General features: G+C 73.7%; 48 protein-coding genes. 17 read left to right on the forward strand and 31 right to left on the reverse strand.

Going from position 1 to position 52,461, the window contains the following annotated elements; genetic code table 11:
* From ACFV4F_RS26070 to ACFV4F_RS26110, 9 genes are all read right to left on the reverse strand, one after another.
* A partial coding sequence (locus tag ACFV4F_RS26070; RefSeq protein WP_380446811.1) for an MFS transporter occupies window positions 1-1,118 on the reverse strand: 1,118 nt, incomplete at its 3' end.
* A 34-nt stretch (window positions 1,119-1,152) separates the two neighbouring features.
* Window positions 1,153-2,202 (reverse strand): polysaccharide deacetylase family protein, encoded by a 1,050-nt coding sequence (locus ACFV4F_RS26075; protein WP_380505851.1) that lies wholly within the window; start codon window positions 2,200-2,202, stop codon window positions 1,153-1,155.
* Window positions 2,199-3,575, reverse strand: a complete 1,377-nt coding sequence (locus tag ACFV4F_RS26080) for a condensation domain-containing protein (protein ID WP_380505854.1) — start codon at window positions 3,573-3,575, stop codon at window positions 2,199-2,201. The genes ACFV4F_RS26075 and ACFV4F_RS26080 overlap by 4 nt, the downstream gene beginning before the upstream one ends.
* Window positions 3,576-3,671: 96 nt before the next feature.
* Window positions 3,672-4,811 (reverse strand): acyl-CoA dehydrogenase family protein, encoded by a 1,140-nt coding sequence (locus ACFV4F_RS26085; RefSeq protein ID WP_380505857.1) that lies wholly within the window; start codon window positions 4,809-4,811, stop codon window positions 3,672-3,674.
* A gap of 56 nt (window positions 4,812-4,867) precedes the next feature.
* Window positions 4,868-5,617, reverse strand: a complete 750-nt coding sequence (locus ACFV4F_RS26090) for a class II aldolase/adducin family protein (RefSeq protein ID WP_380446819.1) — start codon at window positions 5,615-5,617, stop codon at window positions 4,868-4,870.
* Complete coding sequence (locus ACFV4F_RS26095) at window positions 5,614-6,465, reverse strand: dihydrodipicolinate reductase C-terminal domain-containing protein (protein ID WP_380505860.1); 852 nt, start codon at window positions 6,463-6,465, stop codon at window positions 5,614-5,616. The genes ACFV4F_RS26090 and ACFV4F_RS26095 overlap by 4 nt, the downstream gene beginning before the upstream one ends.
* Window positions 6,458-6,721 carry a phosphopantetheine-binding protein gene (locus ACFV4F_RS26100; RefSeq protein ID WP_380446824.1) on the reverse strand — a complete coding sequence of 88 codons (264 nt, stop codon included), beginning with the start codon at window positions 6,719-6,721 and terminating at the stop codon, window positions 6,458-6,460. The genes ACFV4F_RS26095 and ACFV4F_RS26100 overlap by 8 nt, the downstream gene beginning before the upstream one ends.
* A 62-nt stretch (window positions 6,722-6,783) precedes the next feature.
* Window positions 6,784-8,226, reverse strand: a complete 1,443-nt coding sequence (locus tag ACFV4F_RS26105) for a class I adenylate-forming enzyme family protein (RefSeq protein WP_380505863.1) — start codon at window positions 8,224-8,226, stop codon at window positions 6,784-6,786.
* A 5-nt stretch (window positions 8,227-8,231) separates the two neighbouring features.
* On the reverse strand, window positions 8,232-9,710 hold the full coding sequence (locus ACFV4F_RS26110) for a nitroreductase family protein (RefSeq protein ID WP_380505866.1): 1,479 nt from the start codon (window positions 9,708-9,710) through the stop codon (window positions 8,232-8,234).
* A gap of 642 nt (window positions 9,711-10,352) precedes the next feature.
* Here ACFV4F_RS26110 and ACFV4F_RS26115 point away from each other — a divergent pair.
* Both ACFV4F_RS26115 and ACFV4F_RS26120 read left to right on the forward strand, forming a co-directional pair.
* Window positions 10,353-11,054: an alpha/beta fold hydrolase gene (locus ACFV4F_RS26115; protein ID WP_380495970.1), complete on the forward strand. Its 702-nt coding sequence runs from the start codon at window positions 10,353-10,355 to the stop codon at window positions 11,052-11,054.
* A gap of 120 nt (window positions 11,055-11,174) precedes the next feature.
* Complete coding sequence (locus ACFV4F_RS26120) at window positions 11,175-11,486, forward strand: tetratricopeptide repeat protein (RefSeq protein ID WP_380505869.1); 312 nt, start codon at window positions 11,175-11,177, stop codon at window positions 11,484-11,486.
* Between the two features lie 266 nt (window positions 11,487-11,752).
* Here the strand turns inward: ACFV4F_RS26120 and ACFV4F_RS26125 are convergent, their stop codons facing one another.
* Window positions 11,753-13,030 carry a ricin-type beta-trefoil lectin domain protein gene (locus tag ACFV4F_RS26125; RefSeq protein ID WP_380505872.1) on the reverse strand — a complete coding sequence of 426 codons (1,278 nt, stop codon included), beginning with the start codon at window positions 13,028-13,030 and terminating at the stop codon, window positions 11,753-11,755.
* Between the two features lie 465 nt (window positions 13,031-13,495).
* On the opposite strand from ACFV4F_RS26125, the gene ACFV4F_RS26130 reads away from it, so the two are divergent.
* On the forward strand, window positions 13,496-14,284 hold the full coding sequence (locus ACFV4F_RS26130; protein WP_380505874.1) for a G1 family glutamic endopeptidase: 789 nt from the start codon (window positions 13,496-13,498) through the stop codon (window positions 14,282-14,284).
* 29 nt (window positions 14,285-14,313) lie between these two features.
* On the opposite strand, the gene ACFV4F_RS26135 is transcribed toward ACFV4F_RS26130, so the two are convergent.
* On the reverse strand, window positions 14,314-16,767 hold the full coding sequence (locus ACFV4F_RS26135) for a PKD domain-containing protein (protein ID WP_380505876.1): 2,454 nt from the start codon (window positions 16,765-16,767) through the stop codon (window positions 14,314-14,316).
* 154 nt (window positions 16,768-16,921) lie between these two features.
* The gene (locus ACFV4F_RS26140) at window positions 16,922-18,373 is read right to left on the reverse strand and encodes an amidase (protein ID WP_380505879.1); all 1,452 of its coding nucleotides are present in this window, start codon (window positions 18,371-18,373) and stop codon (window positions 16,922-16,924) included.
* Between the two features lie 146 nt (window positions 18,374-18,519).
* Between ACFV4F_RS26140 and ACFV4F_RS26145 the strand changes: the two genes are divergently transcribed.
* Window positions 18,520-19,122: a TetR/AcrR family transcriptional regulator gene (locus ACFV4F_RS26145; RefSeq protein WP_380505882.1), complete on the forward strand. Its 603-nt coding sequence runs from the start codon at window positions 18,520-18,522 to the stop codon at window positions 19,120-19,122.
* Between the two features lie 55 nt (window positions 19,123-19,177).
* On the opposite strand, the gene ACFV4F_RS26150 is transcribed toward ACFV4F_RS26145, so the two are convergent.
* On the reverse strand, window positions 19,178-19,483 hold the full coding sequence (locus tag ACFV4F_RS26150; protein ID WP_380446844.1) for a hypothetical protein: 306 nt from the start codon (window positions 19,481-19,483) through the stop codon (window positions 19,178-19,180).
* 290 nt (window positions 19,484-19,773) lie between these two features.
* Between ACFV4F_RS26150 and ACFV4F_RS26155 the strand changes: the two genes are divergently transcribed.
* The 5 genes from ACFV4F_RS26155 to ACFV4F_RS26175 all read left to right on the forward strand — a co-directional run bounded on the left by ACFV4F_RS26155 (window position 19,774) and on the right by ACFV4F_RS26175 (window position 23,520).
* A complete protein-coding gene (locus ACFV4F_RS26155; protein ID WP_380446846.1) occupies window positions 19,774-20,409 on the forward strand; it encodes a dihydrofolate reductase family protein in 636 nt (211 codons plus the stop codon).
* A 445-nt stretch (window positions 20,410-20,854) separates the two neighbouring features.
* Window positions 20,855-21,040: a YegP family protein gene (locus ACFV4F_RS26160; RefSeq protein WP_380446848.1), complete on the forward strand. Its 186-nt coding sequence runs from the start codon at window positions 20,855-20,857 to the stop codon at window positions 21,038-21,040.
* A 257-nt stretch (window positions 21,041-21,297) separates the two neighbouring features.
* Entirely contained in the window at window positions 21,298-21,681 is a 384-nt protein-coding gene (locus ACFV4F_RS26165; RefSeq protein ID WP_380505884.1) for a nuclear transport factor 2 family protein, read from the forward strand.
* Window positions 21,682-21,756: 75 nt separating this feature from the next.
* Window positions 21,757-22,770 (forward strand): GlxA family transcriptional regulator, encoded by a 1,014-nt coding sequence (locus ACFV4F_RS26170; RefSeq protein WP_380505887.1) that lies wholly within the window; start codon window positions 21,757-21,759, stop codon window positions 22,768-22,770.
* Between the two features lie 255 nt (window positions 22,771-23,025).
* Window positions 23,026-23,520 (forward strand): ATP-binding protein, encoded by a 495-nt coding sequence (locus ACFV4F_RS26175; protein ID WP_380505889.1) that lies wholly within the window; start codon window positions 23,026-23,028, stop codon window positions 23,518-23,520.
* Between the two features lie 76 nt (window positions 23,521-23,596).
* Here ACFV4F_RS26175 and ACFV4F_RS26180 read toward each other — a convergent pair whose 3' ends face one another.
* The gene (locus ACFV4F_RS26180) at window positions 23,597-24,400 is read right to left on the reverse strand and encodes a CPBP family intramembrane glutamic endopeptidase (RefSeq protein WP_380505892.1); all 804 of its coding nucleotides are present in this window, start codon (window positions 24,398-24,400) and stop codon (window positions 23,597-23,599) included.
* Window positions 24,401-24,717: 317 nt separating this feature from the next.
* Here ACFV4F_RS26180 and ACFV4F_RS26185 point away from each other — a divergent pair, with 317 nt between their 5' ends.
* Complete coding sequence (locus tag ACFV4F_RS26185; RefSeq protein WP_380505895.1) at window positions 24,718-25,974, forward strand: esterase/lipase family protein; 1,257 nt, start codon at window positions 24,718-24,720, stop codon at window positions 25,972-25,974.
* A gap of 75 nt (window positions 25,975-26,049) precedes the next feature.
* A complete protein-coding gene (locus tag ACFV4F_RS26190) occupies window positions 26,050-28,155 on the forward strand; it encodes a glycoside hydrolase (protein ID WP_380505898.1) in 2,106 nt (701 codons plus the stop codon).
* Window positions 28,156-28,197: 42 nt separating this feature from the next.
* On the opposite strand, the gene ACFV4F_RS26195 is transcribed toward ACFV4F_RS26190, so the two are convergent.
* Together ACFV4F_RS26195 and ACFV4F_RS26200 are read right to left on the reverse strand one after the other, a co-directional pair.
* Window positions 28,198-29,232, reverse strand: a complete 1,035-nt coding sequence (locus ACFV4F_RS26195; RefSeq protein ID WP_380505901.1) for a sensor histidine kinase — start codon at window positions 29,230-29,232, stop codon at window positions 28,198-28,200.
* Window positions 29,225-29,941: a response regulator gene (locus ACFV4F_RS26200; RefSeq protein WP_380505904.1), complete on the reverse strand. Its 717-nt coding sequence runs from the start codon at window positions 29,939-29,941 to the stop codon at window positions 29,225-29,227. Before ACFV4F_RS26200 ends, ACFV4F_RS26195 begins: the two co-directional genes overlap by 8 nt.
* Before the next feature lie 284 nt (window positions 29,942-30,225).
* Here ACFV4F_RS26200 and ACFV4F_RS26205 point away from each other — a divergent pair, with 284 nt between their 5' ends.
* Window positions 30,226-31,311: a sphingomyelin phosphodiesterase gene (locus ACFV4F_RS26205; RefSeq protein WP_380505907.1), complete on the forward strand. Its 1,086-nt coding sequence runs from the start codon at window positions 30,226-30,228 to the stop codon at window positions 31,309-31,311.
* A gap of 128 nt (window positions 31,312-31,439) precedes the next feature.
* On the opposite strand, the gene ACFV4F_RS26210 is transcribed toward ACFV4F_RS26205, so the two are convergent.
* Together ACFV4F_RS26210 and ACFV4F_RS26215 are read right to left on the reverse strand one after the other, a co-directional pair.
* Complete coding sequence (locus ACFV4F_RS26210) at window positions 31,440-32,150, reverse strand: hypothetical protein (protein ID WP_380505910.1); 711 nt, start codon at window positions 32,148-32,150, stop codon at window positions 31,440-31,442.
* A 183-nt stretch (window positions 32,151-32,333) separates the two neighbouring features.
* Window positions 32,334-34,712, reverse strand: coding sequence for an ATP-binding protein (locus ACFV4F_RS26215; RefSeq protein ID WP_380505913.1), 2,379 nt, complete (start codon window positions 34,710-34,712; stop codon window positions 32,334-32,336).
* A gap of 324 nt (window positions 34,713-35,036) precedes the next feature.
* Here ACFV4F_RS26215 and ACFV4F_RS26220 point away from each other — a divergent pair, with 324 nt between their 5' ends.
* Window positions 35,037-35,762 (forward strand): hypothetical protein, encoded by a 726-nt coding sequence (locus tag ACFV4F_RS26220; protein WP_380505915.1) that lies wholly within the window; start codon window positions 35,037-35,039, stop codon window positions 35,760-35,762.
* On the opposite strand, the gene ACFV4F_RS26225 is transcribed toward ACFV4F_RS26220, so the two are convergent.
* Window positions 35,732-36,238, reverse strand: coding sequence for an ACT domain-containing protein (locus ACFV4F_RS26225; protein WP_380505917.1), 507 nt, complete (start codon window positions 36,236-36,238; stop codon window positions 35,732-35,734). The two genes, ACFV4F_RS26220 and ACFV4F_RS26225, sit on opposite strands and share 31 nt — an antisense overlap.
* A 125-nt stretch (window positions 36,239-36,363) precedes the next feature.
* Between ACFV4F_RS26225 and ACFV4F_RS26230 the strand changes: the two genes are divergently transcribed.
* Window positions 36,364-37,569 carry an MFS transporter gene (locus ACFV4F_RS26230; RefSeq protein WP_380505920.1) on the forward strand — a complete coding sequence of 402 codons (1,206 nt, stop codon included), beginning with the start codon at window positions 36,364-36,366 and terminating at the stop codon, window positions 37,567-37,569.
* 7 nt (window positions 37,570-37,576) lie between these two features.
* Here the strand turns inward: ACFV4F_RS26230 and ACFV4F_RS26235 are convergent, their stop codons facing one another.
* On the reverse strand, window positions 37,577-38,038 hold the full coding sequence (locus ACFV4F_RS26235) for a hypothetical protein (protein WP_380505923.1): 462 nt from the start codon (window positions 38,036-38,038) through the stop codon (window positions 37,577-37,579).
* Between the two features lie 23 nt (window positions 38,039-38,061).
* Window positions 38,062-39,042 carry an alpha/beta hydrolase gene (locus ACFV4F_RS26240; protein WP_380505926.1) on the reverse strand — a complete coding sequence of 327 codons (981 nt, stop codon included), beginning with the start codon at window positions 39,040-39,042 and terminating at the stop codon, window positions 38,062-38,064.
* Between the two features lie 537 nt (window positions 39,043-39,579).
* Here ACFV4F_RS26240 and ACFV4F_RS26245 point away from each other — a divergent pair.
* Window positions 39,580-39,903 (forward strand): hypothetical protein, encoded by a 324-nt coding sequence (locus ACFV4F_RS26245; protein WP_380440437.1) that lies wholly within the window; start codon window positions 39,580-39,582, stop codon window positions 39,901-39,903.
* Window positions 39,904-39,970: 67 nt separating this feature from the next.
* On the opposite strand, the gene ACFV4F_RS26250 is transcribed toward ACFV4F_RS26245, so the two are convergent.
* The 6 genes from ACFV4F_RS26250 to ACFV4F_RS26275 all read right to left on the reverse strand — a co-directional run bounded on the left by ACFV4F_RS26250 (window position 39,971) and on the right by ACFV4F_RS26275 (window position 44,975).
* Complete coding sequence (locus tag ACFV4F_RS26250; protein ID WP_380506017.1) at window positions 39,971-40,738, reverse strand: ATP-grasp domain-containing protein; 768 nt, start codon at window positions 40,736-40,738, stop codon at window positions 39,971-39,973.
* Between the two features lie 151 nt (window positions 40,739-40,889).
* Complete coding sequence (locus ACFV4F_RS26255) at window positions 40,890-41,750, reverse strand: DUF3592 domain-containing protein (RefSeq protein ID WP_380505929.1); 861 nt, start codon at window positions 41,748-41,750, stop codon at window positions 40,890-40,892.
* Between the two features lie 139 nt (window positions 41,751-41,889).
* Entirely contained in the window at window positions 41,890-42,267 is a 378-nt protein-coding gene (locus ACFV4F_RS26260) for a peptidoglycan-binding protein (protein ID WP_380505932.1), read from the reverse strand.
* Between the two features lie 68 nt (window positions 42,268-42,335).
* Complete coding sequence (locus ACFV4F_RS26265; RefSeq protein WP_380505935.1) at window positions 42,336-43,535, reverse strand: NAD(P)/FAD-dependent oxidoreductase; 1,200 nt, start codon at window positions 43,533-43,535, stop codon at window positions 42,336-42,338.
* Entirely contained in the window at window positions 43,532-43,729 is a 198-nt protein-coding gene (locus ACFV4F_RS26270; protein WP_380440429.1) for a ferredoxin, read from the reverse strand. Before ACFV4F_RS26270 ends, ACFV4F_RS26265 begins: the two co-directional genes overlap by 4 nt.
* Window positions 43,730-43,775: 46 nt before the next feature.
* Window positions 43,776-44,975: a cytochrome P450 gene (locus ACFV4F_RS26275; protein WP_380505938.1), complete on the reverse strand. Its 1,200-nt coding sequence runs from the start codon at window positions 44,973-44,975 to the stop codon at window positions 43,776-43,778.
* 264 nt (window positions 44,976-45,239) lie between these two features.
* Here ACFV4F_RS26275 and ACFV4F_RS26280 point away from each other — a divergent pair, with 264 nt between their 5' ends.
* Window positions 45,240-45,812 (forward strand): MarR family winged helix-turn-helix transcriptional regulator, encoded by a 573-nt coding sequence (locus ACFV4F_RS26280; RefSeq protein ID WP_380505940.1) that lies wholly within the window; start codon window positions 45,240-45,242, stop codon window positions 45,810-45,812.
* Here ACFV4F_RS26280 and ACFV4F_RS26285 read toward each other — a convergent pair.
* On the reverse strand, window positions 45,788-46,168 hold the full coding sequence (locus ACFV4F_RS26285) for a hypothetical protein (protein WP_380505943.1): 381 nt from the start codon (window positions 46,166-46,168) through the stop codon (window positions 45,788-45,790). The two genes, ACFV4F_RS26280 and ACFV4F_RS26285, sit on opposite strands and share 25 nt — an antisense overlap.
* An 82-nt stretch (window positions 46,169-46,250) precedes the next feature.
* Window positions 46,251-47,282 carry an NAD-dependent epimerase/dehydratase family protein gene (locus ACFV4F_RS26290; RefSeq protein ID WP_380505946.1) on the reverse strand — a complete coding sequence of 344 codons (1,032 nt, stop codon included), beginning with the start codon at window positions 47,280-47,282 and terminating at the stop codon, window positions 46,251-46,253.
* 184 nt (window positions 47,283-47,466) lie between these two features.
* Between ACFV4F_RS26290 and ACFV4F_RS26295 the strand changes: the two genes are divergently transcribed.
* On the forward strand, window positions 47,467-48,570 hold the full coding sequence (locus ACFV4F_RS26295) for a BTAD domain-containing putative transcriptional regulator (protein ID WP_380505949.1): 1,104 nt from the start codon (window positions 47,467-47,469) through the stop codon (window positions 48,568-48,570).
* Between the two features lie 32 nt (window positions 48,571-48,602).
* Here ACFV4F_RS26295 and ACFV4F_RS26300 read toward each other — a convergent pair whose 3' ends face one another.
* Window positions 48,603-49,655 (reverse strand): alpha/beta hydrolase, encoded by a 1,053-nt coding sequence (locus ACFV4F_RS26300; RefSeq protein WP_380506020.1) that lies wholly within the window; start codon window positions 49,653-49,655, stop codon window positions 48,603-48,605.
* 87 nt (window positions 49,656-49,742) lie between these two features.
* Window positions 49,743-52,277, reverse strand: a complete 2,535-nt coding sequence (locus ACFV4F_RS26305) for a penicillin acylase family protein (protein ID WP_380505952.1) — start codon at window positions 52,275-52,277, stop codon at window positions 49,743-49,745.
* Window positions 52,278-52,461: the final 184 nt, after the last annotated feature.

Here is a 52,461-nt window from a genome sequence, read left to right on the forward strand (position 1 = left end):
ATGCCGACGGAGCCGGCGACTTCGTAGGCGTGGACGCGGTTGAGGACCTCGCCGGGGACCTGGGTCTGGACGCTGGTGGCCCACATGACGCCCCAGATGCCGATGCCGACGCCGACGCCGAGCTGGGCGGCGGCGAGCAGCCAGACGGGCCAGTCCAGGACGATGCCGAGCGGGTAGAGCGGGTAGGCGAGCATGGCGGCGGCGCCGGCGGCCAGGGGGCGTTCGGGCTTGTAGCGGATAGCGATCAGGCCGCCCGCGACGGTGCCCGCGCCGAGGGCGCAGTTGAGGAGGCCGAAGGCGGTGGCGCCGTGCTCGGGGACGATGACGCCGGCGGCGACGGACAGCTGCGGGCCCCAGGACAGGACGGCGAAGACCATCCAGATGACGATGACGCCCCACAGCCAGCTGCGGGAGCGGAATTCGTGCCAGCCGACGGCCAGGTTGTGCCACAGGCTCTCGCCGGCCGGCGGGGCGGGGACGGCGCCCAGGCGCAGGACGAACAGGCAGGTGGCGCTGGTGGCGTAGGCGAGGGCGGAGATGGCCATGACCCAGCCGGTGGCGCCGAGGCCGACGAGGGCGCCGGCCAGGGCCGGGCCGCCGAGGCCGGTGAGGGCCTCGGAGGTGCGCAGGACGCCGTTGGCGCCCTGGACGTCGCGGGAGACGAGGGGGACGGTCGAGGAGGCTCCGGGCTGGAACATGGCGTTGGCGGTGCCGGCGACGACGAGGAGGGTGTACAGCTGCCAGAGGTGGTCGATGCCGTGGATGAACAGGAACGCGAGGAGGGTGTGGGCGAGGAGGTTGGCGAGGTCGGCGGCGATCATCATGCGGCGGGCGGTGAAGCGGTCGGCGAGGACGCCGCCGAACAGCACCAGGCCGGCGAACGGGCCCACCAGGAAGGCCATCGAGTAGCCGGCGGTGTCCAGGCCGTAGCCGCCGCTGAGCAGGCCGGCCGAGACGGCGACCGGGAGCATCGCCCAGCTGAGCAGGCCCGCGCTGCGGGCGGTGAAGTAGTAGCGGAAGTTGCGGGACCAGATCGCCGGCTCCCCGGACACCTGCTCCCCTGCCGACGGGGCCTTCGAGGGCGCCGCCGTGGTGTGGTCTGCCAACTGATCTGTCATGGCGTGTCGTTGCTCCAGCTGTCGGTCGTGGTGTTCAGGGTCGGGTGACGGGCGGCGGGTCGAGCTCCCCGACGGTGACCGGTTCCAGGCCGCGGTCGAGCAGGCCCTCGATGATGGCCGGGAGGGCCTGGACGGTCTGGCCGCGGTCGCCGGCGCCCTCGTGCATCAGCACCACCGATCCGGGGCCGGCGGACTCCAGGACGGTGGCGGCGATGCGCTCCGGCCCGGGTCTGGACCAGTCGCGGGAGTCGACGTCCCACAGCGTGAGGGCGGTCGGGTGCTCGTCGAGGGCGGCGAGGCCTTCGGGGCTCAGCGCGCCGTAGGGCGGGCGGAACCGGGTGGGGGCCGTGCCGGTGACCCGGGCCACCGCCTCCGTGGTGCGGTCGAGCTGCTCGCGCAGCTGGTCCGGTGTCAGGTCCGGCAGGTACGGGTGGGACCAGGAGTGGTTGCCCACCTCGTGGCCGGCCGCGGCGATCCGGCGCACCTCGTCGGGCAGGGCCGTGACGTGGTGGCCGACGCAGAAGAACGTCGCCCGGACGCGATAGCGGTCCAGGATCTCCAGCACCCGCCGGGTGTGCACCGGGTCGGGGCCGTCGTCGAAGGTGAGCGCGACCCGCGCCACGTCCCGGCGGCCGTGCTCGAAGCAGCGTCCGGCGGCCGTCATCGCCGTCCGGATCGGCTCGGTTTGCCGCACGACCTCGTGGTACTCCTCGGCGCGGCCGGTCAGGCTGCCGCCCTCGGCGGTCACCCGCGCCAGCGTGCCGGGGGCGCTCCAGGCCTGCTCCGCCAGGCGCGCGGCCGGGACGGAGCCGAATCCCGGCCGGGGCGGCAGCACCCAGGGGTCCGCGCGGAACACCTCCAGGCCGGCCGCCGTCATCGGGCCGTCGAGCAGGCCGTTGGTGCTGTCGAGCACCACGGCCGGCACGCGGCTGGAGCCGCCCAACTCCCTGAGCCAGGCCATGAGTTCGGCGACCTCGGCGGCGCCCCAGCGGCTCGGCTCGGCCGCCCTGCGCCCGGCGCCGTCGACGACCTCGACCTCGTAGCCCACGCCCGTCCAGGCGATTCCCGCGTAGCGCGCGCTCACTCCTCCCCCAGGGCGAGCGCCGCGGTGACGATCAACTGCTCGACGCCGCGCAGGAATTGCTCCATGCCCGGGCGGGTGATGATCGCCGGGTCGGCGGTCATGGCGAGCTCCAGGACGCCGGGGGCGGTCAGCACGTCCACCGCGATCGAGACGTTCGCACGGGGCAGGAAGTCCGTCGGCCAGCTCAGTTCGGTGCGCGCGGCCAGTTCGCCGAGCGGTGCCTTCGGGCGCTCGACGGTGTCGAACGGGCCGCTGCCCGGGTCCCGGGTGTCGTTCCACCAGTACGAGTGGTCGCCCGCCTCGCCGCGCTCGACCAGCCGTGCCACCTCCCGCTCCAGCGCCCACTTGTCGTAACCCGCGTGCCGGAACGCGCTGAAGGAGACGGACCGGGTGCGGCGCACCGCGTCCGCGAAGTCCTGGTCGGCGTCGGTGAGGAGGAACACCGCCTCCTGCGCCATCGTGCTGACCGACTCGGCGGCGGCCGGCTGGAAGCGGTTGCTCACGACCACCTGGAACAGGACGTCGCCGCTGCCGGACATCCGGGCCAGCTGGTGGGAGGCCGCGCCCAGCAGCACCGCGGCGTCGCTCACCCCGAGGTCCGCCGCCACCTGCTCGACGGCCACGGCCAGCGCGGGCGAGCGCAGCAGCGCGTTGGGGAACAGGCGGCCGGGGTCGGTGACCCTGAGTTCCGGCGCGGCGGGCTGCCGGAAGATCTGCCGGGGGCCGGCGGCCAGCCGTTCGCACCAGTAGCGGCGGGCGCCCTCGTCGCGGCGGCGCCCGAGCGGCGAGGCCTGGACGGCGGCGGCCTCCAGCGGCTGGAGGGCGGGGCGCGAGCGCAGCAGGTCCTCGGCGCGCTCCCCCGCCTCGATCAGGGCGAGGTCGCGCAGCATCCGCCCCTCGCCCCACAGGTCCATCGCGGTGTGCGAGGCCGCCAGCACCAGGCGGTGGACCAGGCCCTCGCACTCCACGAGGCCGACCCGGAAGGGCCACTCGCGTGCGTGGTCGAAGGGGCGGCCCGCCAGTTCCTCCATCAGGGCCGCGCCGACGGCCGGGGCCTGCTGCGCGGAGCACGTCCGCACCGCCACCGCAAGCTCGCCGCTGCCGTCCACGACCTGCTCCAGCCCGTCCTCGCCGGCCGGCAGCAGCCGGGTGTGCAGGCTGTCGTGCATCCGCAGCAGCTCCGCCAGGTCCGCGAGGACGCGGGCGGCGGGGCGCGGCGGGGTCAGGGGCAGGTCGAGCCGCAGGTTGTACCGGGGGGCGTCGTCGCCCAACCGGGTGACGACCCCCCAGATCGCCCGCTGCCCCCAGGTGGCCGGGCCGGTTCCGGACCTCGCGGAGTCCAGTGTGATGGTCCGTTCCTCGACCGTGGTCATCGTGTTCCGAACTTCCCTTCGGTTGCCTCGTGCGAGGCGGTGCGTGGTGGCGGGGGGTGTGGGGGCGGGGGTGTGGGAACGGCTTCAGGACAAGCCCTAGTCCAGGCCCTGGGCGATGACCATGCGCTGGATCTGGTTGGTGCCCTCGACGATCTGCAGCAGCTTGGCCTCGCGCATCCAGCGCTCCACCGGGTGGTCGGCGACGTAGCCGGCGCCGCCGAGCACCTGCACCGCGTCGGTGGTCACCTTCATCGCCACGTCGGTGGCGAACAGCTTCGCCTTCGCCGCCTCCAGCGAGTACGGCCGGCCGGCGTCCTTCAGCCGGGCGGCGGCCAGGGTGAGCGCCCGGGCCGCGGCGATCTGGGTGGCCATGTCGGCGAGCATGAAGCCGACGCCCTGGAAGGAGATGATCCGCTGCCCGAACTGGCGGCGCTCCTTGGCGTAGCGCACCGCGTAGTCGGCGGCGGCCTGGGCGATGCCGACCGCGCAGGCCGCGATGCCCAGCCGGCCGCAGTCCAGGGCGCCCATCGCGATCAGGAAGCCCTTGCCCTCCCGGCCGATCAGCCGCTCGGCCGGCACCCGGACGTCCTCGAAGCCGACCTGGGCGGTGGGGTTGGCCCACACGCCGAGCTTGCGCTCCGGCTCGTGCACCACCATGCCCGGCGTGCCGCCGGGGACCACCAGGCAGGACAGGCCCCGGGCTCCCGGGCCGCCGGTGCGGGCGAACACGTTGTAGAAGTCGGCGTGCCCGGCGTGGGTGACCCACGCCTTCGTCCCCGTGACGCGGTAGCCGTCGTCCTGGCGCACCGCGCGGGTGGTCAGCGAGGCCGCGTCGGAACCGGCCTCCGCCTCGGACAGGCAGTAGGCGCCCAGGAGTTCACCGCTGAGCATGCCGGGCAGCAGGTCCTCGCGCTGCGCCTGCGTGCCGTAGGCGGCGGTGCCGAAGCAGGCGAGGTTGTGCACGTTGACCGCCTCGGCCACCGCGAACCAGTGGTAGGCAATCTCCTCCAGCGCCTGGAGGTAGACCTCGTAGGGCTGGCCTGCGCCGCCGTACTCCTCGGGGTACGGCAGGCTCAGCAGCCCGGCCTTGCCCAGGGTGCGCACGATCTCCCGGGGGAACTCGTGGGCCGCTTCGAACTCGGCGATGCGGGGCGCGAGTTCACCGGCCGCGAGCTCCCGGACCAGGCCGAGCAGATCGGCCGCCTCCTCGGTGGGCAGGATGCGCTGGACCTTCAACGGACGACCTCCGTGGGTGTTCGGGTGGGGTGGGCGGGGTTGGGGCGCGCCCTGGGTCAGGCCAGGCCCCAGGCGGCGGTCTCCGGCCAGTGCCGGGCGACCTTGCGGACGGCGTAGTCCCAGTAGGAGCGCACGGAGAGGTCGGCGTAGATGAAGTCCTGCTTGGCGGCCACGTCCCGCTCGGTGGACCAGGTGTACGGGACGCCGGTGCCCTCGGCCGTCAGCTGGAGCCGGCAGGCCCGTTCCAGCACCTGGGCGAAGACGGACGCGTGCCGCACGCTCTTGCCGACGATCACGCCGCCGTGGTTGCGCAGCAGGACGGCCGGGTGCTCGCCGAGGTCCCTGGCGATGTGGTCGCCGGTCTCGATGTCGAGGACGGTGTTGCTGGTCTCGGTGAACAGGCCGATGCGGTCGCGGAAGTAGGCGCCGTCGTGGGAGATCGGGCGCATCGGCAGGTCGGTGGCGCCGAACAGCAGGGTGTGGGGCGCGTGGCTGTGGACGATGCCGTTGACGTCCGGGCGGGCCCGGTAGATGGCCTGGTGCAGCGGCAGTTCCGGCGGGGCCAGGGGCGGCGCGGGCAGGGTGTGGTCCACCGGGCAGCGCACGACGTTCTCCGGGGTGGCCTCGTCGAAGCCCACCAGCGCGTTCTTGATGAAGAACTCGTCGCGGCCGGGGATCCGGGCGGAGATCTGGCCCTGGTTGAAGTCGTCGTGGCCGTCGAGGGAGAGCATCCGGGCGCCGGTCGCCACCTGGAGGACGAGCCGGCGTTCGGCCGGGGTCGGCGGCACCGGTTCGGCGGTGGTCATGTCGCGCTCCTCGCGGTCGGGGTCGTCGGGTGTGTCGGGGTCGTCGGGTGTGTGGGGGCGGTCGGGTGTGTGGGGGCGGTCGGGTGTGTGGGGGCGGTCGGGTGTGTGGGGGCGGTCAGTTCGTCGAAGACCGTGCGCATGGTGACCAGGCCGGGGGGCGCGGTGCGGGCCCAGGCGGCGGCGGCCAGTGCGCCCCGGGCGGGCACCGTCCAGCTGCCGACGTGGTGGCGCACGTGCAGCGCCTCGCCGTCCCAGGTGTGGGTCAGCTCGTGCTCGCTGACGGGCAGTCCGGCCCGCTCGTCGGAGATGTCGGCCACCGCCGGGCCGCCGGCCCGCGCCCAGGTGTCCGCCAGTGCCAGCGCGGTGGCGCTCGGCCGGTGCGCCTTGCCGAGCGGGTGGCGCTCCCGGACGGTGGTGGTCGCCTCGAAGCGGCCCGTGGTGAGGGCGGCGGTGAGCTCGGCGATGCGCACCTGGAGGTAGTGGCCGAAGGCGAGGTTGGTGGCCCGGACCACCGGCACCTCCTGGGCCAGTTCCGCCAGCGCCTTCCACTGGGTGTCCGTCAGGTTGGACACGCAGGCGACGAGCGGGACCCGGCGGGAGGCGCAGTAGTCGAGGACCTCGGGGTGCGCGTCGGGCGCGCTGGTGTCGACGAGGACGTCCGGGACGGCCTCGGCGGCCCAGCCGCCGCGGCGGGTGGCGGTGAGGGTGACCCTCGTCCCGTCCGCCTCGCAGAGCGACCTCAGCGCCGAGCCGAGCCGGCCGAGGCCGACGATCCCGATGGTGGAGCGGGGCTGCCCGGCCGTCGGCGCCTCGGGCGTCGGGGTCCCGGGCGTCGGGGCCTCAGGCATCGGCGCCGATGCCGCTGGCGACGACGAGGGCTGTGACGGAGTCGATGGACTCGTAGTGCTCGATGGGCGCTTCCGGGTCCAGGTAGACGCCGACCTCGTTCTCGATGCTGTCGATCAGGCGCATGTAGGAGAGCGAGGAGTACCCGACGTCGCGGAGCGAGTAGTCGGCGCCGGCGAGTTCGTCGGCGGAGACGCTGCCGTCCCCGGCCGCGATGGCGAGTTCGAGGATCTTGGCGCGCAGGGCGGTGTTGTCCATGGGGAATTCCTGTGTCTCGTAAAGGGTCTTGGGGGTCGTGGGGTTCTTTGGGGTCTTGGAGGTCAGTTGCCGGGGGACGGCTCGGTGAGCAGCCGCCGCAGGCGCTCGATGGACGGCTTGCCGATCGAGTTCGCCGGGATGCTGTCCACCGGGCGGAGGATTCCGGGCACCTTGAACGCGGGGAGCGTGGCCGCGCAGTGGGCGCGCAGGGACTGTGCGGTGACGCCGGGTTCGACGGCGACGACGGCGGCCAGGGTCGGTTCGCCGTGCTGGTTCTCGGCCTCGAAGGCGACCGCGTCCAGCACTCCGGGGGCCCCGCGCAGCACCTCGGCGATCTCGATCGGGTCGATCTTGCGCCCGCCCACGTTGACCAGCCGGCTCGTGCGTCCGGTCAGGTGGAGCGCGCCGTCGACCAGGTGGCCCTGGTCGCCGGTGCGGTAGTAGCCCTCGGCGTCGACGCGCTCCTCGAAGACGCCGGGGGCGTTGAGGTAGCGCGAGCCCATCGACTCGCTCCGGACCCGGATGCCCTCCTCCGGGGCGAGCAGCCGCACACCGGGCAGGGGTGCCCCGAGCCCGCTGCCGGCGCCGTCGGCGGCGAACGTCAGCGGACCGGTCTCGGCGACGCCGTAGTAGTTGTGGACGGGCACGCCGGTGAGCCGGGTGAACTCCTCGCGGACGCTCTCGCGCAGCGGGGCGCCGGAGGAGATCGCGGTGCGCACGCCGGCGAAGCCCTCCTTCGGCGCGCGCCGCACGATCGACTCGTACAGCGCGGGGAAGGCCACCAGCCGGGTGGCGGCGGTGTTCTCCAGGAGCCGTACGACGCGGGTGGCGGTGGGCAGGCCGTGCGACAGGTGCAGCGAGGCGCCCGGCAGGAAGGCCGCCAGCAGCGAGGTGTTGAAGGCCAGGCCGTTGGAGAGCGCGGCGAAGCAGGCGATCCGGTCCTCGGCCGAGAGGCCGGTTCCCTCGACCCAGTTGGCGGCCGCCGCGGACACCGCCGCGCCGGAGAACTCGATGCAGTTGGGCCGTCCGGTGGAGCCGGAGGTGAAGCGGCAGACCTCGGTGTCGTCCAGCAGCTGCGGTCGGGGGGTCTCGGAGCGGCGCACCCGGCTGACCGTGAGGGCGCCGAACTCGCCGTCTCCCTGAGGGGTTTCGTCCACGATGGCGTCGACGTCCGCGCCCGGGGCGTGGATCAGCAGGTCCAGCCCGCAGTCCTCGGCGATCCGGGAGAGTTCGAACGGCCCGAAGGCCGAGTCGGCCAGGAACGGGACGCCGCCGGCGAACAGCACCGCGAGGTAACCGACCACGTAGTCCACGGAGTTGGTGGCGTAGAGGCCGACCCTGGCGCGCTCGTCCGGTACGTCGAAGCGGGCGATGCGCTCCGCGGCGGCGCGGGCCCGGTCGGCGAGTTCGGCGTAGCGCAGCGATCCGCCCGCGTCGGTGACGGCGACGCGGTCGCCGTGGCGGGCGAGGACTTCGGTGAGGACACCGGGAAGGACGGGGTTCATCGGGTTCACCGCTCGTTCTGGGCGTGCGCGGTGGCAAGCCGGTCGAACTTGACGCCCGAGTCGTCCGGGCGGCCGAGCAGCAGGGCGTAGAGGATCTCGTCGTCCTCCGGCAGCCCCGCCAGCGTGCGCCACAGCGGCGAGTCGAAGCCGCCGATGGCGGTCACCCCGACCTCCGCGCGGTTCGCGCCGAGGTAGAGCAACTGGCCCAACGCGCCGCAGCGGAAGGCGAGTTCGCGCAGGCTCTCGGCGCCTGCGGCCGAGCCGGCGCCGGCGAGCGAGGTGCGCGGCACGTGCAGCAGCAGGACGGCGCCGGCCCCGGCGAGGGCGCGCTGCTGCATGCAGGCCCGGGCCACCTCGTCGGTGGACGGCAGCCGGCCCGGCTGCCGCTCACCGGTGTCCAGCCGGTACACCGCGTCCCGCCCGGGCTCGGTCGTCGAGCGCAGGACGAGGGTCGCGGACAGCGGGGAGATGCCGGGCAGGTCGGTCTCCAGCGGTGTCGACAGGGCCGAGACCGCCCGCCAGACGGCGTCGGCGGAGACGGGTTCGCCGGTGAACGCCTTGCTGGAGACGCGCGTCCCGATCAGCTCCGGCCATCCGTTCCGGTCCCCCAGGCCGCCTTCGCCGGGCGGTGTCCGACGGTCGGTCCGGATGTGTGCCAGTGGAGCGGGCGCGGTGCGGGGTGCCGGAGAGCCGGGGTGCTCGGGCCACACGGCGAGGGAGTCCCAGCACGCGCTCTCCAGCCACGACCGCCAGGTGGGCCCGCGCAGGTCCCGGTCGGTGCTGTCGTGCACCGTCCAGCGGGTCCACGGGCCGTCGGCCGCGCCCGCCGTGTCCGTGGCGGCCGGCACCAGGACCGCGGAGTGGATCTCCCGGTGGTTCTCGCCCGCCTCCAGCAGCTCCGAGAGGGGTTCCCTCGGGAAGCGCAGCCGCAGCGTCCCCCGCGCCCCGCGGCCGGCCGCGGCCAGGACGAGGTTGGCGGCCGCGTGGCCCGCGTCGAGCTGGGTGTACAGGTATCCGCGGTCGCCGTACTTGCGCATCGACAGCCAGGGCCGGGTGAGGGTGACCACCAGGGCTCCGCCGTCGTCCGGGACGGCCAGCGCGGACGCCGCCAGCGCGGCGGCGACCCGCTCCCCCGCGGCCAGCCGGGCGCAGATGCGGCGGTCGGCGTCCAGCCGGTAGGCCGTCGGCACCCCGTCCTCCACGGCGAGGACGGCGAACTCGTACGGGTACACGGCCCCGGCCGACGGCACCGCCCGCGCCACGTACGAGCCGCAGGCCCGGTTGGCGCGGCTGGTGAACACGCCCTCGTCCACCATCGCCAGGGCACGGCGCAGGCCCGGGGCGGCGACGGGCTCGGCGGGCGGCTCGGGCGACGCCGGCGGCAGGGCCACCCGGGCCCACAGCTCGTCGGCGCGGCCCGCGGACGCGCCCCGGGGCGCGTCGGCGACCGCCACGGACTCCTGGGTGATCAGATTTCCTTGCACGTCTGACGCAGACCTCCAATTCTCTGGCAATCCACCAAATACGCATGCGGGAGGCGGCCGGAAAAGCGGGCAGGCGAAATCGGCCCACCGCGCTTTTCGGCAGCCCGGTGCACCACGGAGGAAAATGTGGGGGGATACCGCAAAAGCTTGCAACGGTGCCCTCGGCGGGGCATTTCCACTGCCCTCGACCAGCACCGACGGGTTCTCGGATCGCGAGACGGACTATTCGACGGTCATTCGACCGCGCGGCACCGGCCGTGCCGCGCCGCCCCCGGCGACCACTCGCCCATTCGTCCCCCGTCTCACAATGTGGCACATAACCGATCCACGGCCCGAACCACGTGAACCACGTGAACCCATGATCGGTTACGGCCGTTGCCAGCATGCCAAGCACGCCGGGCAATGGTCAAGACCAATCCCGATAACGCCGCAGGATGAATCCAGCCAACCGGGTGAATGCTGTGAATCGGACATCGATGCGGATCGGACATCAATACGGATTGCCCGCCCCTCACCGACACCCCGGACAACCTCGGCAATTCGTCCCGGTCGCCGCCGGCCGGGCCGGTGTCGGTGGCGCCCGATAGCGTCGAAGGGCACGCAGGAGGCGTGCGGGTGCGACCCGCAAGGAGGAGGACCGCGATGGCGACCTTCACACTCGTTCCCGGGGCCGACGGCCGGGCCTGGTTCTGGCACCGGCTGGTGCCCGAGCTGCGGGACCGGGGGCACGACGTGGTCACGATGGACCTGCCGGGCGACGACTCGGCGGGCCTGGAGGAGTTCGCGCAGGCGATCGTCTCGGCGGTGGAACGGCACGCCGGCCTCGCCACTCCCCTGGTCCTGGTGGCGCAGTCCCTCGCGGGTTTCTCGGCTCCGCTGGTGTGCGGGCGGCTGCCGGTGCCCGTCGCCGAGCTGGTGCTGCTCAACGCCATGGTCCCGGCCCCCGGGGAAACGGCCGGGCAGTGGTGGGAGGACACCGGCCAGGCCGAGGCCCGCTCCGACTACGCGGCGGCCACCGGGCGCGGCCCCGATCCCGGGTTCGACCTGCGGACCGACTTCTTCCACGACGTCCCGGCCGAGGTGACCGAGGAGGCGCTGTCCGCCGGCGGCTCGCCGCCGCCCTCCGCGCTGTTCGCCCAGCCGTGGCCGCTGACGCGCTGGCCGCAGGTGCCGACCCGCTTCCTCCAGGGGCGGGAGGACCGCTTCTTCCCCCTGGAGTTCCAGCGCGGGATCGTCCGGGAGCGGCTGGGCCTGGAGATCGAGGAGATCCCCGGCGGCCACCTGGCCGCGCTCAGCCGCCCCCGGGAACTGGCGGACGCGCTGCTGCGCACGGTGCCCGCGTAGCCGCGGGTGCCGTGCGGGCGGGCGGGGTCCTTCGGCGCGCTCAGGCGCCCCAGCCGGTGTCCGGGGTGACGGCGGTCGGGGCAGTCGGGAGAGAGTCGGGGCGGAGGGCGGTACGCGGAGGTGTTCCGCCGCGAACTGCCCTCCGTGGTGCCCACGACGCTGACCGGCCTGGGCGCGTCCCTGGCCGCGCTCGGCCGGGGGCAGGAGGCCCTGGAGGCCCTGGCCGAGGCGCTGTCCACCGCCGAGGCGCTCGGGGACCGCAGCGCCGCCGCCGTGGCCCTGCACACGACCGCCACCGTGCACGCCTGCTCCGGACGGACCGGCGCCGCCCGGGACTGCTGGACCCGGGCCCTGGCCCTCGCCCGTCGCACGGGCCTCGCGAAGGTGACCGACGACAGCCTCGACGGACTGGAGTCCCTGGCCGCGTCCTGAGCCGGCCCGTGTCCGGCGGGGCCCCTTCGGCTTCGGCGGCGGCTTCCCGCGGACACGGTGGTGGGGGGGGGGGGGGGGGGCGCGCCCCCCCCCGCCCCCCCGGGGGGGGGGCGGGCCCGGTCGCGGTGACAGAGAGCGCCCGGGGGCGNNNGGGGGGTGGCCGGGGGGGGGGGGGGGGGGGGCCCGGGGGGGGGGGGGGGGGGGGGGCGGCGCGGGGGGGGGGGGGGGCGGGGCCCCGGCCCCCCCCCCCCCCCCCCGTCCGTGCCTTACGCGGCGAACGCGAACTTCTCGTTGCCCGCGCCGGGGAGGCAGTCCCACAGGATGACCGGCGTGCCGTTGTCCCAGACCGGGCCGGCACCCGACACGTTGAGGCAGCGCCCGCTGGCCGGGTTGAGGAACTGGCCGTCGGCCGTCATCCGGAACGTCTCGTTGCCCTGGCCGGGCACGCAGTCCCACAGGATGATCGGGGTCCTGTTGTCCCAGGTCGGGCCGCCGCCCGCCACGTTGAGGCAGCGCCCGCTCGCCGGGTTGAGCAGCTGGCCCGAGGCGGTCAGCTGGAACTGCTCGTTGGCCGCGCCCGGCACGCAGTCGGACAGGACGACCGGGGTGAAGTTGCCCCACGTCGCGCTGGTGCCCGAGAGGCCGACACAGCGTCCGCTCACCGGGTTGAGCAGCGCGGCGGCCGGACCGGCGGCCTGCTTGTCGGCGGAGGCGAGGACGAACGTCTCGTTGGCCTGGCCGGTGACGCAGTCCCACAGGATCATCGGCGTGCTGTTGGGCCACGGGCCCGCGCCGGACACGTTGAGACAGCGGCCGCTGGCCGGATTGACGACCTGGTAGGCGCGGTTGACCAGACCGCCGATCCAGGAGGCGAGGTCGTCGGTGCGGGTGCCGATCGCGCCGGTGCGGGTCTCGGCGGGGTCGGTGCCGAGGCAGCCGCCCTGCCAGGAGCGGGCGGCGACGGCGACGAGCTCGGCCTTGCCGCCGGTCTCGCGCACGACGGGGGCGCCGGTGTCGCCCTTGCAGATCGCGGCGCCGCCCTGACCGGTGACGGTGACGCCGGTGGGCTGGACGGCGTCGACGCCGAACAGGCCGGTGTGCGGCTTGGCGGGCACCCACTCGTCCGCGGTGCGCCCGTACCCGGGCACCCGCAGGCTCTCGCCCGGAGCGGGCGCGGTGGTGGCGACGGCGAGCGGCGCGATGCCGTTCAGCGGGAGGGCCAGGCGGGCCATGACGAGGTCGCGCTCCTGACGCGGCGCCAGTTCGACGACGTCGGCGCTCTTGTCGCCGACGGTCACGGTCACCTTGCGCTTGGGCACGCCCGCGGCGAGGCCCTGCGGCCGGCCGGGGTCGTCCGCGAGGCACGACGCGGCGGTGACGACCCAGTACCGGTCGACGAGGGCGCCGGTGCAGGCGCGCGCGTTGTCGCCGATGGTGAGTTTGGCGGTGTAGGCGTAAGAACCGTCGGCGGCCGCGGGGCCGGTGACGGCACCGGCCACCGGGGCGGAGAAGGCGGCGACGGCACAGGCGGCCGCGGCCGCCATACCGAATATCCGCTGCAAGGATAATGTCCTGCGAGTCATCTTCTGTTTCCCCCAAGCGAATTGAGAATTTTCTGGAAAGATTCCGGCCGGCGGCCGGCCCGGGATGCACGACGGAACACCGGCGACGGGCCACACCACCCCCGGACCACGGATGGACGCAGGCCGGGGTCAAGGAGTGGCAACGCCCACATCCTGTCGTCGCAAAAAATACTGTGTACGAGTGATGGTCCGTCAAGTCCTTTGCCGATTGCTCGCGGTCGGCCGAAACGGCTTCCACGGATGAATGATGGTTCGCGCCAATACCAGTGACAATGCGGCAAGGACCCCGGTTTGGCCGTCCGGCCTTACGGGTGAAGCCACGAGGATTCCGAGACCCGTCACCCCGCCTGACGCACCGGCAGAACTACCGTGAGTGACTGACCGTCAGCCCGGATTCCCCCGCCCGTCCCCAGGGAGCACCGCACCATGCCCGCAGCCCGCCACCGCATGCTCGCCACCGCCGCCCTCGCCGCGGCGGCCACCCTCCTGGCCACCACCCCCGCACTCGCCCGGCCCGCCGGCCCGGCCGCACCGGCCCTCCTGCGGGCACCGCTGCTGCGCCCGGACGGGGACGCGCACCAGGGCGGGCCGCACGACGGCCGTGCCGACGGCACCAGCGCCAACTGGGCCGGCTACGCGGCCACCGGCGCCAAGTTCACCAGCGTCAGCGCGAGCTGGGTCCAGCCGGAGGCGCACTGCACCACCGAGGACACCTACTCCAGCTTCTGGGTGGGCCTGGACGGCGACGGCAGCCGCTCGGTCGAGCAGAACGGCAGCTCGGCGGACTGCGTGGGCGGCAAGCCGCAGTACTACGCCTGGTTCGAGATGTACCCGGCGTACCCGGTGTTCTACAAGGACAAGGTCGAGCCCGGCGACCACTTCGCGGCGAGCGTCACCGCGACCACCACCGGGAGGTTCACCCTGACGATCACCGACGAGACCCGGCACTGGAGCCACGTCCAGCACAAGACCCTGGCCAGCGCGAAGCTCGCCTCGGCCGAGGTGATCGCCGAGGCGCCGTCCACCCTGTCCGGGCCGCTGCCGCTGACCGACTTCGGCACCGTCGCCTTCACCGGCGCCAAGGCCAACGGCAAGCCGATCGGCGACTTCGGCCCCGAGAACATCACCATGGCCGACCACGACCACACCGTCCTGGCCACGACCTCGCCCCTCGGCGCCGGCAGCGCCTTCGAGGTGACCTGGAACCACAGCTGACCCGCCCCCGGCCGCCGTATCCCCGGACGTCAGACGTAGAGCGTGAACACCGTGTCGCCCCGGCCGACGTAGGCGTTGCTCAGGGCGAACACGTGGCTGCCCGGACGGAAGATCCCGAACGTCGTGCGCCCGGCGGCCTGCCAGTCCCCGACCACCGGCAGGTCGCCGGCGACGCCGTAGGAGGCGGTGGAGACGCTGCCGTCGTCGTGGCGCAGGAGGAAGGTGTTCGGCTCGCCGGCGCTGCGGCCCGGACGGAAGAGGCCGAACTGGGCGTGGTGCACGCCGTCCCAGTCGCCGGCCACCGGGAGGTCGCCCGGCCCGCCGAACTGCAGGGTCGTCACGCTGGTGTCGTCGTGGCGCACGGCCAGGGTGCCGGTGGCCGGGCGGTAGACGGCGAGCTGGTCGTGGCCGTTGTGGTCCCAGGCGCCGGCCACCGGGACGTCGCCGGGCTCGCCGAACCGGACGGCGGTGACGGACCCGTCCCGCAGCTGCAGGCCGAACGTGGCGGTGCTCGGGCGGTAGATGCCCAGCTGGCACTGGCAGGTGTTCTCCCAGGCGCCGACCACCGGGACGTCGCCGGGCTCGCCGAAGGCCCGGCGCTCGTTCACGTGGCCGGTCGTCTTGCCGTAGTCGATGTTCCAGCGGCCGTTGTCGAAGAGGCCGACCTGCGTGGCCGGGCCGCCGAGGTAGCCGGTGAAGGGCGTCCCGGCCTGCGGGCCCGGGACGGAGGCCTGCACGGACGCCGTGGCCTGGCGGCCGTGGTCATCGGTGACGGTCTCGGTGACGGTGTAGTAGCCGCCGACGCCGTAGTCGTGCGTCAGGCCGTCCGGGGAGGTCCGGCCGTCGGTGACGACGGGGGCGGTGCCGTCGCCGAAGTCCACGGCGTAGCGGGCGACCGGCCACGGGCTGGAGGTGGCGTCGTGGAAGGCGACCCGGGCGGTGGCCTGGTCGGCGACGCTCACCTGGGGGTTGAGCCGGAGGGCGCCCACCGGGGCGAACGTGAACCTGGCGATGCCGGTGAAGACCAGGCCGGTCCGGCTGGTCGCGGTGAGCGTCGCCGTGTAGGTGCCGGGCGCCGGGTAGTCGTGGTCGAGCTCCAGGCCGCTGCCCGGGTTCACGTCCACCGGGGTGCTGCCGTCGCCGAAGTCGAGCTTGGCACCGGCCGGCGCCCAGCCGGTCCGGTAGAAGGTCTGGATCCGGGCGTTCAGCGGGTGGCCCGCCGTGGCGTAGGGGATCGCCGACAGCTGCACGGAGGTGTCGTCCTGGAGCTCGACCGCGCCGCGGTCGTAGTAGCCGGGCCCGGTACCGGTGTTGGCGATCGCCGGGTGGTCCGCGCGCGGGTGGTCGTAGAAGTCGGTGTCCAGCATCCCCGGCGCGGTGGCGTCGGCCGCGTCCGTCAGGCCCTCGACGGCCCGGGGCGCGTAGTCGCTGCTGTAGAACCCGAACTTCGGGTCGGCCTCGTTGTCGTGGGCGCCCTGACCGGTGGCCCTGAAGTCGGAGGCGGCGGTGTACGGGGTGCCGCCCCAGAGGTAGCCGGCGCCGCCGGCCGCGTGCACGACGCTGTTGTAGTCGGCCTTGGTCCCGGGGACGGAACCGGCCGAGACCGACAGGCCGGCGGCGGACTTGAGGGCCTCGTCGGTGCAGGAGCCCGCGGGGAGCTTGGTGATCACGTTGTTCGTCACCGCGGCCCCCGAGGAGCTCCCGGCGAGCAGGACGTCGTTCCCGCAGTTCCCGGCGAAGGTGTTGCTCGCCACGACGGTGCCCGGGGCGTCGGTGGCCACGACGCCGCCCGTGCGGCCCTCCACCACCAGGTCGGTGGTGATGACCGTCCCGGAGACCCCGGCGTCCACGGCGATGCCGACCGTCCCCTGGCCCTGGACCCTCGTGCGGCTCACGGTGGTGGCGGTGGTCTTCCCGGTGATGCGGACGGCGGGCGCCGGGTCCGGGTAGGAGGACGGGACGCCGTTGAACACGGGGTCGCCGGCGAGGACGGTGTTCCGGTTCACCACGATCCGGTCGGCGTCCTGGACGAGCACGCCCTCCTGCGGTGCCTCGAACTGGAAGCCCGACACCGTGACGTCGTGCACGCCGGAGAACACGAGGGCGTGCGCGGCCGGCTTCGAACCCGCGTCCCAGGAACGGATGCCGAGGATCGTCTGGGGCATGCCGTAGGGGATGTCGGCCTTGATGACGATCGGCCTGCCGGGGAGCCCGGAGTGCCTGACGGTGACCGATTCACGGTAGGAGCCGCCCGTCGCGACCTGGACCGTCTGGCCCGGCTGCGCCGCGTCCACGGCGGCCTGGACGGTGCAGAACGGCCGGTCCTGCGCCCCGCTCCCGGCGTCCGAACAGGCCGACCCGTAGGCGTTGTCGACGTGGAGCACACTCTGGTCGGCCGCGTGGGCGACCGAGGGGAGAACCGCCCCGGATATCGCCGAGCCGGCAACCGCGGCGGCCAGGCCGACGCGATGACGAATGGTCACGGATGGTCCCCCTTGAGGCGAAGTGACGCCGGATGTGCAGGATTCGGGGAGCGCCCGTGATGGTTCGTGCCCCCGATCGTCCGGCGAAGAGTATCGCCGATGATCATGCGGTCGTCACGCGGGTATCCCGGTCGTGGCGGGGCGGGCCGGTGGGTCAGGCCCCGTGGTGGTCGCCCGCCCAGACGGCGGGGGTCCGGCCGGCCCAGGGGGCGGCCTGTTCGAGCTGTCCGGCGAGGCGGAAGAGGACGTCCTCGCGCCCGTGGCCCGCGGCGAACTGGATGCCGATGGGCAGGCCGGTGGCGGGGTCGGTCTGCAGGGGCACGGACATGGCGGGGGTGCCGGCGACGTTGAACACGGCGGTGAAGGGCGAGCGGTGGAAGACCTGCCGGAGCCAGCCGGGGCCGTCGGCGCCCTCCGCGCCCTCGGCGTACGTGCCCAGGGGGACGGGCGGTTCGGGCAGGGTCGGGGTGAGCAGCAGGTCGTACTCGGTGAAGTAGCGGCCGATCGCGCGGGCGACGGTGTTGCGCATCGCGAGCGCGTGGACGAACTCGGTGCCGCTGACCTCCCGCCCGTAGGCGTGGCTCGCGAGCATCTCGGGTTCGACGGTGGTGGGGTCGACGGGCCGGCCCGAGGCTGCGGCGAGGCCGTCGATCCAGGTCGCCAGGTTGGCGCTCCACAGGCGGGCGTTGGCCAGGACGAACTCCTCCCAGCCGGTGCCGAGATCGACCCGGACCTCCTCCACCCGGTGGCCCAGGGACTCGGCGAGCCGTGCGGAGCGCAGGGTGGCGTCGATGATGGCGCCATCGACCGTGCGGCCGCCCCAGGGCTGTGTGAGGAGGCCGATCCTGAGGCTGCCCGGGGAGCGGGTGACCTCCTGTGCGTAGGGCCGCTCGGGGCGCGGGGCCGTGTAGGGGTCGCCGGCCTCGGGGCCGTGGACGAGGTCGAGCAGGGCGGCGCTGTCGCGGACCGAGCGGCTGAGGGCGCCGTGGACGGCGAGCCCGTTGAAGACCTCGTCCGCGTCGGGGCCCATGGAGATCCGGCCGCGGGTGGGCTTCAGCCCGAACAGGCCGTTGGCGGCGGCGGGGACGCGGATGGAGCCGGCCGCGTCGGTGGCGTGCGCGAGGGGGACGATGCCCGCGGCTACGGCGGCCGCCGAGCCGCCGCTGGAGCCTCCGGGGCTGCGGTCCGGGTCCCAGGGGTTGCGGGTGGCGCCGTACAGGACGCCTTCCGTGGTGGTGCTGTAGGCGAACTCCGGGGTCGCCGTGCGCCCGAGCGTCACCAGTCCGGCTCGGCGGAAGCGGGCCATGAGCGAGGAGTCGGCCGCGGCGACGTTGCCGGCGGCGAGGCGGCTGCCCAGTTCCACCCGCTTGCCCGCCATCGCGACGGCGAGGTCCTTGACCAGGAAGGGCACCCCCGCCAGCGGCGTGCTGCCCGGCGCCGGCGCGTCCTCGGCGGGCCAGGTCTCGACGACGGCGTTGATCCGCGGATTCACCGCCTCGCACGCCAGTCGGGCGGTCGCGGCGAGTTCGGCGGCGGTCACGTCGCCGCGGGCCACCAGGGCGGCCAGGGCGACGCCGTCGTGGTCCGCGTACTCGGAGAGCTTCATCTTCTTCGTCCGTCCAGATCCGGCCAGGGGAAACGATACCGAAAGGTCTCGCACGATACCGATCGGTATCGCGTGGGACTGATCGGTACCGTAGCATTGCGGCCAGGCGGCTCGACGCCCCATCGGGCGGACCGGCGGAGGGTGACATGGCGGACACGGCGAGAGTCAGCAGGCGGAGCCGGGTGGCCAAGCTGCCGCCCCGGGAACGGATCCTCGACGCGGCGGAGGAGCTCTTCTCGCGCGAGGGGATCAGGGCGGTCGGCGTCCAGGCGATCGCCGACCGGGCCGAGACCACCAAGATGGCGCTGTACCGCCACTTCGCGACCAAGGACGCGCTGGCCGAGGAATGGCTGCGGATCGTCGCGGCCGACTACACCGCCGCGTTCGACCGGCTGGAGACCGCCCACCCCGACGACCCCCGGGCGCAGATCCTCGGGATCGCCCGGTTCATCGCCGACGGGCTCCCCGGGATCTCCCACCGGGGCTGCCCGTTCATCAACTCCATCGCGGAACTGCCCGACCGCACCCACCCCGCGCGCCGGCTGATCGAGGCCCACAAGGCCCGCCAGCTGCGCCGCCTCGCCGACCTGTGCGTCCGGGCCGGGCTGCCCGACCCGGACGGGGCGGCCGCGGAGATCACCTTCGCCCTCGAAGGGGCCCAGGTGAGCGCCCAGAACCGGAGCGTCGAGCACGCGGGCGAACGGCTCGTGCGGATCGTCGGGGCCGTCCTGGACCGCCCGGCGGGCTGAGCGGCGATGGGGCCACCGGGATTCCCGGTGGCCCCATCGGCGTTGCCGTCGGCTCCTACTTGAACTGGGGGTAGTAGTCCAGGAGCGAGGAGTTCACGCTGGTGCAGTAGGCGTAGCTCCACAGGCCGCTGCCGGTCGGCTTCCAGGGGCCGTACACGTTCTCGCCGTTCTGACAGACCGCCATCGCCCGGAAGACGATGTGGCTGTCGGAGCGGGGGCACATGGCGCCGTAGGTGTTGCCGTCCCACCACTCCTGGCAGACGTCGGTCGTGGTCGCCGACGCCGGTGCGGCGGTGGCCGTCCCGAGCGCGAGCGATCCCGCGGCGACCGCCGCCAGTGCCAGTGCGCGTACCTTGAGCATCGAATCCCCTCCAGCCGGACGTTGCGTCAGCCGGCCCGCGCCCTGCCCCGCGGACCGCCGTCGAATCTAGGTCGGCCGCCGGGGGCGTCCGGTGCGCGAGCGCACAGTCGGGGGCTCCGCGCGGTGCCGATCCGCACAGTCGTCCGCCCGCGGCCGGCGCATGATTCCATGGCGTGAGCGATCCGCGACGCGGAGTACCGGTTGCCGTCGGAGCGATGAGTTTCCCGGCGGCCGCGGGTCTGCATCCCGACCGGACCGACCGGCACGACCCACTCATCGGGAGCAAGGCAATGGGCCTCATCCACATCGAGCTGTTCACGACCCTCGACCTCGTCGCGCAGGCGCCCGGCGGGCCCGACGAGGACCCCGAGGGGTTCCCGTTCGGCGGCTGGCAGGCGCCCCTGCTGAACGAGACCACCGGCGCGCAGATCGCCGCCGCGTACGAGGGCACGGACGCCCTCCTGCTCGGGCGGCGCACCTACGACATCTTCGCCGCGTACTGGCCGAAGCAGGAGGGCGGCCCGTTCGCCGGGCTCTTCAACAGCGTGCCGAAGTACGTGGCCTCCCGCGGCGAGCCCGACCTCCCGTGGGCCGGCTCCACGCAGCTCGGCCCGGACCTGGTCGCCGCGGTGCGCGGGATCCGCGAGCGGCACGAGCACGTGAAGGTCGTCGGGAGCCTGGACCTGGTGCAGACCCTCCTGCGGGAGAAGCTGTTCGACCGGCTCGACCTGTGGGTGCACCCGATCGTGCTCGGCGTCGGCAAGAAGGTGTTCGACACCGGTGCGGTGCCCACCAACGTCACGCTCCTCGAACCGCCGGTGGCCGGCCCCACGGGCACGGTGTTCCTGCGCTACGGGATCGCCGACGGGATCCCCCGGACGGGCGACATGAGCGCCCCCGACCGCGGTCTGGGCAACGGCGGCTGACGCCGCCCGGCCCATGCCGGCGGGGGCTGCCGGAAATCCCGAGCGCCTACCGGGCACGGGCACCCCGCCACCTGACCGGGCAGGGCCGGCTCACCCCGGGATTCAGCAGCATCGGCAACTGGCCCCGCCTGCGCGCCCTCGCGGACGAGCTCGGCCTGGAGCACGAGGTGCTCTCCGCGGAACGGCACCTGCCGGACGGGGCACTGCCGGTCGAGTTCCAGCGGGTCGGCTTCCGCCCGTCCGGCGGACGGCCGTGGTCCGCGCTCGCCTGACACTCCCGCCCGGGCGGCACCTGGTAGCGCTGAGTCACGAGAACGCCGCTTCCCCCGCAAAATACCGCCACCCGGGCACCCGCCGGCCACACCGTCCGTAGCCGGGATGCCGAACGCGCGGCCTGCTCGCAGGCTGGAAGGAGCAGTGCCCCGAGCACCGGCAGGAGGACGGCATGGCCGCACACTTCGAGGTCTACGAGGACAAGGCCCACCAGTGGAGGTTCCGGCTCAAGGCGGGGAACGGGGAGATCGTCGCGGTCGGCGAGTCCTACCCGACCAGGCAGGGTGCACAGAAGGGCTGCGAGGCCGTGAAGCGCGCCGCCGCCGAGGCGGACATCGTCGCACCCAAGGCGGCGTGAAGGCACCCGCGCGCGTGGGGCCCGCTGCCGGACGGCGGCGGGCCCCCGGTGTGCGGTGCCCCCGACGTGCGGTGCGGCGGCGGGCCCCCGGTGTGCGGTGGCGGGCCGCACGGCTCGTCCGGGTTGGCAGGATCTTGTGGGCGAACGGTGCTGTCGTCCCTGGTGGAGGAGGCCGGGAAGGCGAAGACTCTTCGTGTACGTCGCCCGGCGGACCCCTGGCGCGCTCCGTGCGGCCGGTCCTCGACGAAAGGGAAACCGTGAACGACTTCAGGGCGAGGTTTGACAGCTCGGGGATCGAAGGCCTGCTGAAGGACTACTTCGACCTCCTCTACACCCAGGACATGGACCTGTTCGAACGGGTCTTCCACCCGGACTCGGTCCTGTACTCGGCACAGGACGGCGAGGTCGTGGTGCGCCCGCGCACCGCGTACCGGGCGGTCATGGAGGGGCGGCAGTCGCCCGCCGAGGCCGGTGCGCCGCGGCACGACGAGATCCTCCTCATCGACGTCCTGTCGCCCGAGATGGCCCTGGTCAAGGTCCGGCTGCGCCTGTTCGGGAACACCATGGAGGACTACCTGAACCTGCTCAAGGTGGGCGAGCGGTGGACCGTCGCGGCCAAGCTCTACCACCGTGCGGCGTAGCACGGCACCCGCGCGGGCCCGCCGCCGGCACCCGTCGGCGCGCGGGCCCCGCTCCCGCGGCGGCGGGCCGGTGCCGTGCTGACCACCGTCGCCGTCGTGCTCGTCGACGGAGTGGCCCCGTTCGAGTTCGGCGTGCTCTGCGAGGTCTTCGGCGTCGACCGCTCCCCGGAGGGCGTGCCGCCGTTCGACTTCCGGGTGTGCGGCGAGAACGCCGGCGCGCCGCTGTCCACCGGTGCGGGGTTCCGGGTCATCCCGTCGCACGGTCTGGAGGCGTTGCGGGACGCCGATCTGGTGGCGGTGCCCGCCGCCACGATCCGCGAGGACTACCCGCCGGCCGTCCTGGACGCGCTGCGCGCCGCGCACCGGCGCGGTGCCACCCTGCTCTCGGTGTGCAGCGGGGCGTTCGTGCTGGGTGCCGCGGGTCTCCTCGACCACCGTCGCTGCACCACCCACTGGAGCTACGTCGACGCCTTCGCGCGCCGCTTCCCCCTGGCGCGGGTCGACGGCGACGTCCTGTTCGTCGACGACGGCACCGTCCTGACCAGCGCGGGCACGGCCGCCGGCATCGACGCCTGCCTCCACCTGGTGCGCCGGGAGCTCGGCTCCGCCGCGGCCAACGCGATCGCCCGCAAGATGGTGGTGGCGCCCCACCGGGAGGGCGGGCAGCGCCAGTTCGTCGACCTGCCGGTCCCCGAGGACCCGGGCGCCAGTCTCCAGCCCCTGCTCGGCTGGATGCGGGAGAACCTCGGCGCCCGGCACAGCGTGGCGGAACTGGCGCAGCGGGCCCGCATGTCGCCCCGGACCCTCGCCCGCCGCTTCAGCACGGAGATCGGCACCACCCCGCACAAGTGGCTGACCCTGCAGCGGGTCCTGCACGCCCGGCACCTGCTGGAGGAGACCTCCCTGGACATCGAGGAGATCGCCCACGAGACCGGCATGGGCGACGGCGCCCTGCTCAGGCACCACTTCCGGAAGATCGTGGGCGTCACCCCGAAGGACTACCGGGCGGCCTTCGCCGACCGCCCGGCGGCACCGAGGCCCTCCCCTTCCCCCGCCGCGGACGGCGACCGGCGCCGTGGCGGCCGGTGACTTCCCGCCCGGAAACCCCGTGCGTCTCTTTGCGAATTTCCTTTCCCGGTCACGGGCCATCCTTTCAGGGCATCTCCCGTGTCTGCCAGGACCGTTGACGACACCGGTCCGCGAAATCCCGCCGCTCCGGGAATCGGTGCCATGTTTCCGGCTGCATGTTTCCGGCGCCTGGCAGATCTGCCCCTGGATGAATCGGGTGCGGTCGAAAAGACTGGCGTTGTCCCGATCGTCCGTCAAGGGAAGGGAATGGATCCCATGTCCTGGAGTTCCTGGGAGACACGGCGCCGACACGCCGTCACGTGGGGCCGGCACGCCTTCGGCACCACCCCCTCGCGCGACGCCCGGCGCCTCGCGTGCGCGTGGCTCGCGGCCCACGACTGCGACGGCGAGGTCATCGCGTGTGCCGGGCTCGTCGTGGCGGAACTGGCCGCCAACTCCGCCGAACACGGCGGGCGCCTGGACGCGCTGTGCCTCGACGTCTTCCCTTCGCAGCCCCGCGCTCCGGGCAGCCTGATCGTCGGCGTCTACGACCTCGGCCGGGACCACCCCTTCCACGCGGGCGGGCGCCGGCTCCCCGGCGAGGGGCTGCGGGAGCGGGGGCGCGGCCTCGGCATCGTCGCCGCCCTCAGCCTGGAGTGCGGGGCGGCCCGGCTCCACGACGGCCACCAGCACGTCTGGTGCCGTCTGGCCGTGCCCCCTCGCAAGGCGGCCGGGCTCGGTGGCGGCCCCGGAGTGCACGGCGGCGGCTGATCCGCCGTCACGGCCCCGGAGGCGGGTGCGCCCGCCTCCGGGCCGCTTCACCGGGACGGCTCCTGCGCGACGGCCTTCACGTCGTCCGTCCGAACCGGCCTCTGGCCACGCACACCATCGAGAACCCGCCGAGGACCAGCAGCGCGGCTCCCAGGAGCGGGTTCGCCCTCCCGTACAGGGACTGGCTGATCGTGTCGTAGAGGAAGTGCGCCAGCGCGAACGGCCAGAGGACCCTGTACCGGCGGTAGACGAACAGGAGGCCTCCCGCCCAGATCACGGCCTGGGCCAGGAACTGGACGCCGTAGTACAGGTGGAAGGGCAGCCGCAGGGCGACCAGGACCGCCAGCTGGGCCGGCCACGGCCACCGCATGCGGGCCATGACGGCGACCGGGAGGGCGAGCAGCAGGGCTTCCTCCACGACTCCGGCCGTCGCGGACCAGAGCAGGATCCTGCCCGTGCTCATGCCGGTGTTCAGGACCTCCGACGCCTTCGCGGATTCCGGCTGCGGGAGGAGGGCGAGGACGGCGAAGGCGATCCGCATCACCAGATAGGCCGCGGCCACCGCCACCAGGGAGCCGACGGAGAACGCCTCCTTCCTCGGCGGAAGCCCCAGCTCGGACCGGCTCAGCCCGAGCCGTCGACGGCCGACGAGGAAGGCGACCGCCGCCACGAGGACTCCGGAGTAGACCAATCCGTCGTAGACGTCGACGAACCAGCCGGGAAGCCGGTCCGCCCGCCCGGCCAGCGTGTAGACGGCCGCCACCGTGGCGGCGCCGAAGGCGGCCAGGTAGCCGAGTCCCACCAGGCTCCAGGCCTGGACGGACCACCGCGGTCCGGGCCGGCCCGTGGGTGCCGGGTTTCCGTTGGCACAGCGATTCATCACGGCTCTCCGGCTGGGTGCAGGGTGAATTTCCCGAGTGGACGTCATGTTTTCACCGCCGCGCCGGAGGCAGCCAGGCGCAGGAATGCCACCGGGCCGCAAGAACCCGCCACCGTTCCCGGCAGCACGATCGGCTGCGGGAAAACCGCAGGAATCGTGCGGGTTTCCACCGATGCCCCGCGTTCGTCCGCCGATGACGATCGGTTCGACGGTTCTCGCAAAACCGAAAGCCGAAATCCGAAAGCCGAGAACCGAGAACCGAGAAGCGAGAGACGACAGTCGGAAGACGGGGCCAGGCCCCAGGAGAGGACGTTCCCATGCCACCGGCCCGTTCCCGCACGTTCCCACCGCCCGGCCGCACCGGCGTCGAGCACCTCGTGCGACGCCGTCCCGTGCGACGCCGCCTCGCCCCGATCGTGGCCGTGGGCGCGGTCGCCGCGGTCCTGTCCCAGGTCCAGCCCCCGCCGGCGCAGGCCGCCGCCCGAGCGGACGGGCACCGGCCGGTCGTCTTCGTCCACGGGTGGAGCGGCAACCCGTCGACGTTCGACGACATGAAGAAGTACTTCCGCAGCGCCGGCTACACCGAGGACGAGCTCTTCGCCTGGGGCTACGACTCGATCAGGAAGGGGAACGAGGAGATCGCGGGAGAGCTCCGGAAGGTCGTCGAGGAGAAGGCGAGGACCTCGCCCGACGGGAAGGTCGACCTCGTCGCCCATTCCATGGGCGGCCTGTCCACCCTCTGGTACCTGCGGAAGACGGGCGGCAGCCCCCTGGTCGCCCACTGGGCGGGCATCGCCTCCCCGGTCCACGGGACCGCGGTGGCCGTCTACGGTGCCGAGATGGCCGAAGGGTCCGCCTTCGTCCGGAAGCTGAACGAGGGCGAGGACGATCCGGCCGGGTCTGTACCGGGCCCGACCCGGTACGCCACCTTCCGTTCGAACGTGGGCGAGGGCCGGACCAACGAACTGCCGGGCTACTACTGCGACGGGATCGTCGGCGGCGTGCCCAGCAGCAGCCCGGTGCGGGCGGGCACGACCTCGGCCGTCAACGGCGCGACCAACGTGGTGACGCCCTGTCTGGGGCACAACGAGATCCACCGGGACGCGTGGGTGGCCGACAAGGTCATGGACTTCCTCGCCTCCCCCTACGAGGGCGTGACCCCGCGCCGGGGGAACACGTACTGCGGCGACGCGTACGACTACGAGGGCCGGGACGGCCTGGTGGAATCGCGCGTCCAGAACTGCCTGGAGACGGACGGCAAGGGCAGGGTCCGCGCGCTCACCCGCGTCCGGAACTGCTCCTACAAGTGGGGCGGCGTCTGGTACACCTCCAAGAGCAGCTACACGTGCCTTCCCGAGCAGTCCCACACCGTCACGTACAAGGGCGCGGTGGTGTCGTCGGGAAGCGTCTCCGACACCACGGTGGAACGCGCCGGCGAGTTCCACGGCGACTGGGTGCGGCTGCCGGGGAGCGGGACGTACTCGCTGTCCGTCGAGTACCGGCAGAAGGGCCCGTACTGGGGTGCCGGACCGACGAGGAGCGGCCGGTTCTCGCTGGATATCCCGGCGTCGTAGCGGTGGTGGTTCGTCAGCGAGCGCAGCGGCAGCGGTTCTTAAAGACCTCTTAGGAAAACTCCGTATCACTGTGTCATGCACACAGACACTTATGCGTCACCCCTCGCGCGCCCCGCCCGCCGCCACGTCCCGCGTTCCGTCCTCGTCCTGGCGGTGGCCACCGCGCTGCTCTCCGGAACCGCGGCGAGCGCCGTCACCGACGGCTCCGCCCAGCGGGTGCGGATCCACGGCGGGCGCGTCGACGTGCCCGTCCGCGGCGGCACGGCCACCATCGACACCGCCACCCTGCGGACCGAGGCCCGCACCGGCGACGGGCGGACGGTCCTGCTCTCCGCTGCCACCGCCTCCGGGCTGGGCCGGGCGAGCGCCCCGGCCAGGACGGCGGACGGCGCCGGCTGGTCGTACCCGGAGGCGGGCCTGCGGGCCGACGTGCGCGCCGACCACGGCCGGCTGCTGGTCACCCTCACCGCCACCGGCGCCGACACCTCGGTGCGCTGGCCGGTGACCGCCGCCGATCCGGCCGCCGGCGCGATCCAGTTCCCGCGCGGCGAGGGGCTGTCCGTGCCCGTCGACGACCCGTTCTGGAACTCCCCCGACGGCGCGCTCGTCGGCGAGGCGCAGGAGCTGGACTCCCAGCTGTCCATGCCCGTGTGGGGCTACACGCTGCGCACCGGCCGGGCCGGCGCCGGCTACATCGTCCCCACCGACATCGGCACCTCGCTGACGTTCGCCTCCCAGGACGGGCGGCTGCGGGCCACCGCCGAGCACGGGTTCGCCGCCGGGAACGGCACCGGTGCGTACACCGTGGTCCTCTCCCTCACCGACGGCTCCCCGGTGGCCCCGGCCGCGGACTACCGCGACTGGCGCGCCGAGCACGGGCAACTCGGCAGCCTGGCCGAGAAGATCCGGAAGAACCCGCAGACCGCGAAGCTGCTCGGCGCCTTCCACGCCTACGCCTGGGGCGGCGCCCGCCGGCCCGCCTACCTCGACAAGCTCAAGGCGCTCGGCGTCTCCCGGCTCTGGCTCGGCTACGACTCGGACGACGCCCCGATGACCGGCGCCGACGTCAGGGCCGCCGAGGCCGACGGCTACCTCGCCGGCCCGTACGACTCCTTCGCCGACGGCCAGCAGAAGACCGAGGACTCCTCCCCCAACACCGTGTGGCCGGACAACGTCTACCCCCGCTTCTGCGTCGCCAGGGCCGACGGGACGCCGCAGCCCGGCTTCCGCAACAAGGGCTGCTACCTGAGCTCCCAGGCCTTCGAGCAGGCCGAGCCGCAGCACCACTACCTCGCCGCCCGCACCCGCTCGCTGGTCGCCAACGGAGCCGGCAGCTACTTCCTGGACGTGGACGCGGCGGGCGAGCTCTTCCGGGACCACGACCCCGCCCACGCGATGACCATGGCCGAGGACCGCGCCAACCGCCTCGCCCGGATGCGGCGCCTGACGGACGGCTCCTACGACACGTCCGCGCGGCCGCTGGTGCTCGGCTCGGAATCGGCCGGCGCCTGGGCCAACCAGGTGCTGGCCTTCGACCACGGCGCGGCGACCCCGGTGGACGGACGGCTGTGGGCCATGGAGACCGGACACTTCGACAACCGGCCGCAGGACCCCAAGGACGACGCCGCCTGGGGCGGCTACATGCCCGAAGGGGCCGCCGCCACCTTCTTCAAGCCGGTGCGCACCGCGGACTTCAAGCCCGAGCACCAGGCCCGGGTGGCCGCCGCCCTCAAGGCGATGTACGACCCGCGCTACCGGGTGCCGCTGTACGAGACGGCGCTGCACGGTTCGCTGGTCAACGCCGAACGGTGGGAGCTGCCCTTCGGGAAGCTGCCGGAGCAGAAGACGACGCGCGCGCTGCTGGCCCTGCTCTCCAACACCCCGCTCAACTTCGTGCTCAGCGACAAGGACCCGCGCGACGCGCAGAACCTGCGTGAACTGGCCGCCCTGCAGCAGTACTTCGCCCCGCTGCACCAGGCGGCCGGCACCGAGCCGCTGACCTCCTTCCGCTGGCTGACCGAGGACCACCTGGTGCAGCGGACCGTCTTCGGCGACAGCACGCTGACCGTCACCGCCAACTTCGGCACCACCACGCACGACGGCCTGCCGGGCGGCTGCGTGGACGCCGCCCTGCGCGGGCGGCCGGGCAGCCGGCTGTGCCCGGCCGACGTCGTCTCCTGACGGCAGGACGGGGGGACGGCAGGACAGGGGGACGGCGGGCGCTCACGCGCCGCGGCGTTCCCCCGGGAGCGGGATGGCGGCCCGCACGGTGGTACCGCACCCGGCGCCGTCGGAGGTGAGGGAGAACGTCCCGCCGTACGCCTCGCACCGCCAGCGCATCCCCTCCACCCCGTACCCCGGTCCGGGTGTCGGGGAGGTGTGCGCGAGGCCGCGCCCGTCGTCGGTGACGGACAGCACGACGTGATGGTGACGGTACGCCAGGGACACCCGCACCCGTTCCGCGTCCGCGTGCTTGACCACGTTGCCGAGGGCCTCCTGCACGACGCGGTAGGCGGCCAGGCACGCCTCCTCGTCCGCCGACGGCGCCGCCCCGAGCCGCTCGCCCTGGACGTCGACGTCCACGATCAGGCCGTTCTCGGCCGCCACCCGCGCGGCCAGCGAGCGGACCGTCTCGGCCAGGCCCAGTCCGCGCAGGGCCACCGGGTGGAGGGTGGCGACGATGCTGCGGAGCACGGCGGCCAGTTCGTCGAGCCGGCCCACGGCCGTCCGGGCGGAGCGCCGCAGCGCCTGCGGGTCCTCCTCGGCGAGGGCCGCGTCGAGCTGGCGGCGGGTGAGGGCCAGGAGCTGGAGCACCTCGTCGTGGAGCTCCCCGGCGATGAGCCCCGCGTAGTGCTCCTGGCGGCCGATCAGGGCCCGGGCCCGGCCCTGGCCGAGCAGCGTCCTCGCCTCGGGCCAGGCCCGTACCGCGTACACCGCCGCCGCCGGCAGGAGGACCAGCGCCGGGTACGCCGCCTCGGCGTGGAACAGCCGGCCGGCGGCCAGGGCGGCGAACCCGCAGGCCACCATGCTCAGCAGCACGCGGACCCTCGGCATCGCGCGGACCATGACCGCCAGGGCGCCGGTGGCCGAGGCGACGGCGAGGGCGGCGACGGGCCGCACGGGCAGCGGTTCCTGCGTGAGGGCGTCCGCCGCGTAGGCGACCGCACCGAGGAGTGCCAGCGCCAGGCACAGGTTGCGCACGGGGCCGAGGACGTGCGGCCGGTGGATCGCCGGGCGCCCGCGGGGGCCGCTACCCACGGGCCCCAGGGGACCCGTGGGACCCCGGCGGCCCGTCGAGCAGGCCGCTGCGCCGGGCGTGGGCGACGAGGTCGGCCCGGGTGACCAGGCCGAGCCGGTTGCGCAGCGCGGCCCGCAGGCTCTCCACGGTGCGCACGCTCAGCGTCAGGTGTGCGGCGACCTCGCGGTTGGTGTGGCCGTCGGCCAGCAGCGCCAGCACCTGCCCCTCGCGCGGGCTCAACGCCCGCGGGGACACCGGGACATGTGCCGTGTCCGCCCCGAGCGGGGGCTGGACGTAGCTGCCGCCGGCGGCCACCGTGCGTGCGGCCAGGAGCAGTTCGGGGACGGACGTGCTCTTCGACAGGTAGCCCGACGCCCCCGCGGCCAGGGCCCCGCGCACGAGCGCCGCGTCCTCGTACATGCTGTGCACGAGGATCCCCGTCCTCGGGGCGGCCGCGCGCAGTTCGGGAATGGCCGACTGCACCGGGCCGGACGCCAGCACCATGTCCAGGACGAGGAGGTCGGGCCGGCGCGTCCGCACGAGGTCGATCGCCTCGGGTCCGGCCGCGGCCTCCCCGACCACGACGAATCCCTCGGGTTCCAGGAGCGCCCGGGTGCCGGCTCGCACGGTCAGGTGGTCGTCGACCAGGACGACGGTCACGGGAGTGTTCACGGGGGCGGTCGCGGGGACGGTCGCGGGGACGGTCATCAACCGGCTTTTCGTGGACATCGCATGGGAATACCGGCTCCTTTGTGCGGGGACGGAACGCCTTCCACCCTCCGATACGCGGCAACCACTGTCAACCATTCCCGCGAACGGTTGCCGGAAGGTTGCGACACGAACTCATGGCGGGGCGGAACCTGCACACTGCGGGAAATCCGCAAGAACACTGCGGCATTTCCCGGATGTGCTCGCGGGCGGGGCGCTGGGATTCTCGCAGTGTCCGGCTCCCGCCCCGATGTCACCGGCGGGACCACCAAGTACACCGGATCCGAACCGAATTGGAGAAGCACGTGGCCCTCGACCTTCCCCGTCTCCCCCGCCTCCCCCGTCTCCCCCGCGCGGCGCTCGTGGTCACCGGGACGGCGGCGCTGCTGTCCCCGCTGGCCGTGGGCACGGCGGCGGCCGCGGAGAGCGCAGCCCCGTCCCTGAGCGTCATGGCGTTCAACGTGGAGCAGCTGCCCTCCATCACCGAGCTCGCCGGCACCCCGGGCAGCGACCGCCGCGCGGAGCGGCGCGAGGCCGCCGCCGCGGTCATCAAGCGGGAGAACACCGACGTCGTCGTGCTGGACGAGGCGTTCAACAAGTACGCCCAGGCGATGCGCGCCATGGAGCTGAAGGAGGTCTACCCGTACCAGACGAGCCTGGTCGGCGAATACTGCAGCGGCTCCGGCCGGTGGACGAGTTACGAGGGGAATTGCAGCAACTCGCCGTTCGTCGTCAACGGAGGCGTGACGCTCCTCAGCAAGTACCCGATCCTGGAGTCCCACCAGCTCGTGTACCGGAACTCCGACTCCAAGACCTCCGACTACAAGTCCAACAAGGGCGCGGCGCTGGCGCGCCTGTCGGTGAACGGGCAGTCGGTGTGGGTCGCGGGGACCCACCTCCAGGCCGACGAGGAGGGGAGCAGCCCGGTCGGGAACACGCGCAAGGTCCGTCTCGAACAGCTCAAGGAGCTGCGGGCCTGGGCCTCGGGGAAGGCCGGGGGCGCACCCGTCGTGGTCGCGGGCGACTTCAACGTCGAGTACTACACCACGGACCCGAAGAACGGTCACGCGCCCGGGGCGGGCGTCAGCGGTGAGGTCGCGAAGGCGAACGAGGCGCTCGGCGGGGTCCTCGCGACGCCGGGCACCACCGGCTACACCTACGACATGGTCGACAACCCGCGCGCCGGGCTGCGCGACGACAAGGACAACGGCTACGCCAAGTACCGCAACCGGCTGGACTACATCGGCTACATCAAGGGGACGGGCGCCCAGCCCTCCTTCTCCGAGGAGCGGATCGTCGGCTACGACGGGCTCCGCAAGGGCGGTGACCCCCTGGCCGAGATCCCCTCCGACCACCAGCCGATCGTCTCCCGCGTGACCGTCGGCCGCTGAACGCCCACCGCCCCGATCGCCGACGGACGGCGGCCGTTCCCCCGGGCTTCGTTTCCCGACGTCCCGAAGCGCGGAGAACGGCCGCGTCACGTGCCGCCGGATCCTGCGGCAGGGTGGCCGAGGGTCGGTCAGCGCGTGGTCCACGGGTGCCAGGACGCGGCGTCGCCGCCCCGCTGCCAGATGGTCCCGTACTTCGACCGGCCGACCCCGCCCTCGGTGGCGATCCACGAGTAGTCGGAGTTCGAGTTGAAGTCGACGAACTTGCCGTCCTTCCGCATCACCAGGAGGGAGGCGTCGGAGGCCCCGAGGACCGAGGCGATGCCGCTGGCGCTGGTGTACGTCGACAGGGCCCCGCGCTCGTAGACGCTCTTGAACTCCTGCGGGGCGATCCTGGTCGCGTACTTCTCGACCTTGCCGAGGAGTTCCTTCGCGGCGATCACCGCCTGGGCGCTCCTGGAGCCGGTGCTGCCGGTGGCGCTCATCAGTGTGCCCGCGACCTTCGCGAACGTGACGAGGTCGGCCACGGTGGAGATCTTCGCCGGCAGGGTGGCCGCGGTGGAGACCGCCTTGATCTCCCCGATGCCGACGGCCATCAGGGCCAGGTCCGCCGCCAGGTCGGCGGCGACCCAGGCCTTGTTCGCCGTGGCGAGCACGTACACGTCCTGGTCGGAGTCGTTCGCCACGTGCATGGTGCTGCCGCTGGCGACCGCCTGCGCCGTGACGGCCGAGGAACGTGCGGGCGCGGCGGCGGCAGCAGAGGCTCCTGCCCCCGCGACCACTCCGGCCAGGGCTGCCACTGCGATGATGCGCTGAAGGTTCCGGGCGGGTTCGATTCGCATTGCCGTCTCCTTTCTCGATGTTTCTCGATGTGCGGAATCCCCCCGGGAAGAACGGATCTGATTCCCGATCGGAATCGATGCGATCCGCTGGGGCGACACGGCACATCCTTCGGAATCCGTTCCCCTGCCGCCAGAAGCAGACATGCCAACGCCCCGCAAGATCCTGCTGGGCGCCCGCCCGGCTCAGGTGTGCGGTCCGGAGGCGTCGAGGGTGGCGAGCAGGTCGCGGGCGCGGGCGGTTTCGGGGGCGTCGAGGTCCTCGAAGACGGCGAGTGCCCGCTGGAGGTGTGCGCGGGCGGTGCGGGAGCGGCCGGTGGCGTGCAGGCAGCGGGCGAGGCCGAAGAGGGCTCCGGCCTCGGCGTGGACGTCGCCCGCGGCGAGGGCGGTGTCGAGGGCCTCCTGGAGCACGCCGGCGGCCCGGTCGTACTGGTGGAGGGCCTCGTGCACCTCGGCGATGTTGTGCAGGGCCAGGCCAAGGCCGTTGGGGTCCTCGTCCTCGCGGTGCATGGCCAGTTTCCGCAGCAGGTAGGCGAGCGACTCCTCGGGCCGGCCGAGCTCCCACAGGCAGATCGCGATGCTGTTGAGGACCGCGGCCTCCCGTTTGCGGTCGCCGGCGCGGGTGGCGGCGTCGAGGCCCTGGAGGGCGTGGCCGAGGCCGGCCTCCAGGTCGCCCGCCTCGGCGGCGGCGCGGGCGAGGTTGCTCAGGGTAGCCGCCTCGCCGCTCACGTCGCCGAGGACGCGCCGCACCTGGAGGGCGCGGGTGAGGTGGGCGGCGGCGTGGTCGGGCCGGCCGAGGGCGGCCAGGCAGATGCCCAGGTTGTTGCGCACCCAGGCCTCGCCGGCCAGGTGGCCGGTGGCGAGGGCGGCCTCCAGCGCCAGTTCGTGGATGTGCTCGTGCTCCCGCCACTGGCAGCGCAGGTGCAGGTAGGTCGACAGCGCGGTCGCCAGGCGCCAGGCGAGGTCGCCGCCGCCCGGCACCCCGGCGACCGCCGGTGCGGCGGCCTTTTCGGCGAGTGCGGCGGCCTTCTCGGCGGCGGCCAGCAGGTTGGCGTGCTCGGCGTCGCACCAGGCCATGGCGTCGGCGCTGCCCTCGAAGGCCGGGGGCGAGGCGGCGGCGAGGGCGGGGTCCGGCGCCAGGGCGTAGCGGGAGGGCACGATCCGGTCGGCGGCGGCGTCGGCGCCGGCCAGGTACCACGCGAGGACGCGGCCGGTGGCGGTGCGTTCCTCGTCCCGGTCCGGGCGGGCGCATCCGGCGGCGTAGGCGTGGAGGAGGTCGTGCAGGGCGTAGCGTCCGGGGGTCTTCTGCTGGAGCAGGTGTTCGTCCTGGAGCCGTTCCAGCAGCAGTTCGGTTCCGGGTTCGTCGAGGCCGGCCAGGGCCGCCGCGGCTCCGGGGGTGAAGTCCTGGCCGGGGTTGAGCGGCAGGAGGCGGAACAGGCGCTGCGCGGCCAGGGGCAGGCCCTCGTAGGAGAGGTCGAAGACGCCGCGCAGTGATTGTCGTGAGGTGGCGACGGAGTCGACGCCGTGGGTGTGCAGTTTGCTCAGCAGGTAGGCGAGGGTCCAGGTGGGGCGCGAGCGCAGGCGGGCGGCGGTGAGCGAGACCGCGAGGGGCAGGTGACCGCAGGCGGCGACGATCGCGGCGGCCGCTTCGGGTTCGGCCGCGGTGCGTTCGGGTCCGGCGATGCGGGCGAACAGGGCGAGGGCCTCGGCGGGGTCGAACACGTCGAGCCGGGTCGCGGTGGCGCCGTCGAGGCCGAGCAGGCTGCGGCGGCTGGTGACGACGACCAGGCTGGACGGGCAGGCCGGGATGAGCGGGCGGACCTGGTCCTCGTCGGCGGCGTTGTCCAGGACGATCAGCGCGGCCCGGCCGTCGAGGCGGTCGCGGAACATGGCCGCGCGGGCGTCGAGGCCGTCGGGGATGCGCTGGGCGGGCACCTCCAGGTGGCGCAGGAAGGCGTCCAGGACGGCCGCCGGATCGGCCGGGGGCAGTTCGGGGTCGAATCCGCGCAGGTTGACGTAGAGCTGCATGTCCCGGTAGCGGCCGGCGCGGACCAGTTCGTGGGCGGCGTGGACGGCCAGTTGGGTCTTGCCGACCCCGGCCATGCCCTCGATCGCCGAGATCACGACGGTCGTCGCGGCGTTGCCGCCGGGGCCGGCCGCCGCGAGCAGGGCGGCGAGTTCGCGTCCGCGCCCGGTGAACGTGGCGAGGTCGGCGGGCAGTTGGCGGAAGACCCCGGCGGTGCCGCCGGTCTTGGCCCCGGCGTGCACCCTGATGCAGGCCGCCCGCCAGCGTTCCGTGCCGGCGTCGTCGACGCCCAGGGCGCGGACGATGCCCACGAGCAGGTCGAGGTCGAGGCGGCGGCGCCCGGCTTTGAAGGCGTCGACGACCGTGGTCGCCGACACCGTCCGCGCGGGCCGCAGCAGCGGCCCCACCCGGCCGGCCAGCACCCGGTAGGACGGCTGTCCGGCCCAGGCCCGCAACTCGCCGAGCAGGCCGATGAGTTCGGCGAGGTCCTCCGCCCGGCCCGGATCCGGCGCCCCTGCCCCTGCCCCGCGTGTTTCCACCAGCGCTGCACCCCCCGGTGACGTCCCCTGTCGCTGTCCGGACAAGCGTACGGCGCACGCCCCGTGGAGACGCGGTGATCACGCAACTCGCGGACGGGAGGCGGATCCTGCGCGGCCGATGACGCGAAGACGGGCGGCAGGATTTTGCGGAGCATCGGCTTCCACGCGGCTGGTGATGCCGGACACGGCAGCAGGAAGATGACTCACGGCCAGGAAGGACGACGAAAAGGAGAACCCTGGCCGGCCGGGCCCCGCCGGCCGCGGTGAAGGTCATTCAGAACCCCTTGCGCCAACCTCTGACGAGCGATCTCGAAAGGACGAGAAATGAACGACAGGAGCAGCCGCATTCGAAACGTCCGCCGCGCCACGGCGGCGGCCGCGCTGGCCGCCGTGCTGTCCGGGGCGACCCTCTCCCTGGCCCCCGCTGCCACCGCGAGGACCTCGGCCACGGCAGGGGTGCGGGTTCAGGCGGCCTCGGAGTCGAGCGCCCTGTCCGCGACGGTGCAGGTGACGAACGTCAGCGGAAGGACCATGTACGTCATCGCCGGCCCGAACGCGGACTGGCTCGCGGCGGACTTCGTGGCGGACCTCGCCCTCATGGCCAACGGGATCGGGGAGATCAAGGGCGCCGTGACGGCCGGCCGGCTGCCGGAGACCATCCGGACGGTCAAGGACCTGCGGGCGTTCATAGGGGTGTCCGGCGAACTGCTCATGGGCACCGTGGCCACGGGCTCCAGGAGCGCCGAGGCGGTCGCGGCCGCGGGCGAGCTCCTCGGCAAGGCCAGGAAGCACGCCATCACGATCGAGCCGGGGAAGAGCGCGAACGTCTTCGACAGGTCGCTCCTGGACATCATCCTTTCCCCCAGTGGCATCGCCTCCATCTTCGGCGCGTCCGATGTCTCGCTCAGCGCGTTCGACGACGACGGCAACATCCTGAACGGGAACGTGAGTTCCAACAGCAATGTGTACCTCGATGCCAGTGGGTTTTCCCCGGACACCAGGACAGACGTCGAGAATCCCTATGTTCCCGGGGACAGCTTCTTCCTGTGAGCCTCGCGTTCAGGGGTGCCCCGGTGCCCGTCGGCCGGCTGTCCGACGACGTGCCCGGCCGCGCGCAGGGCCGCCGTCGCGGCGGCGAGGCGGGCGACGGGGACCAGGACGAGGTCGGCGTGGAAGGTGGAGGCGGTGAAGACCGGGATCCCGGCCGCCGCCAGCGGGGTCAGCAACGCTGCCAGCATCCCGGGCACGTCGAGCCCGTGGGCCGTCTGCCCGCCGTAGAACGCGGCCCAGCGCTCCGCGCCCTCGCCCTCGCCCTCGCCCGCACCCCCGGCGTCGGCATCGGCGTCGGCATCGCCCTCGCCCCCGGCGTCGGCGTCGGCGTCGGCGGGCCGGACGACGGTCAGGCCCTCGGGGGCGCGGACCAGGGCGAGCCAGTCGCCGCCGGGCACCGGGGCGCCGGGGCCGTGCTGCTCGACGATGAACTCACCCGGAAGGACGGCGAGTTGCTGCGGTACGGCTGCATTCACCCGGCCAGCGTAGGCCCAGCCGCAGCCATGATCAACCGCAGGCGGTCGCGGCGCGGCGTACGGCCGGTCGGCGCAGCGCGGAGCCGCCCGTCGGGGGCCGGGCCGGGTGGCGTGCCTATCGTGGCGTGGTGACCGATCATCGGGCCGTCCGGCCTGCTGCCGCCCGGGCGGGCTACCTGCCGGCCGCTTTCGCGTTCGCCGTGGCCATGGCCGGGACCACCCTGCCCACGCCCCTGTACGGGCTGTACCGGGAGCGGATCGGCTTCTCGGAGCTGACGGTGACGGTCGTGTTCGCCGTCTACGCCTTCGGTGTCATCGGTGTCCTGCTGCTGGTCGGCAACGTCTCGGACACCGTGGGGCGCCGGCCCGTCCTGCTGTGCGGGCTGGGCTTCGCGGCCTGCAGCGCCGTCGTGTTCCTGGCCGCGGACAGCGTGGCGCTGCTCTGTCTCGGGCGGCTGCTGTCGGGGCTGTCGGCGGGCCTGTTCACCGGCACGGCCACCGCGTACGTGCTGGAGCTCGCCCCGGCGCGGCACCGGGGACGCGCGGGCTTCGCCGCGACCGCCGCCAACATGGGCGGGCTCGGCTGCGGCCCCCTGCTGTCGGGGCTGCTGTCGCAGTACGCGCCCCGGCCCCTGGTGCTGCCGTTCGTGGTGCACCTGGTGCTGCTCGCCGCCTCGTTCGCCCTCGTGCTGACGCTGCCGGAGACCGTCGCCGGCACCCGGCCGCTGCGCACCGCCCGGCCCCAGCGGGCCGAGCTGACGCCGGAGGTCCGGCGGGTGTTCGTCCCGGCCGGGCTCGCCGCGTTCGCCGGGTTCTCCCTGCTGGGGGTGTTCACGTCGGTCAGCCCCGCCTTCCTCGCCGAGGCGTTGGACGTCCACAACCGGGCCGTCGTCGGGCTCGTCGTCTTCGCGGCCTTCCTCGCCTCCACGCTCGGCCAGCTCCTCGTCCCCCGTCTGGGCACCGCGCGGGCCATCCCGCTGGGCTGCCTGGTGCTGATCGCCGGGCTGGCGCTGCTGGCGGGCTCGCTCGCTTGGGCCGTCCTGGCCCTGCTGGTGCTCGCCGCGCTGGTGGGCGGCGCCGGCCAGGGCATGGGGCTGCGCGGCGCGGTGGGCGAGGTCGCCGCCGCGAGCCCCGCCGAGCACCGCGGCGGCGCGCTCTCGGCGCTGTTCGTCGTCGCCTACTTCGGCATCTCGGTCCCCGTCATCGGCGTCGGCCTGCTCACCGGGCCGCTCGGCCTGGCCCACGCCGGCCTGGTCTTCGCCGCCTGCATGGCCCTGCTGGCCGCCGCCTCCGGCGCCTACCTGCTGCGCCGGGCGGACGCCGGGGCCTGAGCGCCCGTCACCGGCCCAGGTGGACGGCCAGCGACTCGATCGTGCGCCGGCGCATGGTCATCATCGCCACCGACGAACCGTCCGCGAAGTGGAGCCGGAAGCGCGCCATCGCCTGCGTCCTCGGCCGGCGCTCGGCCCGTGCCACCCGGGCCCGGGGCGCGGTCCAGAGCAGGCGGCCGGGCTTGCGGAGGTCCGGGCCCGCCTCGACGAAGGCGACCCGGCGGTCGGTGACCGTCAGCAGCCCGGCCTTCCCCAGGGCCGTCCCGGTGGGGAAGGCCGCCGCCGTGCTGCCCCCTCCCCCGGCCACCGCGCCGATGCGCGCGAGCGCCGACCCGAACGGCACCGGGTCGGCCCCCAGCGCCCCGACCCCGGCCACCGGGACCACCTTCGCCACGTCCAGCAAGGCCTCGCCCGGCCCCAGCAGCGGCTCCACGGCCTGGCGGTAACGGTTGATCGTCTTCTCGGTCACCCCGGCAGGGTAGTGGCGACGGGTCAGGACCCGGTCGCGAGGGTGTGCCCGAGCAGGGACATCGCGTCGGGCAGCACCCGGCGCCAGAAGCCGTCCGTGTGCAGGCCGTCGGGGAAGTGCGCCTCGCGGGCGCGGGCCTGACGGGCGACCTCGCGGGCGGCGGGGCAGAACGGGTCCTCCTGGCCGCACCACACGCCGAGGGCGCCGGTCTGCATCCCGTCGAGGCGCAGCGCCGGCTCGTGGGCCTGCCAGTCCGTCTCGTCGGCGTAGCCGCCGGTGGTGCGGGCGTCCGCCCAGGTGCGGAAGACGGCCGGGCTGAGCAGCGCGACGGCGTCGAGGTTGCGGCCGGCGTGCGTGCGGCCGATCGCGTACTGCAGGGCGCCGGAGCCGCCCATCGAGATGCCCATCGCGGCGCGCGGCGTGGGCAGTTGGCGGGCGTGCAGCCAGCCCGGGAGTTCCTCGCGGAGCATCATCTGCGGGTCGTCGCCGTCGCCGGGGGTGTGCTGGTGCCAGTACGTGGCGTCCCCGCCGTCCACCGCGACGACGGCGAACGGCGGCACGCCGGCCTTGACCGCCACGGCGAGGAACTGCGGCACACCCAGGGTCACCATGCCCTGGGCGTCGTTCCCGCGCCCGTGCAGCAGCACGCACACCGGCAGGTCGGTGCTCGCCGTGGCGCCGGGCGGGAGCATGGTCACCATCGTGACGTTCCGGCCGCGCGCCGCCGAGCGGACCTGCTCAACGTGCACCGCCCCCGGCGCCGCGTCGGGCACGGAGCCATCCGTGCCGGTCATGCCCAGCGCCTTCTTCAGCGCCACCCCGCCGGGCAGCCACCCGGCGAGCATCCCGCCCGCGGCACCGGCCCCCAGCAGGGCCCCGCCGCCCGCGACGCCGGCCCCGATCCGCAGCAGGCGCCGCCGGGACACTGCGGGGCCGGCGGGCTGCGCCGGGGGCTGCTCGGGCCGCTCGGGCTGCCCGGTGGCGCTGTCGGTGTGCGTGGTCATGTCTGCTGGCCTTTCGCCGTGCGGTCGTTCGGGTGCGGCCACGGTCGGCGCGCGGCGGTCCACCGCAGCGACATGTGCACGTTTCCCCCGGTCAGGCCGGTACGGGCGACCGGCCACCGTAGGTGACGAGGGATCGGACCGCGCGGTTCCGCCCTTCGGTTACGCGGTCGGCGGCGACCTTGTCCCTCAGGAATTCAACATTCCACGGAAAGGCAGGTCTGGGGAATTTTCCCCGTATGCGCGACTATCGACCTGAATAGGTTTTCCGGGACCGGCACAAGAGCGATCCAGCGCAGCATCCCCCCAGGTCAAGGTCATTATGATGCTATGTCACTTACCTGTCATTCAGTCCGGAAAAGTGTCTCTTGCGGCACGTCTGTCCGTCAATTGCAGCTGGTCGGACGCATTTTGACGGAAGGCTTGCCCACCGTTGCCCCCGCTGTTTCAATGCTGGATGTCGATGCGGGCGTTCCCGTCGCGCTCGACGGCCGACAGCGTAATTTTCCCGGCGCCATCCATCGCACAAGGGGGAACCACATGCGCACAGTTCGAGCTGCCCTGCTGGCCGGAGCGATGCTCGCGGCAACGGTTGCGGTCGCGGCCCCGGCCCAGGCGTCCTCCCGCTGCAGCCCGATGAACGGCTACGGCGAGCAGATCTGCGTCGACGGCGTGTCCTACAACCGTGCGGAGGACGTCTCCACGGTCTTCTTCACGCTCCGCGGGCCCTGGACCGACTACCGGGTCTACATGAACGGCACGTCCGACCTCTACTACCCCGGCTCGCACGCGTTCGGCATCAACGGCCACCTGAACACCAGCGTATGTGTGTCCGAGTCGACGTACGGGTGGGAGTGTGTCTGAGCCGACCGGCGGGTTCGCCGGAATCCGCCACTGAGGGAGGGGCCGGGGCGACGTCTCCCGGCCCTTCTCACTGCCCTGGGCAATCCGGGTACTCCGGGTGCCGCACGAAGCGCAGGTCCTGCGGCCGTACGTGCTCGCGCGGTCCCGCCGCGCGCAGCACCACGTCCAGCACACGTGCCGGGTCGGCGGCGTACGCGTGCGAGAACCACGCCATGTTGGCCTCCACCACGGCCCAGCGGTGGCCCGGGCGGTAGGGGTCGAGCAGTTGTCCGACGTCCAGGACGACGGCGCTCGGCAGGGTGGGCCCGGCCACGGCGACCAGTCGGGCGACGAACTCGGCCAGCTCCGCGGCGGCGGGGTCCGGGCCGAGCGGTCGCGGGTCGAGGCGGCCGAACACCGCGTACCGGCTCGCCGTGGCAATCCGCCCGTCCAGCAGGAACAGCCGGTACTCGGCCGCGAACGTCACCACCTCGGAGAGCAGCACCGGTGTCGCGGGGTCCAGGCCGGCGGGCAGGCGGGAGCCGTCGGCGTAGACGTCCGCCGGGAAGGACTTGTCCCGCGGCGGCTTGACGAACGTCGGCCGGTCCAGCGCCCACGCGTCCGCGAGGGTCGCCGCCCTGACGTCCCGGCGGGTGAACTCCTCCGGCAGCTCGGCGAGCCAGTCGTCGGCCGGTTCGAGCAGCGCGAACCCGAGCCGCTCCGCCAGCCGCGCACCCGCGAGCGGCCCGCCGTACCAGTGCACCGGTCCCGCCACCGGTCCCGCGTCCGGGCCCGCCTCCTCCGCCGCCAGGACCCGCATCCCCCGGCCGGCCGCCTCGACGGCCAGCAGCTCCATCGTCGACGTCCGCCGCCCCGGCATGACCAGCACCGCGCTCCTCCTCCGCTTCGCAAAGCCGTCAGGCTAGCCCCGTCACGCCCCAGGCCGCAGCCGGGTTTCGGGCGAGATGACCGGCGCCGCTCCGGGGGCGGACGGTGGGACGATCGCGTCACAGCAGGAGCGCCCCCACGACGGCCGCCGCCGCGACGGCGAGGAGGCCCACCACGTTGACCGCGATGTCCGTGCGCAAGGAGCGCTGTTCGGCCGCGCGGTTCAGGGTGAAGACGGCCGGGTCGTCCGGTGTGTAGTGGACGGTGACCTCCCGTCCGTACGCGCCGGCCGGGTCCGGCAGCCCCGAGGTGCAGTGGGCGGTGACGGCCGTGCCCTCGCGGGTGGTGAACGCCACGACCGGCGTGACGGTCGTGAGGGTGCCGCCCTCCGAGTCGGTGCCGACGTCCTTGAGCACCGCGACGATCCGGCCCCCGGCGGCGGCCATCGAGGCCAGCGTCTCGCGGCGGCGGCGCACGTCGCGCACGTTCCCGGGCAGGTGCCAGGCGCCGACGGCGGCCCACGGCCCGCAGAAGCCGGCCAGCGCCCAGGGCCAGCCCCGGTCGACCGCCGTGACGACGACCGCCCCGGCGTAGATCAGGAACACCGCGGTGTTCGGCAGGCCCAGTCCGCGGCCGCCCTCCTGGGGGCGATTGGTGAACCGGTAGGCGTGCGGCCTGCCGCGCGGGTAGTGGACCCCGATCTCGCGGCCCGTCCACGCGGCGGTGATCGCCTCGCCGCGCTCGCCGTCGTTCGTCACGGTGACCTCCCGGGCGGTGTCCGGGTCGCGGTACGAGACGACCACCGGGATGCCGCCGCGCCCGGGGCCTCCGTGCCGGGCCTGCCGCACCACCTCGATCCGGCCCCCGGCCCGGACCGTCCGCCGGGCCCGGCTCACCCCGGCCAGCGACCGCCCGTAGCCGGTCAGCGCCACCGCGCCCAACACCGCGCACCACAGCGCCAGATACCCGTACAACCCCATGCGCCCTCCTCCTGCCGCCCCGGGGACTGCCCCCCTCTACCAGCGTGCCGGGCATCGTCGTACCGGCGATTGTGCCGGTCCGGAGCGGCGGACGACAGGCCTCCGTCCCGCCCGGGAGGGGCGGGACGAAGGCCCGGTGTCACTTCAGGGTCGGCAGCGAGGAGTAGCAGCCGTAGGCGTCCTTGGTGGCCGTGATCATGGCGTCGCCGGTCCGCGGGCCGACGACGCCGTCCTGGTCCAGGCTCGCCCACTTCTGGATGGCCCTGACCGCCCCGTCGGTGTCGGGGCCGAACGAGCCGTCCACGTCGATCGTGTGGTAACCGGTCTGGTAGTGCAGGGAGTTGGAGATCTGCTGGACGCACTTGACGCTGGCGTACGTGTTGCTCTTGCCGTAACCGACCCACAGCGAGCCGGAGTTGGGCACGGCCTGGGCGGTGCCGCCCATGACGCCGGCGGCGACGAGGGCGGTGGTCGCGAACAGGAACGCGCCGCGCCGCCTGATGGAGGTGTTGCTCAAGGAAACCCCAAGAATTGGAATACGAATGATCATCAGACCCCGGACTATACGCGCCCCCTACCGCCGGGTCAGGCCTGGTCGGGGGGCCAGGGGCCGTGGGCGGCGACCTGGGCGCGCAGGCCGCGCAGGGCCTTGGCGGCGGCGATGCCGACCGCGCCCACGACCCGTCCGTCGCGGACGCAGGCGGCGGCGAAGCGGTGCTCGGCCACGGTGCCGTCGACGAGTTCGAAGCGGTCGGCGGCGCCGGGGCGGCCGAAGGCCTGGATCCGCAGGCTGTACTGGTCGGTCCACAGGTACGGGACCGGGGTGTAGGCCTGGCGGGTGCCGTCCGGGCCGGCCAGGAGGTTGCGGGCGGCGTGCAGGGCCTGTTCGGTGGCGTTGGTGCGCTGCTCCAGGCGCCGGTGGCGGCCGGTGTGCGGGTCGGGCCAGGCGGCGGCGTCGCCGGCGGCCCACACGCCGTCGCCCGCGGCGCAGTAGGCGTCGCAGAGCACACCGTCGGCCAGGGCGAGGCCGCTGCCGGCCAGCCAGCCGGTGGCGGGTTCGGAGCCGACGGCCATCAGGACGGTGTCGGCCGCGAGGTCGGTGCCGTCGGCGAGGCGGACGCCGGTGGCGCGCCCGCCGCGCTCAAGGACCCGGGTGGCGGTGCCGACGTGGATCCGCACGCCGTGTTCGCGGTGCAGTCCGGCCAGCAGGGCGGCGGTCTCGGTGCCGAGGACGCCGGCCAGCGGGGTCGGGGTGGAGACCAGCCAGGTGACCTCGGCCCCGAGGGCGACGGCGGTGGCCGCCGCCTCGGCGCCGAGCAGTCCGCCGCCGACCACCAGCAGCCGGCCGCCGGTGCGCAGGTCCTCGCGCAGGGCGAGGGCGTCGGCAAGGGTGCGCAGCACGTGGGCGCCGGCCAGCGGGGTCTCGGCGCCGGGCAGGCGGCGCGGGCGGACCCCGGTGGCGATGACGACGGCGTCGCAGGGCACCTCGTGGCCGTCGGCGAGGCGGACGGTGCGGGCCCGGCGGTCCAGGGCGGCGGCGGCCACGCCCAGGCGCAGGTCGAGCCGGAGCTCGGCCAGGGCGTGGGGCTCGCGCAGGGTGAGGCGTTCGGGCTGCCACTGGCCGGAGAGCAGGTGCTTGGACAGCGGCGGCCGGTCGTAGGGCGGCGCGTCCTCGGCGCCGACGAGGGTGAGGCGGCCGTCGTAGCCGGCCCGGCGCAGCGCTTCGGCGGTGTGCAGTCCGGCGGCGCCGGCTCCGACGACGGCGATCCGCCGCAGTGCGGTCACGCGAGTTCCAGGCGGATCGCGGCGGCGGGGCAGACGTCGGCGGCGTCCTTGACGGCCTGGTGGAGGTCCGCGGGCGGGCGGGCGTCGAGCAGGACGACGATGCCGTCCTCGTCGCGCTGGTCGAAGACGTCGGGGGCGGCGAGGACGCAGCTTCCGGCGCCGCAGCACTTGTCCTGGTCGATGGTGACGAGCACGGGTTTTCCCTTCGGGGTGGGTGAACTGGTATGGGGGCTGGGGGTTTTACCAGGCGACGGGCAGTGCGTGGAGGCCGTAGACGAGCATCTCTCCGCGGAAGGGGACGTCCTCGAAGGGGACGGCCAGGCGCAGTCCGGGCAGGCGGCGCAGGACGGTGTCGAGGGCGATCTGGAGTTCCAGGCGGGCGAGGGGCTGGCCGAGGCACTGGTGGATGCCGAAGCCGAAGGCGAGGTGGCGGCGGGCGTCGCGGGTGAGGTCGAGCTCGTCGCCGCCGGGGAACTGCGCGGCGTCCCGGTTGGCGGTGCTGACCATGCAGATGACGCCTTCGCCGGCCCGGATCGTCACGCCGCCGACCTCGACGTCCTCGGTGGCGACGCGGGTCAGGCCGGAGTGGACGATGGTCAGGTAGCGCAGCAGTTCCTCGACCGCGCCGGGGACGGACTCGGGGTGGGCGCGCAGGTGGTCGAGCTGTGCGGGGTTGCGCAGCAGGGCGAGGACGGACAGGGCGGTCATGTTCGCGGTGGTCTCGTGCCCGGCGATCAGGAGGAGGCGGCCCATCGCGCCGATCTCCTCGGTGGTGAGCTCGCCGCGCTCGGCCAGGCGGCTGAGGATGCCGTCGTCGGGTGCGGTGCGCTTGGTCTCGGTGAGGGCGACGAGGTAGTCGGCCAGGCGCTTCTGGGCGGCGTCGACGTCCTCGGGCGGGGAGTCGCGGCGCAGCAGGACGCGGCTGCACTCCTGGAAGAAGGCGTGGTCCTCGTAGGGGACGCCGAGGAGCAGGCAGATGACAAGGGAGGGCAGGGGCAGGGCGAAGTCGCTGACGAGGTCGGCCTCGGTGCGGCCGGCGGTCATGTCGTCGAGGAGGCGGTCGGCGATGCGCTGGATCTCGGGGCGCAGCGCCTCGACCTTCTTGATCATGAATTCGCCGGTGAGCATCCGGCGCTGGTGGGCGTGTTCGGGGTCGTCCATCCGGATGAAGGTGACCTGGCCGGCGCCCAGCTGCCGGGCGCCGGCGCTGATGAAGGGGAAGCCGGGGCGGGTGGCGTCGGAGCTGAAGCGGGGGTCGGCGAGGACGGCCTTGATGTCGTCGTAGCGGGTGAGGAACCAGCTGGGGGTGCCGTCCCACAGGGAGACGCGGCTGACCGGCTCCTCCTGCTGGGCCTGCTGGTAGGCGGGGGGCGGGGCGAAGGGGCAGGCGCCGCGGGCGGCGGGGTGGGTGAAGCGGGGGGTGGGTGCGGCCGTGGCCATGGGGGGCTCCCTTCCCGGAGCTTGGTGTGCCGGCGGCTGGTGGGGGCGTGGTGGGGTGGTGCAGCGGGGTGGTGCAGCGGCCCCCGGGTTCATTGCATGCCTTAAGCAACTAACTCATCGTCACGCTAACTCGCGGTCCGTGGCGGCGAAAGGCCCCGCCGGGTGGCGAACGAATCTGTCCGAAATCCGGTCAGAGGCCCGCACCGGCACCGCACGACCGCCACACCACCGCCGCGGCCCGCACCGGATCGCTAAGGTTCCTGCATGTCGGACGCCGAAGACCCCGTAGACGAACGGACCACCACCTCGGACCTGGAGGCCGTACTGGCCAGTCTGGCCTACCTCCTGACGCGTTCACAGCAGCACGAACGCCAGATGGCCCGGGCCGGCATCACCGCCGCCCGCTCGGACATCTACCTGCTGCGCGCGCTCGCCGAAGCCGAGGGCGCCAGCCGGGTCACCGACCTCGCCCACCGCCTCATGGTCAAGTCCTCCCACGTCACCCGGCAGATCGACCGCCTCCAGGGCCAGCGGCTGGTGGCCCGCACCCAGGACGCGACGGACCGCCGGGCCCGCCAGGTCGAACTCACCGCCGAGGGACACGCCGTGCTCGACCGGCTGAAACAGGCCAACATCACCGGACTGGCCGGCGCACTGGACGGCGTCCCCGACCCGGACGTCGCCGCCACCGTCAGCGTGCTGCGCCACCTGATCGACCGGTACGTCCAGCGGGCGCGCGCCACCATGCTCACCGAGGACGGCCCGCCCGCCCTCCCCGGGCAGGCGCAGGAGGGCGCCGGGGCGGGCCGGGTTCAGGCGCCGAGGACCATCAGGTAGAGGATGACGTGGTCCGGGTGCCGGGCCACGTCGACGGCCGGGGCGGCCAGCAGGACGAGGTGGGCGTAGAGGGCCCCCGTCAGCGCGCACCGCACCAGGCGGAGCACGGGTCGTCGGGGGCCGGGCATCACGTCCGGCCGGCGGCGTCCGAGCAGGACCCCGAGGCCGAATCCGGCCAGGGCGCCGGCCGAGGCCAGGAACGCGAGGGAGGCCGCCACGACGCGTTGGTCGTGGTCGTGGCCGTCCGGGACGCAGCACAGGAGCCCCAGGTCGACCATCAGCGTGAGACCGCCGTACAGCCACGCCTGGAAGAGGTCGCCGTCCGTGACCCGTGCCGCGCGCTGGATCCACCGCATGCCGCCAGGATGCCGGTCGGCACGCCCGTGCGGCAGTGCGTCCGACGGATGGTCACCGAGCCGCAACCACGGGCCCGCAGGATCAGGACAGGGCGGCCAGGAGGCGCTGTTCCTTCGCCGGTTCGATGCCCAGCGGGAATCGGCCGCGCTTGCGGCCGTCGGGTTCGGTGTCGTCGGCCGGGCCGCGCCCGCGCAGCCACTGCCAGGTGTCGCGGGCGGTCTCGGCGAAGGGGCGGCAGCGCAGGCCGGCCGCCCGGGCGCGGGCGGTGTCGACCTGCCAGGTGCCGGCCGCCTCGGGGACGTCGGGCATCCACAGCGGCAGTTCGCTCCACGGCTGGACGGCGTCCGGGCCCTCGGCGACCAGCGGCGCGTCCGGGACCCAGACGAGCTCGGCGCGCCCCTCCCCCGCCACCTGCGCGCAGGTGTCCAGGAACTGCCCGTAGGTGAGCAGGCCGGGCGGCGCGGTGGTGAGGAAGCGGCCGGCCGTGCCCGCCGTCAGCAGGTCCAGGCCGAACACCGCGAAGTCCCGGACGTCGATCAGCTGGACGGGCCGGCCGGGCTCGCCGGGCGCCAGCACCCGGCCGCCGCGGGCCATCCGTTCCAGCCACCACGGCAGGCGCCCACCCCGCTCGTACGGGCCGATCAGCAGCCCGCTGTTGAGGACCAGGGAGCGCCCGGCGCCGAAGTGCTCCTGCACCGCCCGCTCGCAGCCGGCCTTGAGCGCGGCGCTGAACTCCTGCCCTGGCGAGGTGTCGGCGGGGCACGGGTGCAGCGGCGAGGACTCGTCGACCACACCGGCCGGCCAGTCCTCGAACGCATGGACGGAGGAGATCAGCGTGTAGTGCCCGGCGCGCTCGCGCAGCAGCCGGGCGGAGGCCGCCGCCTGGGCGGGCTGCTGGGCCGAGGTGTCGACGACGGCATCCCAGCGCCGCCGCTCCGCCAGGCGCGCGACGTCCGCGTCCGAGTCGCGGTCGCCGCGCACCGCCTCCACACCGGGCAGGTCGGCGGCGGAACGGCCGCGGTTGAACGTGGTCACCTCGTGACCACGGGCGAGGGCTTCGGAGGCGAACGCCCGCCCCAGGAACGACGAACCGCCGAGCACCAGGATCTTCATACCGCCAAGGCTGCCCCGGGCCCGGCCCCGCGCACACCGTTTTTCGCGCTGGGCAGAGGACGGCCCGCCGGCAGTAGTCGCACCCGGTTACCCCGGATCGTTCCGGATTACGTGGCGGTCACTGCCCCACTAGCTTGTCGACGCCGTCCGCCCGAGCGGCCGGCCCGGAGTCCAGGGAGCAGCGATGTCGATGACCGTCACCGTCGGCCGGCCGTGCGCCGCCGTGCTCGGCCACACGGAGCTCAGGGGGCAGCAACTCGACCGGCGGGAGCGCGAGGTGCTGCACGCGGTCGGCTGCGGGCTGCGGGACGACGAGATCGCCGCGGCGCTGGCCGTCCCCGAGGACGTCGTGGCCGGGCACCTCGCGCGGATCCTGGCCAAGCTCGGGCTGCGGGACCGGGCCGCCGCCATCGTCCACGCCTTCGACTGCGGGCTCGTTTCCCCCGGCCGCGGCCCCCGCACGCGGGAGGCGGGCCCGGTGCTGCGCAGTGGCGGCGCCGCGCGGGCGGGCGGGCCGCGGGTGCGGATCTCCGTGCTCGGGCCGCTGCGGGCCTGGCAGGACGGGCGCCCGCTGAACCTGGGGCACCTGCGCCAGCAGGCCGTGCTCGCGGCGCTGGCGCTGCGCGGCGGACGGACGGTCAGCCGCCAGGAGCTCCTGGACGGTGTCTGGGGCCAGGAGCCGCCCGTCACCAACGTCGTCCCGGTCTACGTCTACCGGCTGCGCAAGGCGCTGCGCCTGGGGGACGGCCCGGAGCAGGTGATCGAGCACGACCGCTGCGGCTACCGGCTCGTCCCCGGCGCGGCCGACGTGGACCTGGCGCGCATGGAGGACCTGGTCGCCGAGGCGAGGGGCGCCCACCGGACCGGCGACACGGCCGAGGCGGTGCGCCTGTGCGCGCGGGCGCTGGACCTCTTCCGCGGCGAGCTCCTGGCCGGGCTGCCCGGTCCGCTCGCCGAGCTGGAACGGGTGCGGCTCACCGAGCGCCGGATCGCCGTCGCGCAGCGCAAGTCGGAGTGGCAGCTGCGGCTGGGCCGGCCCGCCGAGGCGGTGGCCGAGCTGTTCGCGCTGTCCGCGGAGCACCCGCTGAACGAGCCGGTGGCCGCGATGCTGATGCGCGCGCTGTACCGCGGCGGCCGGCAAGCCGACGCGCTGGCCGTGTTCGCCCGCGCCTGCCGGCACCTGGCCGACGACCTGGGCGTCGCGCCGAGCCGGATGCTGCGGCGCACCCACCAGATGATCCTGCACGGGGACGAGGCCGGCCTCGGTCTCACCACCGTCGTGCGGTGAGACCGAGGCCTTTCAGCCGTTCCGCACAGCCGTCAGGAGGCGAAGGACCGCTCCAGGCGCGGGATCAGGTCGCGCAGGTCCTGCTCCCAGCAGTAGCCGTTGTGGCCGCCGTTGCACTGGGTACCCCAGGCGGAGCCGTCGCCGTAGTCGACGTAGTAGTACGGCATGCCCAGGGCGTCCATGCGGTCCTTGACGTGCTTGGACGCGCCCTCCAGCCAGAACTCCAGGTCGGTGGGCACCCCGCGGCCGTTGCCGACGTAGACGGAGACGCCGACACCGGCGAGCTTGTCCATGTGCTGCGACGGGTCGACCGCGTTCCAGCGCCAGTCCACGTTGAACACCGGGTAGGGCGAGCCGAACAGGGCGTCACTGTCCACACCGGGCTTGTAGGGGTCGTTGTTCGGGTCGCAGAACCCGGACGCCGAGGCGCAGACGACGCCCTGCGCGTCGACGAGCGTGGCGACGGCGGCCAGCCGCAGGTCCATGGAGTCGGCGGACAGGTCGATGTCGCCCGACAGGGAGGCGGTCTGGCTGAACAGGTCGGGACGGTCCTGGGCGTAGTGGAAGGCGCCGAACCCGCCCATGGAGACGCCGGCGATCGCCCTGGCCTTCTTGGTGGCGACGGTGCGCAGGTTCGCGTCGATGAACGGGATCACCTGGTTGAGGTGGAAGTTCTCCCAGTTCTGGGCGCCGAGCACGGTGTTCTGGTTGAGCCAGTTGGCGTACCAGCCGCGGGGGCCGCCGTCCGGGATGACGGTGATCATCGCGTTGGAGGTGGTCAGCGCGGGGTAGTTCTGCTGGATCGGGTCGTCGGGCGAGCCGTGCAGGAAGTACAGCACGGGGTAGCGCCTGGCGGGGTCGTCGTAGTAGCCGCTCGGCAGGATGATCTTGATGTGGTGCTTGCCGGTGACCTCGGGCGTGGTGACGGTGAGGTAGAAGTTGGTGGGTCCGCCGACGGTCGTGTCGACCTGGGTCAGGCCGAAGCCGTCCGCCATCCGGGGCGGCCCCGCGGGGGCCGGCTGGGCCGCCTGGGCCGGGACGGCCGTGGCGGCCGTCCCGACGAATCCGAGGACGGCGGCCAGCAGGGCCACCACCGTTCGCCAGCGGGTGGGTTTCTTCGTCACGGTGTTGTTCCCCCTCGTGTGTGGTGCGGTGCGGTGTGGTGCGCGGTCTCAGTCAAGGACCTTGACCTCCAGGACCGGTGAGGCCGCGATCTGGTCCTCGGTGTACCGTTCCGTCACCCACTGGCCCGCCGAGAACAGCCGGGTCTGGTCGGCGTAGTGCGGCGAGTTGGGGTTGGCGGACTGGGAGTAGGTCAGCACCGAGGCGGACTGCGGCGGGCCGTCGGCGGTGAACAGCGTCTGCTGGATGAAGCTGGAGCCGAAGGTGATGTCCAGCTTGCCGTCGACCATGCCGGGGGTGACCACGTTCAGCACGCCCAGTTCGTGGATCGAGCCGTGGATTGGGATCTGCTCGCCGTTGCGGGTGATCTTCTGGACGTCCCCCAGCCGCGCGTTCAGCGCGATGCCGGAGTTGCGCAGCGCGAGGACCGCGCGGGCGAGCGAGTTGCGGACGGCGTCATTGCCCGGGTCCAGCGAATTGGGCGTGTGCACCGGGTCCTTGGGGTCGAAGGGCACCCGCCAGGGCAGCTTGTCGGGCGTCTGCCCGTTCGTCAGGTAGGCCCAGAAGTTCTCGAACAGCCACGAACCCCGGCTGTCCGCCGTGTACTTGTGGTCCCAGGCGGCCAGGATCGGGCAGGCCTCGCTGATGTTGACGAGGTTGCCGTCCACCAGGACGAGCCCGAACAGGGTGTTCTGGCACGCCGTCACCGTGGCGTTGAGGGCGAGGTCGGCGGCCCTGCTGTTGTCGGCGAACAGCAGTTGGCGCATGTTCTCCGGGGTGAAGCCCCGGCCCGGCAGGCCGTCGGTGCCGTTGATCCGGTTCTGCGCGGTCAGGATCAGCTCCTGGGTGCGCAGCGAGCGGGGTGCGGCGGTGTCGCCCATGACGCGCGGGAAGGCCAGCGGCTGCTCGGGGTTGGCGAGCCAGGCGCTGTCGTTGGCGTTGCCGGCGAAGTCGGAGCGGATCAGGCGCGGCTGTTTGTGCGGGTCCAGCAGGCCGGGTGCGACCGCGTTCGGGTCGTCGGGCCAGTCGCACTCGCTGCGCTTGCCGTCGAAGATGGAGATCGGCGGGATGTTGGGCAGCTTCAGGGGCTGGTTGAAGAGCAGTTGGCCGGTCAGGGTGAGGCAGGACTGCGCGTGGGCGTCGGTGATGTTCGGGGCGGCCTGGATGTCGGCGTAGAGGGCGTTGCCCTTGCGGTCGGCGGCGACGGTGTTGAAGAAGGGGACGCCCTCGGTGGTCTCCAGGGCGCTGACGACGTCGTTGACGTCCTTGGCCTGGTCGAGGTGGAGCCACGTGTTCAGGGCCCGCAGGTTGTCCATGTTGGCGTCGCGCACCGCGTGGGCGCTCACCACCCAGGGCAGCGGGATTCCCTGCATGGAGGTGGTGACGGGCCCGTAGCGGGTGGACCACAGCGTGCGGGTGACCCGGCCGACGGTGCCGTCCGCGTTCAGCACGTCGACGCCGACCTGCTGGGAGGTCATGGGCTGCCAGGCGCCGTCCACCAGGTAGTTGGTCGGGTGCAGCGGGTCCACCTGCACGTCGAAGAGGCCGAACGGGGCGACGGTGGCGACAGTGTGGCTCCAGGCGACGTCGTCGGTGTGCCCGATGTTCACGGCGGGCAGGCCGAGCAGGCTGGCCCCGGAGACGTTGAACCGGCCCGGGATGGTGAGCTGGCTCTGCCACATCCGGTTCTTGCCCTGCCAGGGGAAGTGCGGGTTGGCGAGGAGCATGCCGGTGCCGGTGCCCGCGGACACGCCCTGCGCGCCGACGGCCAGGGCGTTGCTGCCCATGCTGCCCTCGCTGCGGGCGGCGGCCATCGCGTCGGCGATCTTCGCCGCGGTCTCCTCGGGCGAGGCCTGCGGAGCGGCGTCCTGCGGAGCGGCGGTCTGCGGAGCGGCGTCCTGCTGTTCGGCTTTCGCCCGTGGTGCGGCGGCCTGCGGTGCCGCCGATGCTCCCGGGGGTGCGGCGTTGACCTCGCCGTCCAGCAGCGGGTCGGCGACGCCCATGATGATCTCGGCGTGCGCGTGCCGGTAGACGTCGAGTTCGGTGATCGGGCGCACCCAGGCCGCGCCGCGGCAGGCCGGGTCGGAGATGTTGTTCACCCCGGTCTCGGCGAGGTAGCGGTTGTACCCCTTCACGTAGCCGCGGATGGCATCCTTGACCTCCGGCTCCGGCCCGTTGGGGGCGGGCTGGTCGATCAGCCGCTCCACCACCCGGTTGTCGTTGATGCGCTGGAAGTACAGGTCGCTGTTGAGGTTGGTGGTGGTGTTCTGCTTCTCGCCGGGGCTCGTCCTGCCGTCGGGGCCCAGGTAGCGGGAGCGCTGGGCGTTGACCATCAGGTAGGTGTCGGCCAGGGTGCAGATGTTGTCCTTGGCCGCGGCGTACCCGTAGCCCTCGCCCAGGCCGCCCAGGGTCGAGGCGATGATGTGCGGGATCCCGTACTCGGTGTACCGGATCGTCGGCCTGTCCGGCCCCGGCGCGGCGTCGGGTGTGCCGGCGGGTGCCTTGGCGACCGCCATCGTGCCCAGCAGGGCCGCCGCGGCCATGAGCGCCACCGGCAGCCGCATCGTCGATCTCCTCCGTGCCATCGGGCCGTCCTCTCCCCTGCGTTCCCGTGCTTCTGTCTGGACACGGTCACGCTAGGGAGGGGCGATGAAATCCCGGTGACGGGGGCGGGGGGGGGGGGGGGCGGGGCGCCGCCCCCGCGCGCGGGCGGGGGGGGGGGGCGGGCGCCCCCCCGCGCCCCCCCCGGGGCGCGCGGCCCCGCGATTC

The organism is Kitasatospora sp. NPDC059722 (assembly GCF_042733235.1).
GTDB lineage: Bacteria > Actinomycetota > Actinomycetes > Streptomycetales > Streptomycetaceae > Kitasatospora.

Bases quoted from the DNA above. Each gene is read 5' to 3' on its own strand.
- ACFV4F_RS26080 (WP_380505854.1), bottom strand. From the start codon at position 3,575: ATGACCACGGTCGAGGAACGGACCATCACACTGGACTCCGCGAGGTCC.
- ACFV4F_RS26090 (WP_380446819.1), bottom strand. From the start codon at position 5,617: ATGACCACCGCCGAACCGGTGCCGCCGACCCCGGCCGAACGCCGGCTC.
- ACFV4F_RS26095 (WP_380505860.1), bottom strand. From the start codon at position 6,465: ATGCCTGAGGCCCCGACGCCCGGGACCCCGACGCCCGAGGCGCCGACG.
- ACFV4F_RS26100 (WP_380446824.1), bottom strand. From the start codon at position 6,721: ATGGACAACACCGCCCTGCGCGCCAAGATCCTCGAACTCGCCATCGCG.
- ACFV4F_RS26105 (WP_380505863.1), bottom strand. From the start codon at position 8,226: ATGAACCCCGTCCTTCCCGGTGTCCTCACCGAAGTCCTCGCCCGCCAC.
- ACFV4F_RS26115 (WP_380495970.1), top strand. From the start codon at position 10,353: ATGGCGACCTTCACACTCGTTCCCGGGGCCGACGGCCGGGCCTGGTTC.
- ACFV4F_RS26125 (WP_380505872.1), bottom strand. From the start codon at position 13,030: ATGGCGGCCGCGGCCGCCTGTGCCGTCGCCGCCTTCTCCGCCCCGGTG.
- ACFV4F_RS26130 (WP_380505874.1), top strand. From the start codon at position 13,496: ATGCCCGCAGCCCGCCACCGCATGCTCGCCACCGCCGCCCTCGCCGCG.
- ACFV4F_RS26140 (WP_380505879.1), bottom strand. From the start codon at position 18,373: ATGAAGCTCTCCGAGTACGCGGACCACGACGGCGTCGCCCTGGCCGCC.
- ACFV4F_RS26145 (WP_380505882.1), top strand. From the start codon at position 18,520: ATGGCGGACACGGCGAGAGTCAGCAGGCGGAGCCGGGTGGCCAAGCTG.
- ACFV4F_RS26150 (WP_380446844.1), bottom strand. From the start codon at position 19,483: ATGCTCAAGGTACGCGCACTGGCACTGGCGGCGGTCGCCGCGGGATCG.
- ACFV4F_RS26155 (WP_380446846.1), top strand. From the start codon at position 19,774: ATGGGCCTCATCCACATCGAGCTGTTCACGACCCTCGACCTCGTCGCG.
- ACFV4F_RS26160 (WP_380446848.1), top strand. From the start codon at position 20,855: ATGGCCGCACACTTCGAGGTCTACGAGGACAAGGCCCACCAGTGGAGG.
- ACFV4F_RS26175 (WP_380505889.1), top strand. From the start codon at position 23,026: ATGTCCTGGAGTTCCTGGGAGACACGGCGCCGACACGCCGTCACGTGG.
- ACFV4F_RS26180 (WP_380505892.1), bottom strand. From the start codon at position 24,400: ATGAATCGCTGTGCCAACGGAAACCCGGCACCCACGGGCCGGCCCGGA.
- ACFV4F_RS26185 (WP_380505895.1), top strand. From the start codon at position 24,718: ATGCCACCGGCCCGTTCCCGCACGTTCCCACCGCCCGGCCGCACCGGC.
- ACFV4F_RS26190 (WP_380505898.1), top strand. From the start codon at position 26,050: ATGCACACAGACACTTATGCGTCACCCCTCGCGCGCCCCGCCCGCCGC.
- ACFV4F_RS26200 (WP_380505904.1), bottom strand. From the start codon at position 29,941: ATGTCCACGAAAAGCCGGTTGATGACCGTCCCCGCGACCGTCCCCGCG.
- ACFV4F_RS26210 (WP_380505910.1), bottom strand. From the start codon at position 32,150: ATGCGAATCGAACCCGCCCGGAACCTTCAGCGCATCATCGCAGTGGCA.
- ACFV4F_RS26220 (WP_380505915.1), top strand. From the start codon at position 35,037: ATGAACGACAGGAGCAGCCGCATTCGAAACGTCCGCCGCGCCACGGCG.
- ACFV4F_RS26240 (WP_380505926.1), bottom strand. From the start codon at position 39,042: ATGACCACGCACACCGACAGCGCCACCGGGCAGCCCGAGCGGCCCGAG.
- ACFV4F_RS26245 (WP_380440437.1), top strand. From the start codon at position 39,580: ATGCGCACAGTTCGAGCTGCCCTGCTGGCCGGAGCGATGCTCGCGGCA.
- ACFV4F_RS26250 (WP_380506017.1), bottom strand. From the start codon at position 40,738: ATGGAGCTGCTGGCCGTCGAGGCGGCCGGCCGGGGGATGCGGGTCCTG.
- ACFV4F_RS26255 (WP_380505929.1), bottom strand. From the start codon at position 41,750: ATGGGGTTGTACGGGTATCTGGCGCTGTGGTGCGCGGTGTTGGGCGCG.
- ACFV4F_RS26275 (WP_380505938.1), bottom strand. From the start codon at position 44,975: ATGGCCACGGCCGCACCCACCCCCCGCTTCACCCACCCCGCCGCCCGC.
- ACFV4F_RS26280 (WP_380505940.1), top strand. From the start codon at position 45,240: ATGTCGGACGCCGAAGACCCCGTAGACGAACGGACCACCACCTCGGAC.
- ACFV4F_RS26285 (WP_380505943.1), bottom strand. From the start codon at position 46,168: ATGCGGTGGATCCAGCGCGCGGCACGGGTCACGGACGGCGACCTCTTC.
- ACFV4F_RS26290 (WP_380505946.1), bottom strand. From the start codon at position 47,282: ATGAAGATCCTGGTGCTCGGCGGTTCGTCGTTCCTGGGGCGGGCGTTC.
- ACFV4F_RS26295 (WP_380505949.1), top strand. From the start codon at position 47,467: ATGTCGATGACCGTCACCGTCGGCCGGCCGTGCGCCGCCGTGCTCGGC.
- ACFV4F_RS26305 (WP_380505952.1), bottom strand. From the start codon at position 52,277: ATGGCACGGAGGAGATCGACGATGCGGCTGCCGGTGGCGCTCATGGCC.